We start from the raw sequence: 57,671 nt of genomic DNA, 5'->3' as shown, positions 1-57,671 counted from the left end.
TCCACGCCAACAACAAATCCTCGAGCTGGTCCGCGAACGCGGCTATGTCAGCATCGAGGAAATGGCGCAGCTGTTCGTCGTCACCCCACAGACCATCCGCCGCGATATCAACCAGCTCGCCGAAGCCAACCTGTTACGCCGCTACCATGGTGGCGCCGCCTACGACTCGAGCATCGAAAACACCGCCTACGCCATGCGCGCCGACCAGATGCGCGACGAGAAGCAACGTATCGCCGACGCCGTGGCCCGGCAGATTCCCGACCATGCCTCGCTGTTCATCAATATCGGCACCACCACCGAATCCATCGCCCGCGCCCTGCTCAACCACAATCACCTGAAAGTCATCACCAACAACCTGCACGTGGCGGCGATCCTGGCGGCCAAGGACGACTTCGAAGTGCTGGTGGCCGGTGGCACGGTACGCCGCGACGGTGGCGTGGTCGGCCAGGCGAGCGTCGACTTCATCAACCAGTTCAAGGTCGATTTCGCCGTGGTCGGCATCAGCGGCATCGATGAGGACGGCAGCCTGCTGGACTTCGACTACCAGGAAGTACGGGTATCCCAGGCAATCATCGCCAATGCTCGCCAGGTGCTACTGGCCGCGGACTCTAGCAAGTTCGGCCGCAATGCCATGGTTCGCCTGGGCTCGATCAGCCTGGTCGACTGCCTGGTGACCGACCAGGCGCCTTCCCCGGCCCTGACCCAGCTGCTCAACCAGTACAAGATCCGCCTCGACGTGGTTTGAGTCCAAGGGCTCGCCCCGCCCCCTTGTGTACCGCTGGGTCGAGTACCGTCCCGGCGGCACTTGATCTCTGCCTTGCAAATCGACACCCTGCCTTTTCGCAAATGTTCATTTCCCTGTCATCCGATCAGTTTTTTCTATGAAGACTGACTGGCAGCCGCCTGTTCATTACGCTACTATTTTCGGAAACGAACATTTATGTTCACATTCGATGTGAACAGCCCCAGGAGGCCTTGCCCGTGTCCCAGCCCGTTTCGTCCCAGCCACCCCTCCAAGACTGCTACGACCTCGCCGTTATCGGCGGTGGCATCAATGGCGTGGGCATTGCTGCCGATGCCGCCGGGCGCGGCCTCAAGGTGTTCCTTTGCGAAAAGGACGACTTGGCCCAGCACACCTCCTCGGCCAGCAGCAAACTGATCCACGGCGGCCTGCGCTATCTGGAGCACTACGAGTTCCGCCTGGTGCGCGAAGCGCTGGCCGAACGCGAAGTGCTGCTGGCCAAGGCACCGCACATCGTCAAACCCATGCGTTTTGTGCTGCCTCATCGCCCGCACCTGCGCCCGGCCTGGATGATCCGCGCCGGTTTGTTCCTTTACGATCACCTCGGCAAGCGCAAGCGCCTGGGCGCTTCGCGCAGCCTGCGCTTCGGCCCTGGCTACCCGCTAAAATCCACCATTACCCGCGGCTTCGAATATGCCGACTGTGCCGTCGATGACGCCCGCCTGGTCGTGCTCAACGCCATGGCCGCGCGCGAACTGGGTGCGGACATTCTCACCCGCACCCGCTGCTTGCGGGCCGAACGTGTCGATGGCATCTGGCAGGTAGACTTGCAACACGCCGATGGCAGCCTGCAGACCATTCGTGCGCGCGCCCTGGTCAACGCCGCCGGCCCATGGGTCGCCAGCTTCATCAAGGACGACCTCAAGCTTGACGCGCCGTACGGCATTCGCCTGATCCAGGGCAGCCACCTCATCGTGCCGCGCCTGTACGAAGGCGACCACGCCTACATCCTGCAGAACGAAGACCAACGCATCGTCTTCTGCATCCCTTACCTGGACCGTTTCACCCTGATCGGCACCACCGATCGCGAGTACAGCGACGACCCGGCCAAGGTAGCGATCACCGAGCAGGAAACCCACTACCTGCTGAAGGTCGTCAACGAGCACTTCAACCATCAACTGAGCCAAGCCGACATCCTGCATACCTACTCCGGGGTGCGGCCGCTTTGCAACGACGAGTCGGACAACCCGTCGGCAGTGACCCGCGACTACACGCTCGCCCTCTCCGCCCCAACAGGCCAGGCGCCGCTCCTGTCAGTGTTCGGCGGCAAGCTCACCACCTACCGCAAGCTGGCCGAATCGGCCATGGCTGAACTCAAGCCCTTCTTTACCCAGATGCGCGGCAGCTGGACTGCCGACGCGCCACTGCCAGGCGCTGAAGGGATGACAACGGTGCAGGCGCTGATCGATGCCGTACTGGCACGTTGCGGTTGGTTGCCTGCCGACATCGCCAAACGCTGGGTGCTCACCTACGGCAGCCGTGTGTGGCGGCTGCTCGATGGCATCGATGGGCCCGAGGGGTTAGGACAGGCTATCGGGGCCGGGCTTTTCACCCGCGAGGTAGACTACCTGCTGAAGGAAGAGTGGGCTGAGCAAGCCGCTGACATCCTCTGGCGTCGTACCAAGCTGGGCCTGTCGCTGACCGCGCAGGAGCAGATGGCTTTGGAGGCGTATCTGCAGCAAGCCCGCAAGCTGCGTGCCAATAGCCGCGCAGCCTGACAGTGACCGTGAAGCCCTCTTGATGGTTCAAGAGGGCGTACCCGGCCAACGCTCGTGGGCTTCGCGCGCCAAACGCACCAGCAACGCCCGCTCACTGCGTTCGTAATCAGTCCTCAGGGCTTCACAGCGTTGTAGAAACTCGCTTTCGTTGATCACTTGCTCATCGACCTGAGCCTGCACGGCCTCCATGCGCTCGTGGAGTGGTTGCAGCAACGCTTCAAATCGCTGCGCATAGGACTCCCGCGCGTATTGCTCCCAGAAAGGCCGCTGTGCCAAAGCGGTAATCAAGGCATCTGTCGTTTCATTTTGCAGCACCGTGTCCTGCGCCCGCAGCAGGTCACTGGTAGTGATGTTTGCAAAACCGGGAAAATGCATTTCGTCGATCTCGATAGGCAAGCCCAGCGGGCGGGCAAGACGCTGCCGATAGAAAAGCCTGGTCTCGATCTCATCGATGAGTGGGGCGTGCTCGGCACGCATGCGCTGCACGTGCAGCGTCGCCAGGCGGTCGACCTCGTCCAGTCGAAACAATCCGCGCCCAAGGTTCAGCAAACGGGCTTCGATCCGGTTGCCATGGGTATCTTCGACAGCACGCACTACCAGAACGCCAAGCTCCATCTGCTCCAGCAGAATCAATAACCGGTCTACACAACTGCGTCGGCCAGAGACCTCGAGAAACAATTGTTGGCGCAACCGCTCGTGCTGCTCGCACGCGTCCAGAATCCGCCAGATACGGCTGCGATAATGCCCCGGGTGCTGTTCGAAGTCCTCGGTAATGGCGAAGTCCGCCAGAAAGCGGAACAATCCCTCCGATTCTGGTTCCCCACGCAGTGCTGTCCATATTGCCTGCTGGCGATCACGTTCGCCGTCGCCTGCACGGTTGGCCCAGTTGTCGAACAGATCGCTGTCGATTGCACGGTGGCGTGCCGACGCTGACCCCCAATGCCCCGGAGTCACACCTCGTGCCTCATCCAGCAGCAATCCGTCAGCTTCGCTCAGTGGATTGTCATGCAAGGACAACTGGTGCACCTGCAAGCGCAACTGGTGCAATTCCTGGCGCAGTGTGCGGATGTTGTTGTTACGCAAGTCCACGTGGGCACGAAACGAAATTCGCTCAGGCAACACCTCCAGGCCCGCGGCGCGCAGGTTGACTTCACGCAGATTGCCCAGGCGAGTGAGTATCGGCGCCCTTCCCAACGGGTTTTGGCTCAGGTCCAGGTACCGCAGGGCGCCACTCCCGGCCAGACGCAATTCACCGGCCTCGTCCATCACTACCCTGTTGCGGCGCAGGTTCAAATGCCGCAGACGGGGCAACCGTTCAATGCCCTGAGGAACAGCAGTCAGGCGATTGCCAGACAGGTCGAGCTCAACCAGATTGGGAAAGCGCCGGAGAAAGTCCCCATTGATTTCACCAAGGCTCAGGTCACTGAGGATCAGCCGTCGCACATGATCAAAGCTCACCCCCTCCGGTAAATTGGGCAGGGTACCGACACGCTCTCCGGTGATGATCAGCGCGTAGTCCCCGGCCTCGTCGGTAATCTTGCGCCGCCAACTGCGCCTTACGGCGGTGGCGACCCGGCGGCGGCGTAGCGCGTCCAGCGGGTTACTGGCGTCCCTGCGCCACTGGCGCAGGCCCTGACGCAGGCGCGTGAGCTGATCCATGAGCTGGCTATAGTGCTCCCACAACCCGACTCGCCGCTCCATGAGGTCGAGCAGATAGGCTTGCAGTTCTCCGTCAGTCATTGTCGGAAACACTTGGTGAATACCCCGACCGATCGCACGCCGGCTGCTCTCGCCTCGCCCACTCAAGACATAACCGAGACGCCCATCCCCCAAACGGCTCGGGGGGCGCAGGCCAACGCCCAGCCGGGGCATGCCACAGAGCTCGGCCGCCTGGGTACGGTCACCGGCAGCGGCCTCGATCAGCAACGAGCCCAAGGCGTCAGGACTGGCCGCGGCGTCGCCAAGATCGGCTGTCTGCGTCTCATCCAGCGCAGCCAACAGTGCCGCAAGATATGAACCGGACGTGGCTTGGCCGACGTAGTGGTAGCCGTCGCTGCGGCGCACGATACACCGTACGTCCTCTGCAGCCTCGGCGCCGATGCCAGTCAGATACCGGCCATCAGGGCTACTGTCGCGCACTTCTATGCGCAAGGTGTCCGGCCACTTCACTTGACGCTTCAGCAAACCCAAGGCCAGGCGTTCGGTGTCGGGATTGACGCAGCGCGGCAGACGCAAACCGGCGCATGCCCTGTCCAGACGGCTCTCGCGCAGTGACCACCGTGCGCGCTCGGCCACCGCCAAAGGGATCCGCTGCGTGGCGCTGAGCGTATCGAGCTGCGCCCCGCTGCAGTGCTTCAGCAGCTCATGCGTACAGCGAGCCGACAGGCCCGGAAAAGTGTGCTGCACCAGCCGCTCGATGCCGTTGGACCGCACTTGCCGAGCAGCGACGTGCTGCGCCAGTTGCGGTGCGCTGAAGTCCGGATTGCGCTCATGTGCCTGATAGAGCTCCAAGGCATCGAGCAACCGTGCAGGTGCGCCCGTGTGTTCGACGTGCAAACGGCGAATCTGTGCTTCACTCAGCCCTGTCACCTGCAGCAGGTAGTCGCATGCCTGCGTCGGTAGTTGTGCCAGCGGTGTACTCAAGCGGCGTACCAGATTGGCCCGCCCTTCCCAGCCCTGGGGAGCTTCGAGTTCATGGCGCCAGCCGCCGGCTCCGTTCTGTTCGATCAGCGGCCGGTAGGCACTGGGACGATCAGGATGCTGGATCCTGGAGCGGCCATCCTGCGGATCCTCCATCACCCTGTAACGCCCCTCATTGAGGTGCCAGAGCCATTCCTGCGCGCCGACACCACGCACCGGTTGGGTATCGTAACCTGGCAGGTCCGTGGCCATGAGCTTGACCTTGCCAGCAGCGTGGCATACCGGCGCCAATTCATCCACGAAGGCCACACGCTCCAGGGCGCGCACGGCAATTTTGCTGCCAGCGGCGATCATCCCGCCTACCACAACGTTTTCGGCAACGTTGAACAGGTGGTTCAACGCCCCTTCGCGATCCCCCATGCGCCAATCTTCGTACCCTTCATACACTTCATCAGCCAGCTGTACCGCGTTGGCCACCAGCAACACTTCACCCAGCACCGGCACGAAGAACCCCACCACGTTCAGCAAGTCCATACCCAGCTCTTTGTAGCCCTGCATGCGCGCTTCGCGGTCTTCGTCATCCTCGACATCGGTGGGCACGGCGAGCACTTTGGCGTCATCCCTGATCTTGGCGATGAATTGCCGGCGCAGGTGGGCAAACGGCGCATCAGTGATCGCTGCGCAACGGGCGTCAAGTTCTACCCCAGCGGCCTGTGCCTGTGCGACCCGTTCGTTCAATACACGATAAAAATTGACCCGCTCTCGCTCGCTAATGAAGCGTGCGAAAAAGCGACGATATGCCGGCTTGAGAAAGCGCTTTCCGAGGTAGGTGTCGAGGGCGTCCCAGCTGGCATGGCCGGAGACAGGCACAAGCGGGTCACCGGGTATCCAAAGCACCACCGACTCGACTGCACCATCCGCCGAGGGACGCACTTCCAGCGTCAGCACACCTTGAATCGGGCGGCCCAGCAGGTACAGCTGTCGGGGTACAACAGTACCAACCCGCGCAGGCACCACCGGCTTTTCGGCAACAAGCGGCAACAACAACCAATACGTGCGCTCGTCAATTTCGCCTTTGAACACAGCGATCCGCATCGCCACCTCGAAATTGGCCCTGAAACTCGCCTCGAACTGCCCGTGCAAGCGAGCGGTGGCCTGGCCCGGCTCATCCTGGGGGCCATCTTCAGGCTGCAGATGGTGGGTGAGCAACGCCTGGTACTTGCCACCGGCATCGATTTCACGACACGCGGAGGCAAACGCATGGAAGCTCATTGGCAGGCGTTTGCCGTCGCCATCGACCAGTTCACCTTTGAGCATCAGCGCGGGGCGCGTTTCCTTGCGATGATAATTATGCAGCGCCGCCGCCAGCAAAGAGCGCCTGGAGCGGCGAACATAGGTTGGCCGCAGCAGAGCAGGCGAAGCGCTGGGCAGCAACAACCGCTTCGAGATCCGCACCTTGCAACTGTTCACATCCGGGTTGCTGATGCCGCTGTTGCGCAGTTTCGTTGTGAGCAACGCTGCTGTGTAGGCCTGCAGAGAAGGGATGGCCTGGAGGATCGGGCCAAGCCGAGCATTGCAGTTCGCCTGTCGGCGCAGGGCGTTACGTAACGCATCGAGCCTTTCCGGTTGCGCGTGGTCGACTAGCCATCGGGGCAGGTTCTGGGCAATCAGGCTATCGATGGAGCCTTTCGGCGGCTGGTGCGGTGACATCTGCGGAGCTCTCCAGGCAAAGAGGACAGCTCACTACGCCCAAGCACGTACCGGGCACTGCCTAGTTACCGCATGCACACACGCAAGGTGTTGTAGCGCAATGCGTTCGGACAACCGAACGGCAAAGCAGCATTCATTCGGCCAAACGAACGCTACTGGGATCTCTAGACTGTCAAGCGCGAGCAATACACGTGGTTTAAGGTCGACAGCATGGCTTGGCACGAGTCATGCTCTACACTTGGAAGCCGAATGCACACCGCTTCATGCTGTATTCGTTGAACGAAAGAGTCCGCCAACGGCTCCATAAAAAAAACAAACACGTCGAGGAAAATTTGATGCGTATCGTTCGTCAATTGCTGGGCGCCGCCATCGCGGCTGCAGTCATCGCATCGCCGGTCATGGCTGAAGAGCTGACCGGTACTCTGAAGAAGATCAAGGATTCGGGCACCATCACCCTGGGCCACCGTGACTCTTCCATTCCGTTCTCCTACCTGGCCGGCAGCACCACACCGGTCGGTTACTCCCACGACATCCAGCTGGCCGTCGTCGAAGCCCTGAAAAAGCAACTGGGCACCGACATCAAGGTCAAGTACAACCTGGTAACCTCGCAAACCCGCATCCCGCTGGTGCAGAACGGCACCGTGGACCTTGAGTGCGGCTCCACCACCAACAACGTCGAGCGCCAGCAGCAAGTCGGCTTCTCGGTAGGCATCTTCGAAGTCGGCACACGCCTGCTGACCAAGGTCAAGGATGGTCAACCGTCCTATAAAGACTTCCCGGACCTGGCCGGCAAGAACGTGGTGACCACCGCCGGGACCACCTCCGAGCGCATCCTCAAGGCGATGAACGCCGACAAGCAGATGAAGATGAACGTGATCTCCGCCAAGGACCACGGCGAAGCCTTCAACATGCTCGAAGGCGGCCGCGCCGTGGCCTTCATGATGGACGACGCCCTGCTGGCCGGTGAAATGGCCAAGGCTAAGAAGCCTGGCGACTGGGTCATCACCGGCACGCCACAGTCGTACGAAATCTACGGCTGCATGGTGCGCAAGGAGGATGCTGCGTTCAAGAAAGCAGTCGACGAAGCCATCGTCGCCTACTTCAAGTCGGGTGAAGTCAACAAGAGCTACGACAAGTGGTTCCAGCAGCCAATTCCGCCAAAGGGCCTGAACCTGCAGTTCCCGATGAGCGACGAGCTGAAGAAGCTGATCGCCGAGCCGACCGACAAGGCAGCGGACGAGAAGAAGTCCTGATCTCCGGCAAATAGTGGCCTGAAGCGCATCCGCGCGAATCCATCCGACAGGCCACCTAGTTAGTGTCTAACCTTTACATCCGAGGGCGTCGAACGCCCCCGGATGTATCGAGGTGCCCGTGAAACAACCGTCTGAGGGGAAATCCCGATGAATTACAACTGGGACTGGGGCGTGTTCTTCAAGTCCACCGGCGTGGGCAGCGAAACCTATCTGGACTGGTACATCACCGGCCTGGGCTGGACCATCACCATCGCCATCACCGCCTGGATCATCGCCTTGCTGCTGGGCTCGCTGCTCGGAGTGATGCGTACCGTACCCAATCGTCTGGTGTCAGGGATCGCCACCGCCTACGTCGAGCTGTTCCGCAATGTGCCGCTGCTGGTGCAGCTGTTCATCTGGTACTTCCTGGTGCCGGACCTGCTGCCCGAAGGCTTGCAGGAGTGGTTCAAGCAGGACCTCAACCCGACCACCTCGGCGCTGATCAGCGTGGTCATCTGCCTGGGCCTGTTCACCGCCGCCCGTGTCTGCGAGCAGGTGCGTACCGGCATCCAGGCGCTGCCCCGCGGCCAGGAGTCGGCCGGGCGCGCGATGGGCTTCAGCCTGCCGCAAATCTACATGAACGTGCTGCTGCCCCAGGCCTACCGGATCATCATTCCGCCGCTCACTTCGGAATTCCTGAACGTTTTCAAGAACTCCTCGGTGGCCTCGCTGATCGGCCTGATGGAGCTGCTGGCGCAGACCAAGCAGACCGCCGAGTTTTCCGCCAACCTGTTCGAGGCGTTCACCCTGGCTACGCTGATCTACTTCACCCTGAACATGGGCCTGATGCTGCTCATGCGCATGGTCGAGAAAAAAGTCGCCGTGCCTGGCCTGATTTCCGTGGGGGGCAAGTAAATGGAAATGGATTTCAGCGAAATCATACCCGCGCTGCCCGCCCTGTGGGACGGCATGCTGCTGACCCTGCAACTGATGGTCATGGGCGTGGTTGGCGGTATCGCCCTGGGCACCGTCCTGGCCCTGATGCGGCTGTCGTCGAGCAAGCTGCTGGCCAACGTCGCCGGCGCCTACGTCAACTACTTCCGCTCCATCCCGCTGCTGCTGGTGATCACCTGGTTCTACCTGGCGGTGCCTTTCGTGCTGCGCTGGATTACCGGTGAAGACACCCCCGTGGGCGCGTTCACCTCTTGCGTGGTGGCGTTCATGATGTTCGAGGCGGCGTACTTCTGCGAAATCGTGCGTGCCGGCGTGCAGTCGATCTCCAAGGGCCAGATGGGCGCCGCGCAAGCGCTGGGCATGAGCTACGGCCAGTGCATGCGCCTGATCATCCTGCCCCAGGCGTTTCGCAAGATGACCCCGCTGCTGCTGCAACAGAGCATCATCCTGTTCCAGGACACCTCGCTGGTCTACACCGTCGGCCTGATCGACTTCCTCAACTCGGCCCGCGCCAACGGCGACATCATCGGGCGCTCCCACGAGTTCCTGATCTTCGCCGGTGTCGTCTACTTCCTCATCAGCTTCTCCGCTTCCTGGCTGGTCAAGCGCCTGCAAAAAAGGATCGCCGTATGATTTCCATCAAGAACGTCAACAAGTGGTACGGGGACTTCCAGGTACTGACCGACTGCAGCACCGAGGTCAAGAAGGGTGAAGTGGTGGTTGTGTGCGGCCCGTCCGGCTCGGGCAAGTCGACGCTGATCAAGTGCGTCAACGCACTGGAACCGTTCCAGAAGGGCGACATCGTGGTCGACGGCACCTCCATCGCAGACCCGAAGACCAACCTGCCCAAGCTGCGTTCGCGGGTGGGCATGGTGTTCCAGCACTTCGAGCTGTTCCCGCACCTGTCGATCACCGAGAACCTGACCATCGCCCAGCGCAAGGTGCTCGGTCGTAGTGAGGCGGAAGCCACCAAGAAGGGCCTTGCCCTGCTCGACCGCGTCGGCCTCGGCGCCCACGCCAAGAAACACCCCGGCCAGCTGTCCGGCGGCCAGCAGCAGCGCGTGGCGATCGCCCGCGCCCTGTCGATGGACCCGATCGTCATGCTGTTCGACGAACCGACCTCGGCACTGGACCCGGAAATGGTCAACGAAGTGCTGGACGTGATGGTCGAACTGGCCCACGAAGGCATGACCATGATGTGCGTGACCCACGAGATGGGCTTCGCCCGCAAGGTCGCCAACCGGGTGATCTTCATGGACAAGGGCAACATCATCGAGGACTGCCAGAAGGAAGACTTCTTCGGCAACCCCGAAGGCCGCCACGAGCGTACCCAGCACTTCCTCAGCAAGATCCTGCAACACTAAGTCGGCCACAGTGACGCTGCCCGGCCACCTGCCGGGCAGCGGAAGCTGGTCGTGACAAGGCCACTGTGATGAAATGCGACCCTTCGCTCCTTCGCCCCGCCCAGCCCACCGTGAAAACCCGCCTGATTCGCCAATTGCTCGTCCCCCCCCTGGTCATCCTGTTGATGGTCGGTTTAGGGATGGCTGGCTTCCTGATCAGCGAAAGCAACGGTATCCGCACGCTCAGTGAAAACGGCGAGCGCCAGCTGGAGCTGCATGCGCGCACCGTCGAAAGCGAAATAAGCAAATACACCTACCTGCCCAGCCTGCTCGAGCTGGAAGACAGTGTCTCGCGCCTGCTCACCGACCCCGATGCCGGTGACCGCCAGGCCGTCAACGAATACCTCGAAGGTCTGAACCGGCGCAGCCGCAGCCGGGCGATCTTCGTCCTCGATACCAATGGCCGGGTCCAGGCCACCAGCAACTGGCGCGACGCCGACTCTTTCCTCGGCGAGGACCTGGCATTCCGCGCCTACTTCCAGGTCGCCGTGCGCGGCGAACCCGGGCGGTTCTACGGTATCGGCAGCACCACCGGCGAGGCCGGCTACTACCTGGCCCACGGTCTGGAGGAACACGGCAAGATCATCGGCGTGGCCGTGATCAAGGTGCGCCTCGACACCCTCGAGGAGCGCTGGCAGCGTGCCCGCCTGGAGGCTTTTGTCAGCGACGAGAACGGCATCATCATCCTTTCCAGCGACCCGTCCCGGCGCTTGAAATCGGTGCGCCCGCTTAACCCACAGATCAAGGAGCGCCTGGCGCGCAGCCTGCAGTACTACTGGTGGCCGCTCAACGAGCTGCAGCCGCTGGCCCGGGAAACCCTCGCCGATGGCGTGGAGAAGCTGACCTTTCCGGCCAACAGCGAGACCGAGCACGGCAAGCAGCGCGACGTCTCCTACCTGGCCCAGACCCGCCGCCTGGCCGACACGCCCTGGCACTTCACCCTGCTCACCCCCCTGCAGGACCTGCGCCGCGAGTCGATGGTGCAGGGCATCCTGGTCGGGGTGGCTTTCGCCCTGCTGGCGATCCTGGCCATCGCCTGGAATGAGCGACGCAAGGTGATCGCCACCCGCCTGGCGGCCCGCGAGGCACTGGAAGAGGCCAACAGCCAGCTGGAGCGCAAGATCACCGAGCGCACTGCCGACCTGCGCGCCAGCAACGAACGCCTCAAGGGCCAGATCCGTGAGCGCCGCCATGCCGAACAGACCTTGCGCCACGCCCAGGACGAGCTGGTCCAGGCCGGCAAGCTGGCGGCCATCGGCCAGATGTCCACCAGCATCGCCCACGAACTCAACCAGCCGCTGGCGGCGTTGCGCACCCTGTCCGGCAACACGGTACGCTTCCTCGAGCGTGGCGCGCTGGAAACCGCCAGCACCAACCTGCGCACCATGAACGACCTGATCGATCGCATGGGCCGCATCACCGCGAGCCTGCGCTCGTTCGCCCGACGCGGCGACGACAGCGGCCAGGCGTCTCTGGAAAAGGCCGTGGAAGCCACGTTGCAAGTGCTGGCCAACCGCATCAGTGCCTGCCACCTGCAACTGCACCGCCAGTTCGACGACCCGCTGCTGGCCATCGACCAGACCCGCCTGGAACAGATCCTGGTCAACCTGATCGGCAACGCCCTCGACGCCATGGCCACCCAGCCCTTGCCGCAACTGTGGCTCGAAGGCGAAACACAGGGCGACAAGTACCGCCTGCGGGTGCTCGACAATGGCCACGGCATCGACGCCGAGGCGCGCAAGCACCTGTTCGAACCCTTCTTCACCACCAAACCGGGCGAGCATGGTCTGGGCCTGGGCCTGACCTTGTCGGCAAGCCTTGCCACCGCGGCCAAGGGTACACTGAGCGTCGAACACCCCAGCGGTGGCGGCACCGCGTTCGTCCTTGCCCTGCCCCTGGTCACGCCCCCTAGCGAATTGGCTGAGCCTCTATGAATCAAGCACCTCTCACCGTCCTGATCGTCGAAGACGACCCGCACGTGCTGCTCGGCTGCCAGCAGGCGCTGGCCCTGGAAGATATCGCCTGTGAAGGCGTCGGCAGCGCCGAACAGGCCCTCGAGCGCATCGGCGACGACTTCGCCGGCATCGTCGTCAGCGATATCCGCCTGCCGGGCATCGATGGCCTGGAGCTGCTAAACCGCCTCAAGGCCCGCGACCGCAGCCTGCCGGTGGTGCTGATCACCGGCCACGGCGATATCGACATGGCGGTCGGCGCCATGCGCAACGGCGCCTACGATTTCATGGAAAAGCCCTTCTCGCCGGAGCGCCTGGTCGATGTGGTGCGCCGCGCCCTGGAGCAACGCGGGTTGTCCCGCGAGGTGTTCGCGCTGCGCCGCCAGCTGGCCGAACAGAGCAGCCTGGAAGGTCGCATCATCGGCCGCTCGCCGGCCATGGAACATCTGCGCGAGCTGATCGCCAACGTCGGCGATACCTCGGCCAACGTGCTGATCGAAGGTGAAACCGGCACCGGCAAGGAACTGGTCGCCCGTTGCCTGCACGACTTCAGCCGACGCCAGGGCCAACCCTTCGTGGCGTTGAACTGCGGCGGCCTGCCGGAGAACCTGTTTGAAAGCGAGATCTTCGGCCACGAAGCCAACGCCTTCACTGGCGCGGGCAAGCGCCGCATCGGCAAGATCGAGCACGCCAACGGGGGGACGCTGTTCCTCGACGAGGTCGAGAGCATGCCGATCAACCTGCAGATCAAGCTGCTGCGCGTGCTGCAGGAGCGCACCCTGGAGCGCCTGGGCTCGAACCAGAGCATCCCGGTGGACTGCCGGGTGATCGCCGCGACCAAGGCCGACCTCGCCACTCTGGGCCAGAGCGGCCAGTTCCGCAGCGACCTGTACTACCGCCTCAACGTCGTCACCCTCGAGCTGCCACCGCTGCGCGAGCGTCGCGAAGACATCCTGCAGCTGTTCGAACACTTCCTGCAGCAGTCGGCCTTACGCTTCGACCGCGAAGCACCGACCCTCGACAGCCAGACCCTGTCGCAGCTCATGGCCCATGACTGGCCAGGCAACGTGCGCGAGTTGCGCAACGTCGCCGAGCGCCATGCCCTGGGCCTGCCCGCGTTCAAGAAGGGCACCAGTGCTGGCGCCAGCCAGGGACTTGGCTTCGCCGAAGCGGTGGAGGCATTCGAGCGCAACCTGCTCAGCGATGCTCTGCAACGTACAGGCGGCAACCTCAGCCAGGCCAGCCAGGAGCTGGGCATGGCCAAGACCACGCTGTTCGACAAAGTGAAGAAATACGGCCTCGGCTGACCTGCAACCCGAACCTGGAAAGACAACGTGGACTTGGTATTCAAAGCGGGCCTTGGCGCCGGCGTGGTGGTGCTCCTGGCGATTCTGTCGAAAACCCGTAACTACTACATCGCCGGACTGGTGCCGCTGTTCCCCACCTTCGCCCTGATTGCCCACTACATCGTCGGCAAGGGCCGCTCACTGGCGGACCTGAAGACCACCATCCTGTTCGGGATGTGGTCGATCATTCCCTATTTCGTGTACCTGGCCACGCTGTACCTGCTGGTCGAGCGCATGCGCCTGGAGGCCTCGCTGGCCTTGGCCACGGTGGCCTGGCTGGTGGCGGCCACCGTGCTGGTGACCCTGTGGGTGCGGATGCACTGAAGCCATCGTGATTCGCTCTAAAGCCCGGCGATATGCGTATCCTGCCGGTTCGACTGCAGGTAAGGCAGTACCGCCCCCAGCAGCGGCGCCTTGAACGGCTCCTGGAACCGGTGCGCCAGCCCCGGAATCAGCCGCAATTGGCTACCCTGGATGTGCGCCGCCAGATGCACCCCATGCATCACCGGCAACAACGGGTCGGCCGTTCCATGCACCACCAATGTCGGCACCCGCAGTTGGTTGAGCAACTCGACCCTGCTGGGTTCGGCGAGGATCGCCATGATCTGGCGTTTCACACCCTCCGGATTGAACGCCCGGTCATAGGCCAAGGCGGCCTGCTCGATCAGGGCAGCGCGGTCATCATGGACCTCGGGGCTGCCTAACGCCGCCAGCAAGTCGGCTTGCTGCTCGATGGCCACCTCACGACTCGGTGCACTGCGCCGCGCCAGCAGTTGTACCAGTGCCGGGGCCGGGGCTGGCAGGCCAACGGCGCCCGAACTGGACATAACCAGTGTCAGGCTGCGTACCCGCTGCGGCGCCATCGCGGCTATATGCTGGGCGATCATGCCGCCCATGCTCACCCCCAGCACGTGAAACTGGCGAACCTCGAGCGCATCCATGAGGCGTACGCCATCATTGGCCATGTCCGACAGGCTGTAGGGTGCAGAAACCGGCAACCCCAGCTTGTAGCGCAGCAATTCGAGGGTCAGGCTCGCCGAAGCCGGCATTTGGTTCCAGCGCGACAGGCCGACATCGCGGTTGTCGTAGCGGATCACCCGAAAGCCCTGGCGACACAAGGCCTCGACCACATCATCCGGCCAGTGGATCAATTGCCCGCCCAGGCCCATCACCAACAGAAGCACAGGATCGCGGGGCGCACCGACACTCTGGTAGACCAGGCTCAACTCACCCAGCTCGGCCCGTTGCACAGGCACATGGACGTCACAACGGCTCTCGGCAAAGCTCGCCGGCACGACCAGTAAAAAGAAGAAAAATAAAAACGCCCGCATGAAAGAAACACCAGAATGCAGATCCCCAATTGAGCGCGAGTCTGATGAATCTCTTGCCAGCGCGCTGCCACAAAACAGTGACAGTTTGATGAATCCCGCCGAATGGCGAGATACGATAATTAACTACGACCCAGCAAGCGCCCCCCTTTCCTTCAATGGCGTTGCCGTATCCGGCAACTCTCAAGAAGGATCGACCGATGCACGAGCTGACACGCCCCCTCCCTCCCTTTGCCCTTAAGCCCCTGCCACTGGACGCCGTGCCGCCGGACGTCCCGGTTGTTCATCGAGCACGTAAAGCGTGCGAAGACCAGCAACGGACATTCGATACACTGCTGCGCCAGGCGCCCGGCGTTCGCCAGATCATTGGCACTTGGTTGAAAGAAACACTGTCCATCGCCCCCGGGCAAGTCGACCTGGTGCTTGAAAGTGCGCAGCAACCACAAAGTATCAATCTCGTTGCGTTGACTGCCTGGGCCCGACATCACGCCACACATCCCACGATTGACCGTTGCGCACGCATCACCGGTAACCTTGGAGCGCTGCCCCGGCCACCCAGCAAATTAGTGGCACATCTGGCAACTCTGAATCTCCCCAGCCTCGTTCGGCAGTGCTGGAGCCGCTACTGGGGGGAACGGGCTGCGGGAACGCCCATGAGTCGAAAGGAACAGGCACGCGCACAGTACCGACGCCATTTCGAGTCCACCGTCGATATCGCGTTCGCCATTGATCCCTCGGCGGCGGCGCTCCGTCCAGTGCTAGGTGCCATGGACAATCCGCAGTGGCTGCGGATCGATCATCGCCAACTGTTTATCGAAACACCCGCCTGCGAGCCAGGAGCGCTGATCTTCAGCATCGAAGGCGAAGCGGCGCTGACTGTCTACTCCCCCGGTAGCAGCGAAACCCTCAGTTACCACGTGTCACGCCAGGCTCTGGAGTCCAAGCTCGGGCATACCACCTACAACGCACTGGACTCGATCGAAAAAGGTTTCGATACCCTCTTCGATAATCTGGAGAGCCGCCTGCTGGCAACGCTCGACCACGACCCCGGCGAAAGCCTTGGCAACGCAGCCACAGCATTGGCGCTGGCTGATCAACTGTATAGCGACTGGCGCCATCCAACGGTTTTCGCCATGCCGTTTGCCCTTGAATCCGCAGAGGACGACGATCCCTGCGACCACTCACTGTTCGAGCTGGCCCCCTTTGGCATTGAGGCACAATGGTCAAGGCGCGTGCAGTTGGTCGCTCTACAACTGGAAAAGTTGGCAGAGCTTTCCCAGCAAGACCTTGAGGAATACCAACGCCAACAAGGTGTTCTGCTCAAGGCGCGTGAGGCCGCCCAGCCCCAGATAGAGGCCATCCTGGCCTCGGCGAAATGGCACTCCGACGCTCGCCCGGTCACAGTCCCACCCGCTTTGTTGGCGGCTCACGGCCAAGCCCTGCTGGCCCATGCCCGATTGAAACGGTTGCTGGGCGAACTGGCGCCTGACGTACTCGCGTTGGTTGAATCACTGTTCAACCCGCAGGACGACAGCGCGCTGACGGCTTCACCCGTATTGCGCTCGGCCCCAAGTGCCCCGTCAGGCAGCCCTCGCGAACAGGTGCTGCACGACGTTGTTGTCATCGCCAGGCGCACGCTCCTGGACACTCCCGATACCCGCCAACCCTTCGCCATTTACTGGCTCGGTGGGCACGGAGGGCTGTTGCAGTGCAACGACCAGGGCGTACTCGCTCGTTATCTGTTCCAACATGGCACAGAGCTGTCGCTTCGCTTCGAGCCTATCGTCGGCGACAGCCTTGCCTACGCACTCGACACGCAACTGACGCATACGCGCCAAGCCTGGCAGACACTGCAGAACGAGAAAGGGCTCGACGCCGCGGCCGCTGAACTACCGCAGGCAAGACAGTCCCTGGGCCAACACCTGCAGGTGTCCTGGCAGGGCACGCGGGAGGCGGCGCTCTCCCACCTGAAAGAGGAGCAACAGCTTACAAGCAGGTTAGGCAGCTCACCCACCGCCTTCGCCAAGATGACCGAAGAGGTGCGCACCTCTTTCAAGACCATGGCCAATGACTACTTGGCAGCCTTGCGCGACAGCCAGGCGCTGATGGATCGCGACCTGCCGGAGCGCGAGGCGTTCTGCCAGAAATGGGTGTCGAAAACCCTGATACAGGATTTCGATGGTTTCGACGGTGGCCGGATGCTTCTGCAACTCCCGCTATCGACAAGCTGGCGCAATCATCCGGTCGTCGGCAGTGGCGCTCCAGGAACACCGACCCGGCCAGTGCTGACCGCAAGCCTTGAGACCGAGGAGGTCACGCTGGAAAGCCTGCTGTTGCAAAACATCGACAGCACCATGCTGGAACGCCTGAATTTCGTCAAACCCAAGCGCGCCGATGGGCAGCCGCCAGGGCAGTCCATCGAGAAAGGCCTCGATCGCAAATACTTGCAAGGCCTGGCACACCGCCTGGACCTCGCTGGGCGCTACGAATCGGCGCTCCATGCCGCATTCAGCGACCCCACTGAGTCGGAATATGCCCATGCCTACCGCCGAGAGTGCCTGATCGCCCCTCACCGTTTGATGCTGAAGTTGCAAAACCTGCTGTATCACCAGCGAGGGGACTTGGATAGCGTCGGTCACGCGATCCTTTGCGTGGCAATCGATGCCGACAGCCGATCGGCCTTCCAGGCCGACGGCCATGACATTCAATTGTTGCCCGCCCAGTTGACGGCTGGCGGCAAGGATACCGACGAGCAATCCACGACACTGTCGGGGGTGACGTTCATCGAGGACCGCGCCAGCAAGGTCACCTTGCTCTATCGTCCCGATCACCCGACCCACGGGCTGCGCCAGTACGACAGTCTCGAACAAGCGCGGCTGGCGCTGTTCGATGAACGCGACGACTACCTCGTCAGCCGGGCACTGAGCGGAAACCCTGGCGCCCATCGCACACGGCTGCGCGAAGCGCGCATTCGCCATTTCGACCGCATGATAGGTGTAGGTACCGCCTGGCCCGCCACCACCTCACTGGCCGCCCACCTGCTCGAGGCCCATCGAGGGCGCCTGGTGATGGAGCATCGCGCGACGTCGCGCTCCAACCTGGACCTGTTCTTCGAGCATTTGGCCGGGCAGAGCGCTGGCGTGCTGATAGGGTTCAAGATCGCCCTGGGGGCGATCCCGTTCCTGGGGCTGCCGATCAGCGCCTACGACGCATTCGTCAGTGCCACCGAGGTGGTGAAAGCGCTTTCCAAAGGCTCGCCCAGTGACGTCCTGCAAGCTATCAACGACTTGATCGTCTCGCTGGTCGATGTCGCAATGGACGCTCTCGGCGTCGGTATTGGCCTCAATACCGCGTCCCTGCGTCGAGCGGCCAGGATGCGTCGTATCCGTGGACAGGGTGAAGGGACCGTACACCTGCGCCAGGATTCATCGCCCCAACGCAGCCTCGACCGCTTCACCGGGCTGGAGTATGAGCAGCCACTGTCGCTGGAGGGACTGCAACCGGCCACCCATGGCAAGTATCGAGGCATCTATCGGCATACCGAAGGAAACTTCATCCTGGTCGGCAAGCAAACCTACAAAGTGAGCTGGGACACGACCGCCCACACCTGGCAGTTGGATGGCAACACCCGCCACAAGTGGAAACGCGCCATTGCTCAAGACGAGCACGGCCAGTGGGATACGCACTTCGCGCTCTATGGTGTACACCGCCAGGGGGCAGGCAGCGGTGGCGGACAAGCCCTTGTGCGTGTCGCCGATACGCTCGAGCCACTCTGGCCCGCGGCGATACGCGAACGCCTGCCACGCTGGTGGCGAGACCACGCCTATCGCCAGCACAACCGTTTGCGCGACAGCATTAGCCGCGACCTAGTGTTACTGCAACCTCGTGCCAACGAGCTCAATCAGCAAATGAAGCGCGCCTTGGAACAACAAGGAAAGCTCGACGCGCCACTGAAGGCTTCGCTGAAAAGCACCCTCGCCGACGCAGAACGCATTCACCGTGATTGCCAGGCATTCCAGCAGGTTGCCGCCGGGCGGATTCGCAAAAGGGCGCAAGATCAGGCGAACGACCTGGCCATACTCATTTGCAATGGTCGTCAACGCCTCAGCAGAGAAGCCGGTACCCAACTCACCCTCGCGATGGATGAAGTAGATAATCTCAAGCTACGTCTTCAGCAAAAATCCGACAAACTCGCGACGGACCTCGACGACGAGCAGTTCCTGATCATCGCCCAGCAGTTGTCCTCGCTGAGGGTCAACATGAACCAGGCCCGACTAAACGCACTGGCGGCTGTAGACGATATCCGCGAGCAAGTCACCCATCTACGAACCTGGCGCAAGCAGGTACGACAGGTGGGCGAACATCGGGACATGCTGAACACCATCGACGGCACCCTGAGCGCTTTCACCGATCCTGTCCTGAACTACATGGCTGTCGGCCAACTGACTGCGTTGTTGGTCAAACCGGGCCAGGCCTTGAGCGGCGCCGGCATCCATCTGCAATTGTTGATGAAAGAACCGCGAGCAACACTGGACCGCGCACTGTATGCCCTGCATCAGCTGGGTGAAACAAAAGCCTCCGCCGTACAACGTGTCGCCATCATGACGACGTCGCTACAGCACTCCGAACGTTTTCGTCATCAGTTGAAATATTGGCTCGATAGCTATGCTCCGTGTATCGAACCCGCTGCCGCGCAGCGCCTGGAGACATCATTGACGGCCTATGAAGCGCATTTCAAAGGGCTGCTGCTCAATAAAACCAAGCCAGCGCCGCTGTCCAGCAAGAAAGGTACCCAACAGCCCCGCGTCTTCGAGACCACCGACAACCGCCTGCTGGTCGGTGAGCCAGACCAGCATAGCCCCAACGTGTACCGCATCACCGGGGTCAACGGGCGGACCGAAATCTATCTTCAGGATCGCTCGGGAAAATTCACCCTGACCAACCCGGACACCGCTCCCAGCGTTGGCCGTACCGTATCCCTGAAGGAGCTGCGTACCGAGGCCAGGCGTCAGCTGGACGAACTGCAAGCGTATCGAGGCAAGGTGCAGCAGTACGCCAATCAAGGCATGGAAGGTGCGAGTCTTGACGATCTCATGCAGTTCAAGGCTACCGACCTGGAAAACCTGGCCTCGCGAATCGCTGACCAGGCGAGCGACGACAGCCTGGTGCAACGGTTGCGCGACATGGCACAGGAGTCGACGCGGCATGGCAAGGCACTGCGCGTCAGCTACATCATGGGTACTCACCAACCGAATGGCGGGCAGCTTGATTATTTGCACGAAGCGGGCCTGGTCCGGATCGAGAAGGAGGGCGCACTGGTAGAGCTGCGAAGGACCAGCGAGGGCCGCAGGGACTTCCTGCAGGAGTTCGTGGTACTCGATACCCGTGAAACCCCGCCACGTCCACTGTGGTATGCCCACTTCCATTTCAACAAGGCCAATCCCTCCTTCGACGATTTCGTCAAGGCGCACTTGAAGACCGTCCCTCAACGGCGCCTTGGGCGGGAATGGCAGGACAGCCACGTCGAGCAGATCTGGCGCGGTGAACTGACGCGTGTCATCGCTCGCAAGCACTTCACGGCATTGTTCTGATCGACCGCGAGGGGCCCGGGCCAGGCCCCTCGCGCCATACATCGACAGACACCATCAACATGAGGGAAACTCAACATTTCTGAGCAGTCTGCGCCCGAATATCGTTGGAGTTTCACCGTGCTGGAAATACGTCACTTGAAAACCCTTCACGCCCTGCGCGAAGCTGACAGTCTGGTGGAGGCCGCTGAACGGTTGCACCTGACGCAATCGGCGCTCTCCCACCAGTTCAAGGAACTGGAGGAGCGCCTCGGCCTGCCCCTGTTCGCGCGCAAGACCAAGCCGATCCGCTTCACCAGCGCCGGCCTGCGCCTGCTGCAACTGGCCGACGCCACCCTGCCCCTGCTACGTGGCGCCGAGCGTGATATCGCCCGCCTGGCCGGCGGCACCGCCGGGCGCCTGCACATGGCCATCGAGTGCCACAGCTGCTTCCAGTGGCTGATGCCGACCATCGACCAGTTCCGCGACGCCTGGCCGGAAGTGGAGCTGGACCTGGCCTCGGGCTTTGCTTTCGCCCCGTTGCCGGCCCTGGCCCGTGGCGACCTCGACCTGGTGGTGACGTCCGATCCGGTGGACCTGGCCGGCATCACCTACGTGCCATTGTTCACCTACGAAGCCATGCTCGCCGTGGCCAACCAGCACCCGTTGGCCGGCAAGCCATACATCGTGCCCGAGGACCTGCTCGACCAGACCCTGATCACCTACCCGGTGGAACGCGACCGCCTGGACATCTTCACCCGCTTCCTGGAGCCGGCCGACATCGAGCCGGCCGCGGTGCGCACCTCGGAGCTGACGGTGATGATGATGCAACTGGTGGCCAGCGGTCGTGGCGTATGCGGCATGCCGCACTGGGCCCTGCACGAGTACAGCTCGCGGGGTTATGTGAAGGGCAAGCGACTGGGCGACAAAGGGTTGTTTGCCACGCTTTATGCAGCGGTGCGCACCGACATGCTCGATGCGCCGTACATGCGTGACTTCCTGCTGACCGCCAAGGACACCTCGTTCGCCACCCTCGACGGGGTCAGCGCGGTGCGTTGAGCCCTGCGCGCCACAGCGGCAGGATCAGGTCGCGGGTCAGCGGCGCCAGGTTCAGCGTGTTCGCCTGGTCGAGGGCCAGCCAGATGACCTCTTCGATTTCCGCCGCCGGAGCCACCGCCTCGCGGCACTCGACACGGAACAGTTCGGCCTGGACCTCAAATCCCGGTTCGTTGGCGGCCGGGGCGCTGAAGCGGCCCAGGTGGAGGGCCTGGGCGGGATCGACATGCAACCCCAGTTCCTCGTGCAACTCACGCACCAGCGCCTGCGCCGGCGACTCGCCCGGGTCGATCTTGCCACCCGGCTGCATGAAGGCCAGGGTGTCGCGCTTGCGTACCAGCAGCGTCCGCCCTTGGGGGTCGATGAGCAGGGCGGCGGCGATTCGGATGATCTTGGGCATGCTGGACACTCGGTTTACTGAGGTTGCGCAGGATACCTGACAGGGCCCTGTCGCGGGGCAAGTCGCAGCGGCGAACCGCCGCTCCCACGAGTACTCCACAGGGCCAGAACAGGCAGACGAACGGCCCCTTGTCATTTCTCTGCTTACCCGCCATAACCAACCCATGAACCTGCCCGCACAGCTCCACCCGGTGCTCGACCTGTTCCACCCCGCCGTCGCCACCTGGTTCCGCCAGCGCTTTGCCACGGTCACCGAGGCCCAGGCCGGCGCCTGGCCGCTGATCCATGCCGGCCAGTCGATGCTGCTGGCCGCGCCGACCGGCTCGGGCAAGACCCTCAGCGCCTTCCTCGCGGTGCTCGACGAGTTGTTCCGCCAAGGGTTGGAACACGGCGGCGCGCTACCCGCGCAAACCCAGGTGGTCTATGTGTCGCCGCTCAAGGCGCTGTCCAATGACATTCGCCTCAACCTCGACGCCCCGCTCACGGGCATTGGCCACCAGTTCGCACAGCTCGGTCTCGAGGCCCCGCGCATCACCACCGCCGTGCGCACCGGCGACACGCCCCAGAAAGACCGCGCCGCCATGCGCAAGCTGGCACCGCACATCCTGGTGACCACGCCGGAATCACTGTATGTGCTGATGGGCTCGGCCTCCGGCCGCCAGGGGCTGGCCAGTGTGCACACGGTGATCGTCGACGAGATCCACGCCCTGGCCGGCAACAAGCGTGGCTGCCACCTGGCGCTGACCCTGGAACGCCTGCAAGCCCTCGCTGGCCGACCTTTGAGACGTATCGGCCTGTCGGCGACCCAGCGGCCTGTGGAGCGCGTGGCGCAGTTTCTAGTTGGCCACGAACGGCCCTGCGCCATTGTCGATATCGGCCATGTCCGCAAACGCGACCTGGCTTTGGAAGTGCCGCCCGTGCCACTGGGCGCGGTGATGGCCACCGATGTCTGGAGCCTGGTCCACGACCGCCTCGCGGTCCTCGCCCGCGAGCACCGCACCACGCTGGTGTTCGTCAACACCCGACGCCTGGCCGAGCGCCTGACGCGCCACCTGGGTGAACGCCTGGGCAACGACGCGGTCGCCGCCCATCACGGCAGCCTGGCCAAGGAGCATCGCCTGGCTGCCGAGCAGCGGCTCAAGGCCGGCGAACTGCAGGTGCTGGTGGCCACCGCGTCGTTGGAGCTGGGCATCGATATCGGCGATGTCGACCTGGTCTGCCAGATCGCCTCGCCCGGCTCGATTGCCGCATTCCTGCAGCGGGTCGGACGCTCCGGCCACCAGGTCGAGGGCATCCCCAAAGGCCGCCTGTTCCCCACCTCGCGGGATGACCTGATCGAATGCGTGGCGTTGCTCGACTGCGTGCGCCAGGGCGAGCTGGACGCCCTGCACATTCCTCACGCGCCACTGGACGTGCTGGCCCAGCAGATCGTCGCCGAAGTCAGCAACCAGCCGTGGGCCGAGCGCGCCTTGTTCGACCTGCTGCGCCAGGCCACACCTTATACCGAGCTGGACGAGAGCCATTACCTGGCCTTGCTGCGCATGCTCGCCGAGGGCTACAACGGCCGCCAGGGGGTGCGCAGCGCCTACCTGCACCGCGATGCGGTGAACGGCACCCTGCGTGGGCGTCGCGGCAGCCAGCTGACCGCGCTGACCAGCGGCGGCACCATCCCCGAAACCGCCGACTACACCGTGCTGCTCGAACCCCAGGCGTTGAACATCGGCAGCGTTAACGAGGATTTCGCCGTCGAGAGCATTGCCGGCGATATCTTCCAGCTGGGCAACGCGTCGTACCGCATCCTGCGCGTCGAGCCTGGGCGGGTGCGGGTCGAGGATGCCCACGGCTTGCCGCCGACCATCCCGTTCTGGCTCGGCGAGGCGCCCGGGCGCAGCGACGAGCTGTCCGCCGCGGTGGCCCGGCTGCAGCAGCGCATCGACCAGCAATTGCAGGCCGGCGACGCTCAACAGGTGCTGGCCTGGCTCCAGGCAACTTATGAACTGGACGAAGCCTGCGCCAGCCAACTGCTGGACTACCTCGGCCGCACCTGGCAGGTGCTCGGCGCCCTGCCCTCGCAGCAGACGCTGGTGATGGAGCGCTTTTTCGACGAGTCCGGCGGTACCCAACTGATCATCCACTCACCCTTTGGCAGCCGTATCAACCGCGCCTGGGGGCTGGCCCTGCGCAAGCGCTTCTGCCGCACCTTCAACTTCGAACTGCAGGCGGCGGCCAGCGAGGACGCCATCGTGCTGTCACTGTCCACCAGCCACAGTTTCGACCTGGACGAGGTGTGGCGCTACCTGAACAGCCGCAGTGCCGAAGCGATCCTGATCCAGGCATTGCTCGACGCCCCGCTGTTCGGCGTGCGCTGGCGCTGGAATGCCGCCGTGGCCATGGCCCTGCCGCGTTACGTGGGCGGTCGCAAGGTGGCGCCGCAGATCCAGCGCATGAAAAGCGAGGACCTGGTAGCCTCGGTGTTCCCCGACCAGCTCGCCTGCCTGGAGAACATCGTCGGCGAGCGGCAGATCCCCGATCATCCATTGGTCGAGCAGACCCTCGACGACTGCCTGCACGAGGCCATGGACAGCGAAGGCTGGCTGGCGCTGCTGCGGCGCATGGAGCGCGGAGAAGTAGACCTGCTCAGCCGCGACCTGCCAGCCCCCTCGCCGCTGGCCTCGGCGATTCTCAATGCCCGCCCCTACACCTTCCTCGACGATGCGCCGCTGGAAGAACGGCGCACCCAGGCGGTGCTCAACCGACGCTGGAGCGACGTGCACAACGCCGACGACCTGGGCGCGCTGGACGCCGACGCCATTGCCGCGGTGCGGGCCGAAGCCTGGCCGCGTGCCGGCAACGCCGACGAAATGCATGAGGCGCTGATGAGCCTGGGGGGCGTGACCGAGGACGAAGTAGATGCCAATGACGCCTGGCGCGACCTGTTGCAGCAATTGGCCAAAGCAGGCCGGGCTTGTCAGCTGGATACGGGCGAACACCGTCTGTGGCTGGCCCGCGAGCGCCAGCAGGCCCTGTTGACGCTGTACCCGGATGCTCGCCTGGAACCGGACATGCCGCTATTGCCGGGCTATGACGCCCCCGTCGATAGCGATACCGCCCTCACGGAACTGCTGCGCTGCCGCCTCGATGGCTTTGGCCCGATGACGCTGGAGCAGATCGCGACACCTCTGGCGCTGAAGGCCGGCGACTGCGAACAGGCCCTGGCTCGCCTGGAGGGCCAGGGCCTCGTGATGCGTGGCCATTTCAGCCCCGGCCAGACGCGCCTGCAATGGTGCGAACGGCACCTGCTGGCGCGCATTCATCGCTACACAGTCAAACGCCTGCGCCAGGAGATCGAACCGGTCAGCCTGCAGGACTACCTGCGCTTCCTGTTCGACTGGCAGCACGTGAGCGGCGAAGCCCGCCTGCGTGGGCCGCAGGCGGTGCCCGAGGTGCTCGCCCAGTTGCAAGGCTTTCCCGCCGCCGCCGGGGCCTGGGAAAGCGACCTGCTGCCGGCGCGGATCAAGGACTACAGCCCCCACTGGCTCGATGACGCCTGTCGCAGCGGCCAGTGGGCCTGGAGTCGGCTGGCGGCGACGCTGGCGGCCAGCACCCTGGCCAGCACGCCCCTGGTACTGCTGCCGCGCGAGCACCTGGGGTTGTGGCGCAGCCTCACCCCGGCGCCCGACCTCGAACAGCTGGGCGCCCGCGCGCAGCGAGTCCTGCAAGCCTTGCAGGAGCAAGGCGCGCTGTTCTTCGACGAACTGGTCCATGAAGCCCGCCTGTTGCCCAGCGAGCTAGAGTCGGCGCTGCAGGAACTGGTGGGCTCGGGCCTGGCCAGCGCCGACGGTTTCAGCGGCCTGCGCAGCCTCATCAGCCCGGCGGCCAGGCGCAGGCCCCGCACCAGCCGGCGCGGGCACCCAGCACTGTCGAGCAGCATGGCCCATGCCGGGCGCTGGGCCTTGCTGCGCCGCTCGGCCGCCACGGTCGACAGCGACCAGCGCCTGGAACACGTGGCCCGCAGCCTGCTGCGCCGCTATGGCGTGGTGTGCTGGCGCTTGCTGGAGCGCGAGAGCGATGTGCTGCCCGCGTGGCGCGCACTGCTGCGCTGCTATCAGCGTCTCGAGGCGCGTGGCGAGATCCGCGGGGGGCGCTTCATTGCCGGGTTGGCGGGCGAGCAGTTCGCCTTGCCCGAAGCGGTTGGGTTGCTGCGCCAGGTGCGCAACCGCGCGCTGGGCGGGGAACTGGTGGTGGTCAGCGGCTGCGACCCCCTTAACCTGGTCGGCACACTGCTGCCGGGAACGAAAGTGCCGGCAGTGGCGGGCAATCGGCTGCTGTACCGCGATGGGGTGCCAGTCGCCAGTCGCGTGGCAGGGAAGTACCTGTTTGCGGTCGAAGCATCGGCCAGCGAACAGGACCATTGGCACCAGCTTCTGTTGCGCGATGCAGCAACCTAGGGAGCGGCGGTGTGCGTGCCGCCGCTCCCGCCGGTTCAGCCCTTGGCCTGAAAACCGGCGAAGCGCTTGTTGAACCCGGCCACCCGCCCTTCCACCGTGGTCTTGCGCTGCTGCCCGGTGTACACCGGATGCGAAGCGCTGGACACATCCAGCGCGACGTAGGGGTAGGTCTGGCCATCGCTGTGCACCTGGGTGCGGTTGGTATCCACCGTAGAGCCGATCAGGAAGTACACATCGGCAGCCGTGTCGTGGAACAGCACCGGGCGATAATCGGGATGAATGCCAGCTTTCATGACGCAATCTCCTGTGGAGCACATTAGATACTTTATAACATATCACAATGCGAATGATTTTCGATACCTGAATTTTCATTTTTGTGCCGCCCGGTGCGCTGGCAAAACGCCGCCCAACCGGGCTATGGTCGGCCTTTGCCCAGGCCCCTGAGCCTGACCGAGCCATCCGCAAGGACCCCGTATGAGCCTGTCACTTCTCAGCCGTTACGCCTTCTTCGCCGCCTGCGTGCTGTTCACCTTCGCCAGCCTGCCCTTCCTCGCCCACGACTGGCTGTGGCCGTTCGCCCTGACCACCGGCGTACTGAGCCTGATCGGCGTGTTCGACCTGCTGCAGCAACGCCACGCGGTACGCCGCAACTATCCGATCCTCGGCAATATCCGCTACCTGGTCGAGGGCATCCGCCCGGAGATCCGCCAGTACCTGCTGGAGTCCGACAGCGATGCGCTGCCTTTCTCCCGGGCCCAGCGCTCGCTGGTGTATGCCCGGGCCAAGAACGAGGCCTCGGACAAACCCTTCGGTACCTTGATCGATGTGTACGAGTCGGGCTTCGAGTTCATCGGCCATTCCATGCGCCCCGCGCCGCTGGCCGACCCGGCCGCCTTTCGCGTCGTGGTCGGCGGCCCGCAATGCACCCAGCCGTACTCCGCGTCGATCTTCAACATCTCGGCCATGAGCTTCGGCTCGCTCAGCGCCAACGCCATCCGGGCCCTGAACCAGGGCGCCAAGCTGGGCAACTTCCACCACGACACCGGCGAAGGCAGCATCAGCCCCTACCACCGCGAACACGGCGGCGACCTGGTCTGGGAGCTGGGCAGTGGCTACTTCGGCTGCCGCACCGCGGATGGCCGTTTCGACCCCGAGCGCTTCGCCGCCCAGGCGCAGAGCCCGCAGGTACGGATGATCGAGATCAAGATGAGCCAGGGCGCCAAGCCCGGCCACGGCGGCATCCTGCCCAAGCACAAGGTGACCCAGGAGATCGCCGAGACCCGCGGCATCCTCATGGGCGAGGACTGCATTTCGCCGTCGCGTCACAGCGCCTTTTCCACGCCGGTCGAAATGATGCAGTTCATCGCCCAGTTGCGTGAACTGTCCGGTGGCAAGCCGGTGGGCTTCAAGTTCTGCCTCGGCCACCCGTGGGAGTTCATGGGCATTGCCAAGGCCATGCTGGAAACCGGCATCCTGCCCGACTTCATCGTCGTCGACGGCAAGGAAGGCGGCACCGGCGCCGCCCCGGTGGAGTTCACCGACCATATCGGCGTGCCGCTGCGCGAAGGCCTGCTGTTCGTGCACAACACCCTGGTGGGCCTGAACCTGCGCGACAAGATCAAGCTCGGCGCCAGCGGCAAGATCGTCAGCGCCTTCGACATCGCCAGCGTGCTGGCCATCGGTGCCGACTGGGCCAACTCGGCGCGCGGCTTCATGTTCGCCATCGGCTGCATCCAGTCGCAAAGCTGCCACACCAACAAGTGCCCGACCGGCGTGGCTACCCAGGACACCCTGCGCCAGCGCGCATTGGTGGTGCCGGACAAGGCCCAGCGGGTGTTCAACTTCCATCACAACACCCTGCGCGCCCTGGCCGAAATGCTCGCCGCCGCAGGGCTGGAACACCCCGCGCAACTGGAGGCCAAGCACCTGGTGCGGCGCATCTCGGCTACCGAGATCAAGCTGTTCTCGCAGATGCATGTGTTCCTCAAGCCGGGTGAGTTGCTCACCGGCGAGGTGAACGGGCAGTTCTATTCGCGGATGTGGCAGATGGCACGAGCGGACAGTTTCGAGCCACAAGCGGCCTGAAGCCGGCCACCCGATTTTCAATGGTCTTTCAGCAAAACCACACCACCGACTGGCTGGTCAAGGCACCGTATAAAGCACTGCCTTGAACGAGCCTTCGGTGAACTCATCTACTTTTACCCAGCCATCGGTCGGCATGTCGGGTGTGTACACCGAGGATGGCTCGGTCACCCGCCACAGCCGCTTGTAGCGCTTGGCAAGCACCTGTGGCGTGGCGACGTAGAGTTCATTCGACCGTTGGTAGAACAGCGTCAATGTACCGTAGGTCTTTGCTGCCTGGCCGCTCGTATCGGGTTGAATCTTCGTGTAGAAAAATGCCGGACGGCCGGTGGCATTGTAGTACTCGATCGACAAGTATGACCTCCTGCGATCACCCAGCAGTGCATCCCCCGGTCGCCACTGTTCATTCACGTGCGCCATAACGGTGCCCAGATCACCGCCTGGCTTGGCCTGATAATCGTAAAAAACAGCCAAGCCGACCAGTTCGAGGGACAGGCAAGCGGCGACCGATAGGAGCAACGCCCGCTTTCGCAGAGTGTCCATGGCGATCGCCAGGACAAGCGGTAGTCCCAAGAACGCGAAATATAGATAACGATTGATATACAGCGGCATGCCGTACGAAGCTAGCCAAAGCACGAGTATGGGGACAAAGCAGTAGCTGAGCAGCAGGACGCTCGGCTGGCTTGGTTTCACGACACGTCGTAGTACACGCAATGAAGCCATCGCAATGAAAAGCGCCAGCAATAGGCTCAGAACATCTGAATAGCGGGAGACGACACTTAGTGTAAAAGCTCTCCAGAACGATTGCGCAATACTCATGAGGGAAGTGGGGAAGTTGGCAATCCAACCGACCAGTTCGCGATGCCCCATCTGCTGATACAGCATCGGCAGCCAAGGCAGGTAGATAATGATCATGACCAGGTGCCCGACCCACCATGCGCGAGACAGCACATGCAGCCTGCCGTGCGTGTCTTTGGTCAACGACAGGTAGAGCCAGTTGGCCATCACGCATAAGATCGATAAATAATGGGTATACATGGCGGCAACCATCAACAGACAGTAGGCCATCAAATAGATGATGTTTTGCCTATTGACCCATTGCCAAAGTGTGTACAGGGCCGTCATGAGCAACAGCCCCAGTAACGCATACATCCGCACTTCCTGGCTGTAGCGTATACCGATGGGAAAAAACGCCAGTAACAACCCTGCTATCACTGCGGCTCGCCATGACGCCAACTGTCGCGCCAACAACATGCCGATACCGACGGTGGCAACTCCCGCGCAAACGCTGAAACTGCGCAGCGCCAGGGGAGCATCGCCGAACCCTTGCATCCAGTAATGCAGGATCAGGTAATACAGAGGCGGGTGAACATCCCGGGCGGTGTGAAACAGGATCTGCTCAGGTGGCAAGCGGCTGATTAACGCACTGAATGCTTCATCCAGCCAGATGACGGGCAGCGTGACATGGTGCAGCCGCAACGCTGTGCTGATCAGCAAAATTGCCAGGACCACCAAGGTCCTTGTTCCCGCATCAGGCCAGCGTCGCGAAACGGTCATGCGTCTTCCTTGAACATTATCGGGTACTTGACGAACGCCCGAGGGCGAGCGCGATGCATGCATTGAACGCACACCGGAAGTTGGCAAAAAAGAAAGCGATAGTCCGTGAGGAAAGCTGTCCGGCTGCGAGTCGACCATGCTCTTTCGCATCGCCCCGCTGCTACCTTAGGCCGGGCATGGAAGATCAGCTACTGACAAAAATGCCAGTAGACGGTTGGATCTTGGCCGAATGAATGCCGATGCAAGTGAATCCGTGGTTGCGCCACGATGACTCCACCGCAAAAACAAAGCCCCGGCACTGGCCGGGGCTTCGTTCATCAGGAGGCGGTACTCACCGCACCCTGCGCCTCTTTAGGCGCCAGGCGGAAGGTGTAGTACAGCGCCGTCAGCAGCACCAGGAACGCCGGGCCGATGTACAGGGCCACGCGGGTGTCCGGGAAGTACGCCATCAGGCCCACCACAAGCACCAGGAACGCCAGCGCCAGGTACGAGCTCAGCGGCCACAGCCACATGCGGTACTTCAGCGCATTACGCTCGGCGGTGGTGAGCCCGGCGCGGAACTTCAACTGCGCCAAGAGGATCATCACCCAGGTCCAGATCGCGCCGAAGGTGGCGATGGAGGTCACCCAGACGAACACCTTCTCCGGCACCAGGTAGTTGGCCAGGACACCCAGCAGCAGCGCGGCGATGGACAGCAGCAGCGCATTGCGCGGCACGCCGTTCTTCGACGTGCGGGCGAAGGTGGCCGGGGCCTGGCCGTTCTGCGCCAGGCTGTAGAGCATGCGCCCGGTGCTGAAGATGCCGCCGTTGCACGACGACAGCGCGGCGGTGATCACCACGAAGTTGATGATGCCGGCGGCAGTCTTGATGCCGAGGCGCTCGAAGGTCATCACGAACGGGCTGCCCTGGCTGCCGATCTCGTTCCACGGGTAGATCGACAGGATCACGAACAGCGCGCCCACGTAGAACAGCAGGATGCGCCAGAACACCGAGCCGATGGCCTGGGGGATGGTCTTCTGCGGGTTGCGCGCTTCGCCGGCGGTCAGGCCGATCATCTCCACGCCCAGGTAGGCGAACATCACCATCTGCAGCGACATCAGCACGCCAGTCACGCCGTTGGGCATGAAACCGCCGTTGCTCCACAGGTTGGAGACGCCCATGGCCACACCGTCGTTGCCGAAGCCGAAGGCGATGATGCCGATGCCGCCGAGCACCATGGCGATGATGGTGACGATCTTGATCAGGGCGAACCAGAACTCGAACTCGCCAAACGCCTTGACCGCGATCAGGTTGATCGCGCCCATGCTGCCCAGGGCCATCAACGCCCAGATCCAACGTGGCACATCGGGGAACCAGATGCCCATGTAGATGGCCACCGCGGTGATCTCGGCGACGCAGGTCACCAGCCACAGGAACCAGTAGTTCCAGCCGGTCAGAAAGCCCGCCAGCGGGCCGAGGTAGTCTTGGGCGTAGCGGCTGAACGACCCGGCGACCGGGTTGTGCACGGCCATCTCGCCAAGGGCGCGCATGATCACCAGGATGGCCAGGCCACCGATGATGTAGGAGAGCATGATGGCGGGGCCGGCCATTTCGATGGCCTTGGCCGAACCGAGGAACAGGCCGACGCCGATACAGGCGCCGAGGGCCATCAGACGGATGTGCCGTTCGCCCAGCTCGCGCTTGAGCGGGCCGCCCTGGGCGGACTCGCCTTGGGCAGGGTGGTTGCCGACTGGCATAGCAATACAACCTCATTTTGTTATTGGATTTGACCTTCGTGCAGCACCGGCCCTGCCGATAGACGGGGCGTCGTCTTGCCAGGCGGCCTTGTGGACCGGCCTGTCCACCGGGGCCAAGGGCGCCGACGGGTCGAAGGGGGCGAGCAGTATAGGAAGCCGCTTGCAGGGCTTTTCACTATATACAGCAGGAAATTTGGCGAGAATTCTCGGCCAGATAGCCTTTACCGGAGGGGCATCCTAGCCTCGCTCCGCCCATGCACAGGAATGGGGCAGCTACCTTAGCAACATTGCCGAAGAATGGAAGCCGCACCAAAGGCGCATGTTCATGCGTGATTCCCCGAAGCTTCTTACAAAATTTTCACCAAACTCGGCCACCGTCTAAGCTTCAGACAAGCAACGCGAAAACACCTGGCCGGACTCAAGACTATGGGCGCACTGTGGCAATCGGAACCAACCAGAACGGAAGCACCCAAAGAAGCTCAGGCTGAAGCCCCCTTGTCCAAGACCCCACGTCAGCGCCGTCTGTGGTGGCGCCTGATCCTGCTTATCCTGCTGGTGGCACTGGTGGCGATAGGTATGGCCGCCTACGACGAATTCCAGACCTCGCGCCTGCAGTCCCGTGAATTCAGCCGTCTGGCCGGTACCCTGACCTATGCCCTGGAGCCCGGCCCGAGCGATGCCATCGTCTACCCGGGCGACGGCCCGTTCGACAAACGCCTGGGCTACAGCGCCCTGGGCGAGTTCCTGCCACGGCTGCTCAAGCGCGACTACCTGATCAACCAGCAGGTGCGCTTTTCCCCGGCGTTGATGAACTACGTCGATCACGGCCTGTTCGTGCCATACGTGGAAAAAATCCAGGCCGGCCTGTCGATCACCGACTGCCGCGGCGACATGCTCTACCAGTACAACTACCCGCAGCACCTGTACCCGAACTTCGCAGCGATCCCGCCGGTGATGGTCAACAGCCTGCTGTTCATCGAGAACCGCGACCTGCTCGACCCGAAGGACCCGCAAAACAACCCGGCGGTGGACTGGCCACGCTTCGCCAAGGCGGCCTACAGCCAGATTGCCAAGTACCTGGCCCTGCCCGGCCAGTCGGCCGGTGGCAGCACCCTGGCCACCCAGCTTGAGAAGTATCGCCACTCGCCGGACGGGCTGACCGTCTCCGGCGCCGAGAAGATCCGCCAGATGATCTCCGCCAGCGTGCGCGCCTACCAGGGTGGCCCCGACACCACCGAGGCCCGCGAACGCATCGTGCGCGACTACCTCAACAGCGTGCCGCTGTCGGCGGTCCCTGGCCACGGTGAGGTGCACGGCATGGCCGAAGGCTTGCGGGTGTGGTACGGCGCCGACTTCGATCAGGTCAACCAGGCGCTCACCTCCACGGCCACCGATGACAAGAGCATGGCCGAGCGCGGCCTGGCCCTGCGCCAGGTGCTATCGCTGATGATCGCCCAGCGCCGCCCTTCGCATTACCTGTCCAAGGGCCGCATCGAACTGGCGGAACTGACCGATTCGCACATCCGGGTACTCGCCGCCAACGCTGTCATCGACCGTCCACTGGCCGACGCCGCCCTGGCCAGCAAGGCGGTGTACCGCGACTGGGTGGCCCAACCGACCATCGTGCCGATCATCACCAACAAGGGCATCAGCCTGGCCCGCAACCGCCTCGCGGCGATGCTCAACCGGCCGCTGTACGACCTCGACCGCCTCGACCTGTCGGCCACCAGCACCCTGCAGGCCGACCTGCAGGTGCAGGTCAGCCAGTACCTGAAGAACCTCGCCGACCCGGCGTTCGCCGCACAGCTCGGCCTGATCGGCGAACGCCTGCTGACCAGCAAGACCACCGACCAGGTCAGCTACAGCTTCACCCTGTTCGAACGCACCGCCGACGGCTCGCGGGTGCGGGTGCAGACCGACAGCACCAACCAGCCCTTCGACATCAACGAAGGCAGCAAGCTCGAACTGGGCTCCACCGCCAAGCTGCGGGTGCTTACCACCTACCTGGAAATCGTTGCCGAGCTGCACGACAAGTACGCCGGCAAACCCGCCGCCGAACTGAAGAAAGTCCCGGTGGCCGAACTCGACCGCATCAGCCAGTGGTCACTGGAATGGCTGATGCAGAACGGCAAGAACCAGAGCCTGGACGCCATGCTCGACGCAGCCCTTGAGCGCAAGTACTCAGCCAACACCGGCGAAGCCTTCTTCACCGGTGGCGGCATGCATGTGTTCAACAACTTCCGCAAGGAAGACAACAACCGGAACCCGACCCTAAAGGACGCCCTGCGCGAATCGATCAACCTGCCGTTCATCCGCCTGATGCGCGACATCGTGCGCTACGTCACCTACCAGCAGCCGTTCAACCGCGAACCGCTGCTAAGGGACGACAGCGACCCGCGCCGCCAGGAATACCTGGCGCGTTTCGCCGACCGCGAAGGCTCCAACTACACCATGCGCTTCTGGAAGAAATACCAGCGCAAGACCTCGCAGCAGCGCCTGGACACCTTCCTCGACAGCATGCGCGTGACCCCGCAGCGCCTGGCCGCGGTGCACCGCTACCTGTTCCCCGAGGCCGGCCAGGAAACCTTCAACGCATTCGTCCGCGCCCACAGCAAGGACGACAAGAAGGCCATGGCCAAGCTCACCGATGGCCGTCTGGTGGAGATGTACGAGGCCTATGGCCCGGGCAAGTACGACCTGCCCGACCAGGGCTACATCGCCAAGGTCCACCCGTTGGACCTGTGGCTGCTCGGCTACCTGCTGAAAAACCCGGGCGCCTCGCTCAAGGACGCCCTCAACGCCAGCCGCTTCGAACGCCAGGAGGTCTACAGCTGGCTGTTCAAGAGCCGCCACCAGGGCGCCCGCGACAGCCGCATCCGCACCATGGTCGAGATCGAGGCGTTCACCGACATCCACCAGCGCTGGAAGCGCGTGGGTTATCCGTTCGACCACCTGGTACCGTCGCTGGCCACTGCCATCGGCAGCTCCGGCGACCGGCCGGCCGCCCTCTCCGAACTGGTCGGGATCATCCAGAACGATGGCGTGCGCCTGCCGACCCTGCGCATCGACACCTTGCACTTCGCCCAGAACACCCCGTACGAAACGCAACTGATCAGCGACCCGGACCGCGGTCAGCGGATCTTGCCCGTCGAGGTCGCCCGGGCGCTCAAGGGCGCGATGTCACAAGTGGTCGATGCCGGCACCGCGCGGCGCATCTCCGGCAGCTTCAAACTGCACGACGGCACGCCACTGGTGATGGGCGGCAAGACAGGCACCGGCGACAACCGCATCGAAAGCTTCGGCGCCGGCGGCCGGCTGATCGGCTCGCGCTCGCTGAACCGCACCGCCACCTTCGTGTTCTTCCTCGGCGACAACCACTTCGGCACCCTCACCGCGTTCGTTCCGGGGCGCACGGCCGAGGCCTTCACCTTCACCTCGGCACTGCCGGTGCAGGTGCTCAAGGGCATGGCGCCGATCCTCATGCCGTACCTGGAACCAGGCAACCCAACCGCCTGCAAGGCGCCACAGGTGGCGGGCCAGTCGTGAATCATCAAAAAATTAGATGATAATCATCTGCATTTGAAGGCTTGTCTTAAGATATATCTTGAGTAGTATCTTGCGATATATCTAAACAGACGGAGCCCTCTCCATGCGTGACCATGATCCCTTCGAACGCCGCCCCGGCCGCGCCGAACGTGGCCCACGGGTATTCGCCCCGGGCGACCTGAAACTGCTGATGCTGTCGATGCTGGCCGAGCAACCGGGGCACGGCTACGACCTGATCCGCCAGATCGAGAACCTCTTCGACGGCAGCTACAGCCCCAGCCCCGGAGTGATCTACCCGACCCTCAGCTACCTCGAGGAAGCCGAACTGGTCACCGGCGCCATCCAGGGCAGCAAGCGCCTTTACGCCATCACCGACGCCGGTCGCAGCGCCCTTGCAGAACAGGCCGTCGCCCTCGACGGCATGCGCATGCGCATCGAGGTGAGCAAGCGTGCCTTGCGCGGCCATGACCGCCCCGCAGAAATCCATGAAGCCGTCGGCAACCTGCGCCATGCCCTGCACATGCACAGCGGCCGCTGGAGCGCCGAAGAGATCGAGCGGGTGCGCAACCTGCTCAACGACACCGCCAAGGCCATCGCCTCCGGGCCGGCCATCCCTGTTACGGAGAACACCCCATGAGCGACACCATCCACCGCGTCAACCACGAGATCCGCCAACGCCGCCTCGACGTGCTGCGGGTCACCGACCTGACCCCGCGCATGCGCCGCATCACCCTGGGTGGCGCGGAGCTGGCGGGCTTCGCCAGCGTCGGCAGCGACGACCACATCAAGCTGCTGTTCGCCTGCACGCCCGAAGAACAGCAGGCCATCGACGCCCGCAACCTCGGTCGCGACGGCGGCGCCCGACCGACCATGCGCGAGTACACGCCAAGGCGCATCGACCTGGCGAACCTTGAACTGGATATCGACTTCGTCCTGCATGGCGACGGCCCCGCCTCCACCTGGGCCGCGCAGGCGGCGCCAGGGCAGACCCTGGACATCGCCGGCCCACGCGCCTCGATGGTGGTACCGGACATCTTCGACAGCTACCTGCTGATCGGTGACGAAACCGCAATCCCGGCCATCGCCCGGCGCCTTGAAGAATTGCCGGCGGGGCGCCAGGTGCTGGCGGTGATCCAGATCGAGGATGAGCACGAGCGCCAGGCACTGGCCAGCAAGGCGCAGGTCGAGGTGATCTGGGTGCGCCGGCATGCAGAAGACCTGCTGGAGCAGGTCAAGCGCCTGGCGCTGCCCCAGGGCCGGCTGTATGGCTGGGTGGCGCTGGAGAAGGCACTGACCCGGCAGGCCAAGGCGCTGCTGCTGGAAAAGGGCGTGCAGGAAGACGCCCTCAAGGCTGCCGCCTACTGGCGGGCCGACGGCACTGCCGACGACGAATGACGCCGGCCGGGCCTGTGGCAGCGGGCAAGCCCGTTGCCAGGGGTGCCGCTACTGTACCTTCTGTTACTGCAGCTCCTGCTGCGGCGTCTCCTGTCCGGCGCAGCGCACCGCGCGCTTGCGGTTGTCCACCAGCACGCCGGTCAGCCCTTTCTGCTGGGTATCGAACAGCACCAGCACGCCGTCGATGCATTGCGCCACCTGCGGCGCCGGGGTCAGCGAAAGCTTGTAGTCCTCGCCGGGAATGGTCTTGAGCATGGTGAAGTCCTGCAGCAACAGGGCGTCCTCAGGCTTGGCGAAATGCAGGTAGCCGTAGTACCAGAGGGCTCCCACCGTCACGATGATGCTGCCGACACCGGTCAGGATCAGCGGGATGGCGTTGCGTTCTTCACTCATTGCTTGTTCTTCTCGTCAGGGTAGTTGGGGACTTCGGCCAGACGGCGCAGGCCGTTGAAGTGCGCGGGGTCGTCCAAAAAGCGCAGCATCACCTGGCGCCAGGTCGGGTCGGCGAAGGTCTGCACATGATCGCCACGGGTCAATTGCAGCACCCGCGGCGGCGGTGCATGCCGGTACAGGCGCAGGCCGTTGTCCAGCGGCACCAGGTTGTCGTCGATGCTGTGGAAGAACAGCTTTGGCGGACTGTCCAGGCGCTCGATCGAGTGGATCGCGCTGTCGCCGTCGGGCACCAGCCACGACAGCGGTACCTGCAACGGCCAGGTCATCCACGAGGTACTCAGGGCGTAACGTCCCACGGCCCGGTAGCTGGCCGGCACACCGTCGAATACCAGGGCGCTGAAACGGCGACGCTGCTCAGGGTACTGTGCGAGGTAGTGAATGGCCATCGCCCCGCCGAGGCTCTGGCCCAGCAGCACCAGCGGCTTGCCTTGCACCTGGGGAGCGGTGCGCAGCCAGTCCAGCGCCGCGCCGATGTCGCCATACACCTCGGGCAGGGTCGGCTTGCCCTGGGACAGGCCGTACCCGCGATAGTCGAGCATCAGCACCTGGTAGCCCTCTTTCGGCAGCCAGTAGCTGCCGCCCAGATGCCAGGCCAGGTTGCCGCCGTTGCCATGCAGGTGCAGCACGGTGCCCTTGACCTCGACACCCTGCGGCACCGGGATCCACCAGCCGTGCAGGCGCGTGCCGTCGGCGGCGGTGAGGTTCACGTCCTGATACTGCAAATGTGCCTGTGCCGGGGTGAACGGCTGGCCGGGCTCGGGATAGAACAGCAGGCTGCTGCACCCCCCCAGCAGCAGCAAGCCGAGGCCGAAGGCGAGGTGACGGCAGGCGTCAGAGAATGTTCGCGTAGTCGGCTTCAATACGGTCCAGGCTCAGGTGGTTGAGGAAGTTGGAGAAGCACATCCAGGCCGACAGCGCGTTGAGGTCGCGGAACTGTTCAGGTAGGTACTTGGGCGGCTCCACCAGCCCTTCCTCGACCAGCTGACGCAGCGTGCGCATGTCTTCCAGGGTGGTCTTGCCGCAGAACAACAACGGGATCTGTTCGAGCTTGCCCTTCTTCACGGCCAACTGAATGTAGTTGTAAACCATGATGAAGCCCTTGAGGTAGGACAAGTCCTTGGTAAACGGCAGGCCGTTGGGCACCGAGCCGCGGAACACCCGGCTGGCGTTGCTGTAGCTCTGGCCCATCTCGAAGCCCTGGCCACGGAAGAACTCGAAGACCTGCAGGAAGTCCGCCCCTTCCTCGACCATGTGGATGGCCCGGGTGCGGTTGGTGAGCTTGCGCAGGCGGCTGGGGTAGGAGGCGAAGGCGATCACTTCCATGAGAATCGCCAGGCCCTCCTGGGTCACCGTCGACGAGGGCGGCCCTTTGGCCAGGAAGGTGCAGATCGGCTGGTTCAGGCCATTGAGGGTGGTGCCGACATGCACCAGCCCTTCGTGGACCTCCAGAGCCCGCACGTCGCGGCTGTTGAACATGGCGTCGGCGCGCACCTTGATGTAGTCGGCGCCGGCCGCGGCGTCGGCGACGATACCGTCGGACTCGAACACGCGGATGGTTTCCTCGGCTTCGCCGAACACCTTGTTCAGGCGACGCTGGAGAATCTCCACCGCTTCCTTGGCGGTGAGGTTCTTCGGCTCGTCCTTCAAGTCGCCGCGGCCGTCGATGTTGTTCAGGTAGTCCGAGAGCATCAGGCCCAGGTCGGCCAGGGTCGGGTCACCGGCGTGGAAGGCATCGGAGGCGGCGCCGTAGAGCTCTTGGGAAATCAGGCCGAAATCCTCGGTGCCTCGCGCCTCAAGCATGCGCACCACCATGCGGTACTCCTTGCACATGCGCCGCATGATCTGCCCGACCGGGTTGAACTGGCCCAGTTGTCGGGTGATGTCGCGCTCGATGCTCTGGAACTCGGCTTTCACCGCATTGGAGTCGAACGACAACGGCCGGCTCTGATAATAGGCGCGATCTACCGCAGGCGGCTCCTTGCCCTTGGCCTTGAGGAAGCCCTGGCGGATGCCGTCGTCCCATTTCACCGCGTCGAGCACGCGAATCGGCGTCTGCGTGGCGACAATGCGATCGGACAGGCTGCGGATAGTTTGCTGGTATTCGTCCACCGGGGACTCCTTGAATCGAAATGCCTTGCAACTAACGTAGCCGGGGCCGCCTTGCGGCCCTTTCGCCGGCAAGCCGGCTCCCACAGAAAACGCTGCTCAACATGTGGGAGCCGGCTTGCCGGCGATGAAGCCAACGCAGTCCACGCTACTTACCGGAACGCTGGAAGCGCGCTACTTCGACGAACAAGTCGGAGTTGGCCGGGTCGTCCAGATAGGCCAGCACACGCTCCGTCGGGCTGTCGATCAGCACGCCGGGGCCATTGTCCTCGGGCACCTGGGTGCCGCGCCCGCTCAGTTCCTTCTCGTCCACTGCCTGCTGGACCTGCTCGACATCGAGGTTGTAGACCACCAGCTGCTTGCCGTCGATCACCTCGAAGCCGCCAATCAGGAAGTTGCCGCCCAGCCGCTTGGGCACGCCAGCCGACAGGTACCAGCGGTTGCCGTGCCGGGCCACGGTGAAGACGTACTCCTCGGGCGCCTTGCCCTGGGCACGGGCCACTGCCTTGTAGGTATTGCCACCGGCGCGGCTGATACTCAGCTTGAGTGGCTGGCCCCAGGCGTCCTTGCTGCTCCACTGCCCGAGTAGGGCCTTAGGCGCTGGCTGGTTGGCCGGCAGCGGTTCGTCGAAGGTCACCAGACAACCGCCCAGCAGGAGGAATGACAAGGTCAACAACACCACACGCCAGGCTTTCATCAGGTTCTCCTTGAAAAATCGTTCGCCACTCAGGCCGAGGCCAGCACCATCTGCAGGTATCGGACAAGGATAGCGAGCATCTGCTCATCGGCCTGCGCATTCGCATCCTTGAGCAGGCCCTGATATTCCATCTGCTCGATAATCGCCGTCAACATCTGGGCATCCTGTTCCGGCTGGCGCGAGCCGACCACCTGCAGTATCTGGCGCGCGCCATGCAGCAGGATCTGCTCGTGGGCCTGCACCAGTTCGGCCAGGCGCGGGCACAGCAGCGCCTCCTGGCGGAAGGCCTGCTCGGCCATGAGGAAGTCGCGGCGGTTGTTCAGTTGGCGCAGCACGTAGTCGGCCAGCATACGCGCCACTTCATCGGCCAGGTGCGCCCGGGCCTCGTGGCTGCCGTCGCCCTGGGCCAGCAACTGGCGCAGCACGCCTTCGGTGTTGGTCCAGAGCTTGGCCATGTAGGCCGCGCTGCGCTCGACGTACTGGGCGAAGGTGTCGGCCAGCAGGTCCTGGATATCCTTGAAATAGTAGGTGGTGGCCGACAACGGCACGCCGGCCTCGGCGGCCACGGCGCGGTGGCGCACGCCGCGCACGCCATCGCGCACGACGATACGCATGGCGGCGTCGAGGATCTGCTGGCGGCGTTGCTCGCTGCCCTGTCGGGCGGTCTTGCGACCTTGGTACTGCACGCTTTCGGCGACGGCGGTGGCGATGCCGGCGGCGCCCTGGTGGGGCATGGCGGGGGTCACTCGGGTTTACCTCACGAACAGTGGGTTGCCTGTACCGGCCTCATCGCGGGGCAAGCCCGCTCCCACGGTTGCACCACAAAGCTTGAAACTTGCGATGTAGCGTGGGAGCGGGCTTGCCCCGCGATGAGGCCGGTACAAACAACATAAAGCTTCAGGCAAGAAAAAGCCGCCTCGAAAGGCGGCTTGTTCAGATCACTCAGGCCTGTGGACGCATGTGCGGGAACAGGATCACGTCGCGGATCGACGGCGAGTTGGTCAGCAGCATCACCAGGCGGTCGATGCCGATGCCTTCACCGGCGGTCGGCGGCATGCCGTACTCCAGGGCACGGACGAAATCGGCGTCGTAGTGCATGGCTTCGTCGTCACCGGCGTCCTTTTCGGCCACCTGGGCCAGGAAGCGCTCGGCCTGGTCTTCGGCATCGTTGAGCTCGGAGTAGGCGTTGGCGATCTCGCGGCCACCGATGAACAGCTCGAAGCGGTCGGTCACGGCCGGATTGTCGTCGTTGCGACGCGCCAGCGGCGAGACTTCGAACGGGTACTCGGTAATGAAGTGCGGCTGCTCCAGCTTGTGCTCGACCAGCTCTTCGAAAATCATCACCTGCAGCTTGCCCAGGCCTTCGTGGCCCAGCACCTTGGCGCCGGCCTTCTTGGCGATCTCACGGGCACGATCGACGTCCTGCAGATCGGCAGCGGTGAGCTCCGGGTTGTACTTGAGGATCGAGTCGAACACCGACAGGCGCACGAATGGCTCGCCGAAATGGAACACCTTGTCGCCGTACGGCACGTCGGTGCTGCCCAGCACCAGCTGCGCCAGTTCGCGGAACAGTTCCTCGGTGAGGTCCATGTTGTCGCGGTAGTCGGCGTAGGCCTGGTAGAACTCGAGCATGGTGAATTCTGGGTTGTGACGAGTCGAAACGCCTTCGTTACGGAAGTTGCGGTTGATCTCGAACACTTTCTCGAAACCACCGACCACCAGGCGCTTGAGGTACAGCTCCGGGGCGATGCGCAGGAACATGGCCATGTCCAGCGCGTTGTGGTGGGTTTCGAACGGCTTGGCCGCGGCGCCGCCGGGGATGGTCTGCAGCATCGGGGTTTCCACTTCGAGGAAGTCGCGCTCGATGAGGAACTTGCGGATGTGCGAGATCACCTGCGAACGCACACGGAAGGTGTGGCGGGTTTCCTCGTTGACCATCAGGTCGACGTAGCGCTGGCGGTAGCGCTGCTCGGTGTCGGTCAGGCCGTGGTGCTTGTCCGGCAGCGGGCGCAGCGACTTGGTCAGCAGACGCACGTTGGTCATCTCGACGTACAGGTCGCCCTTGCCGGAACGGGCCAGGGTGCCTTCGGCGCTGATGATGTCGCCCAGGTCCCAGGTCTTGACCGCGGCCAAGGTCTCTTCCGGCAGGGTCTTGCGGTTGACGTAGACCTGGATGCGGCCGGTCATGTCCTGGATGACCATGAACGAGCCACGGTTGAGCATGATGCGACCAGCAACCTTGACCGGGATGGCGGCTGCTTCCAGCTCTTCCTTGGTCTTGTCCGCGTACTGTTTCTGCAGGTCGTTGCAGTAGCTGTCGCGACGGAAGTCGTTGGGGAAGGCGTTGCCCTTGGCGCGCTCGGCGGCAAGTTTTTCCTTGCGCAGCGCGATCAGGGTGTTTTCTTCCTGTTGCAGGTCTTGCGCTTCGGTCTTGAGGTCGCTCATGTCGTCATTCTTTCCATCAGGTATTCGTTGCCCTCGCGGGTGAGGGATCGCGGGGCAAGCCCGCTCCCACGGGCCCGCCACGGCGGTGATGCTTACAGCCCCTGCTTGAGGCTCGCTTCCAGGTACTGGTCGAGGTCGCCGTCCAGGACCTTCTGGCAGTCGCTGCGCTCGACGCCGGTACGCAGGTCCTTGATGCGCGAGTCGTCGAGCACGTAGGAACGGATCTGGTGACCCCAACCGATGTCCGACTTGCTGTCTTCCAGCGCCTGCGAGGCGGCGTTGCGCTTCTGCATCTCCAGCTCGTACAACTTGGCCCGCAGCATTTTCATGGCGGTGTCCTTGTTGGCGTGCTGGGAACGTTCGTTCTGGCAGGCCACCACGGTGTTGGTCGGCACGTGGGTGATACGCACCGCCGAGTCGGTGGTGTTGACGTGCTGACCACCGGCACCCGAGGAGCGGTAGGTGTCGATGCGCAGGTCGGACGGGTTGATCTCGATCTCGACCTTGTCGTCGATCTCGGGCGAGACGAATACCGCCGAGAACGAGGTGTGGCGACGGGCGCCGGAGTCGAACGGGCTCTTGCGCACCAGGCGGTGCACGCCGATCTCGGTGCGCAGCCAGCCGAAGGCGTACTCGCCCTTGATGTGCACGGTGGCGCCCTTGATGCCGGCGACCTCACCTTCGGACAGTTCGATGATGGTGGCGTCGAAGCCGCGCTTGTCGGCCCAGCGCAGGTACATGCGCAGCAGGATGTTGGCCCAGTCCTGAGCCTCGGTGCCGCCGGAGCCGGCCTGGATATCCAGGTAGGCGTTGTTCATGTCCATCTCGCCGCTGAACATGCGACGGAACTCGAGCTGGGCGAGGGATTCCTCCAGCCCTTGCAGCTCGGTCTCGACATCGCCGACAGCGCTTTCATCGCCCTCCTCGACAGCCATGTCTAGCAGGTCCTTGCAGTCGGCCAGACCGTTGGCCAGCTTATCGAGCGTCTCGACCACCTGCGCCAGCATCGCGCGCTCACGGCCCAGGGCCTGGGCGTACTCGGGCTTGTTCCAGACGGCGGCGTCTTCCAGCTCGCGGTTTACTTCGACCAGACGATCATGTTTGTGATCGTAGTCAAAGATACCCCCGAATGGACTGGGAACGCTCGGTGAGGTCCTTGATGGTGTTCAGGATCGGTTGGATTTCCATGGGCGGGCAGCTCTCGTGCGAATTCGGTGAAAAGCCCGCGAGTATAACCGAGTCTGCGCCACGGCGGCAGACCCGCCGGGCGGTATCGCCGGGCGCAGGGGTCGCCACCCCCACAGATTGAATCAACGAGCGACATTCACCCCTTCAGCGCCTTCTTCGGATAGATATCGTACCGGCTGGATTTGCCCTCAAGGCTGTGAGAAGGCTTGCCCCCCTCTATGATCGGCGCCTTGCGCGGCCGCTTGACCACCACCCGGTGGGTGGCCAGCGCCAGGGCAGCCTCGAGCAGGGCAGGCGCATCGAGGTCATCGCCGACCAGCGGCCGGAACACCCGCATCTCCTTCTTCACCAGCGCGCTCTTGTCGCGATGCGGGAACATCGGATCGAGGTAGATCACCTGCGGCGCCTCCCCCTCCCACGCACGCATGCGCTCGATGGCATTGCCCGTCAGCAGTTGCATGCGCGCGACGATCGGGCCGATTTCGGCATCCCCCCGCGCCCGCGCCAAACCGTCCTCCAGCAGCGCGGCAATCAACGGCTGGCGCTCGATCAGGGTCATCTCGCAGCCCAGGCTGGCCAGCACGAACGCGTCCTTGCCCAGCCCCGCCGTGGCATCGAGCACCCGCGGCCGCACGCCTTGGGCGATGCCGACCGCCTTGGCGATCATCTGCCCGTTGCCACCGCCGTACAACCGTCGATGCGCTGCCTGCCCCTCGACGAAATCCACCCGCACAGGCCCGGGCGCCTGCGGCCCCAGTTGCTGGATCTGCAAGCCCTCGGCGCCCAGTTGCACGGCAAACTCCGCCGCCTCGTCAACCAGCGGCAAGCCCAGTCGCTGCGCCCATGCCTCGGCCTGCGCCTGGAATTGCGCGGCCAACGCCTCGACCCTGATACCCGCCGCCTGTTGTTGCTCTAACATCGATTCGCGCACTCGAAAAAAATTAATGTAACCCCGGCCAGAGCCGATACAGGCAATATCCCGCTATTCTGCCAGAGCACAACGCCCGCGACTGCCATGTCAGACACTCTTCCCATTGGCTTGACCTACTTGTCGCCCGTCGGCAACTACGGTCGACAGAATACCCAGGCACTGGGTGGCGTCAGCCACCTGTGGCAGGATTTCTTTGCCCGCGCCATGGCAGAGCAACAGGAAGGCGAAGTCGACGGTTTCAGCCAGGCGCTGATGCAGTGCGACCAGGAGAGCGGCGAACCGATCGGCGGCGCCCGTGCCCTGGCCCTGATCGATGCCCAGCGCGCCCTGCCGGTTCACGACACCGAGGTGGCACCACCCGAGCCGCTGTTCCTGCCCAAGGCGGAACTCGAGGCCAAACTGCTGCCCCCTGCCCCCGAGCCCTTCGACACCGTCGAGTTGATCGAGCAGCAACGCCAGCTCGACATCGACAACAGCTGGGTGCGTCCAGTGGTCATGAGCCAGGGCCACCCCATCGCCGAGCCCGGCCCTGGCCCAACGCCACGCCCGCTGTTCCTGCCCATCGCCGAGTTCGAGACCGGCCTGCTCGACCCTGCGCCCGAGCCCTTCGACGACAGCACGCTGGCCAAACAGCAGAACGACCTGGAGTTCGATATCCACTGGGCCCGCCCGGTGGTGCTGAACAACGTGCGCCTGCACGCCTGAACCTCAGCGGCAGATCTGCCAGAAGCCCATGTCCGCATGGAAGTGATTGTGGTGGGCGGCGTTGTAGTCCGGCCCCAGCACCGTGCTGAAGCTTGCGCACGCCGCCTCCTGCACCTGGCGCAGGAAGTCCGCCTTGCGCCCATCTCCCTGCCAGTCCCGCGCCAACACGATGCGCTGGCCGTCCTGCAGGCGAAAACCACTGATATCCAGGGCATTGGCGCTGGCATGCTGGCTGAGCCGCCCTTGCTTGCGATGGTAGACGTTGCGGCAGGCAAAGCTGCCCAGGTGATCAACCTGGGTCACTGGCTGGCCAAACACCCGCTGCGCCGCCGGTTGCAACCCATGCACCTCGAACAGCGCATAGGCCACGGCCAACGGACAACTGGCGAGGAAGCTGCTGCTGAGCCGCGCCTGACCGCCTTCGACGCGCCAGACGTTGCGCAACGGGCAGTTGGCCGTCACCGGGCTGTCGCTTTGCTGCCGATAGCGCAATGACGAGGTCTGCAACGCCTGACGGCACAGCTCGGGGTCGGCGCGCAGGCGCGATAGCTTGTAGGGTGTCAGCAGGTTCGGCGGCTGCCGCACATCCAGCACAGCCCACGGGTTCCAGGCATCCGCTGGGCGCCAACCGAGCCACCATGCAACAAGCACGGCCAGCAGCAGACTGGCCAGTACGGTCAACGTCTTGCCCATGCGGCCTCAGCGACGGAAGAGGTCATTGAGCTGAGCGAATGGCAACGCCTGCTCGCCATAACTGAAAGTACCCTGCTCATGGATCTCCAGCGCGGCCCGCTGCAAAGCGCCCAGGGCGGCACGCGCCAGCGATGAGCCGACACTGATGCGCTTGACGCCCAGGTCTTGCAACTGATTCACGCTCAAGGGCACGCCCGCCATGCCCATCAGCACGTTCACCGGCCTTGGCGCCACGGCCTGCACCACCGCACGGATCTCATCGACGCTGCGCAGCCCCGGGGCATACAGCACATCGGCGCCGGCCTCGGCATAGGCTTGCAGCCTGCGAATGGTGTCATCCAGGTCGAGACGCCCGTGCAGCAGGTTCTCGGCGCGCGCGCAAAGGGTGAAGGGGAACGGCAGGCTGCGGGCAGCCTGCACGGCGGCGCGTACACGCACCACGGACAGGTCGAAGTCGTAGATCGGCGCTTCGGCGCGGCCGCTGGCATCTTCGATCGAACCACCCACCAGCCCCGCCTCGGCGGCGCGCAGAATGGTCTGTGCGCAGTCCTCGGGCAAATCGCCGAAGCCGTTTTCCAGGTCCGCCGCCACCGGCAATGGGGTGGCATCGACGATCGCCTGGGCGTTGCCCAGGGTTTCCTCGAGCGTCAGCGCGCCCTCGGCATCCGGCCGCCCCAGGCTGAACGCCAGCCCCGCGCTGGTCGTGGCCAGCGCTTCATATCCCAGGCTGGCCAACAGCCGGGCGGAGCCGGCATCCCACGGGTTGGGGATGACGAACGCGCCATCTTGCTCATGCAGCGCCTTGAAGGCTTCGGCTCGCAGGGTTTGCACATCCATGGTTCAACCTCCCGGCAATCAGATCAAAGTAACCCCAGTTGTTCGACCTCAGGGGCGCGGGGCAATTCAGGCAGCGCTGCAATGCCCGGCAGGCGAGCCATCAGCCGCTGGTGAAAACGCTGGGCCAGCGCCGCCGCCAGGCGATTGTCGGAAGTATGCAGGAACACGTAGGGGCTGCGGCCCTCTTCGATCCATGCAGCGACCTTGTCGATCCAAGGAGAGAGGAAGGTCTCGTTGGCCTCGAGCTGCGGGTGACCGATGAAACGCACCTGCGGAGACTGGCTGAAGGCCGCTGGGCGCGGCGGCACCTTGGGCTTCTTGGCCTGGGCATGGAGCACCGCGGGCTCGCGCGAGGTGCAACTGAACAACGCACGCGGATCCAGGCAGATACGCTCGACTCCACGTTCATGCAGCAGGCGATTGAGCTGACGCTCCTCCTCGCCCCGGGCGAAGAAGGCATCGTTGCGCACCTCCACCGCCAGGGGCACGCCGATCTCATCAAGAAAATGCGCCAGCTCGCCCAGGCGCGACGGGCCGAACATTGCCGGCAACTGCAGCCAGTACGGCGCAACGCGCTCGCCCAGGGGCGCCATCAGCCGGGTGAAATCGACGGCCGCATCGAGTTGTTCGCGCAGGTCGCCGGCATGGCTTACATCGCCCGGAAACTTGGCCGTGAAGCGAAACCCCGACGGCATGATCTGCGCCCAACGCTCGACGGTCGCCGGCGCGGGACGGGCATAGAAGGTGGTATTGCCTTCAACGGCGTTGAATACCTGGCTGTAGAGCCCGAGGAACTCGCCGCTACGGGCGTCGGCGGGATAGAGGTACTCGCGCCAGGCGTTTTCAGCCCAGGACGGGCAACCGAGGAAATAAGGGAGGGGTGATGGCGTCATCCATCAAATGTACAGGTCCAGCCCCAGCACTTCCATCTCCCAGTCGGTGAAGCCGGCGGTGGTCAGGTAGCTGGCCAGGGCGGTGGAGGTTCGGCGGTTGCGGGCGCGGGGGAAGATCAGGTCCTGCTGCCGGGCGGGCAGGTTCTCGCCGCGACGGCTGGCGCGGCTGATCTGCGCGTCGATGTCCTCGATGATCTCGGCATCGGCTTCGTCGATGGCTTCGTCACGCGCTGGCGCCTTGCGTGGCGCACGCTTGATGGGGTAGCTCTGTGAGGAGAAGCCGTCGATACGCATGACAAAGGCACTCAGGATCAATGATGGCAATTTAGCAGCATCAGGAATCCTTCGCTAATGCCCGAACTGATAACTGGACCACAGTTCGCGCAAAAGGTTTTATCGTGAACGGCGATAGCCGACGAAATGCCTTCAACGCGCCTTAGGCGTAGCCACATTATCGCGCAGGTAGACCGGTTGCGCCTGTTCGGCGACCACCGCCTCGCCCCGTGCCCAGGCGAAGCCGGCCAGGGTGAGGATATCCAGGGCGCTAGGCAACGCGGCCGCATCGCTGGCAGAAACCTGCACGGCCAGGCGCTCGGCGTAGCCCCAGCCGGTACCGGCACCGAACCATGCCTCGCCCGGGCCTTGCGGCAGGGCCACGCGCTCTGGCGGCAGTACCGCCTCCTGGCCGATCAGGCGCATCTCGCCCTGTTCGGCGCGGTAACAACCCCAGTACACCTCGTCCATGCGCGCGTCGATGGCCGCGGCCACCTGCTGCACGCCACGCTCACGCAAGGCGCCCTGCGCCAGGGCCGCCAGGTTGGACGTTGGCAGTACCGGGCGTTCGAGGGCGAAAGCCAGGCCCTGTACCACGCCGATGGCGATACGCACGCCAGTGAAAGCGCCCGGGCCACGGCCAAAGGCGATGGCATCCAGCGCGCTCAGCGCCACGCCCGATTCGGCCAGCAACTGCTTGATCATCGGCAGCAGTTTCTGCGCGTGCATGCGCGGGATGACCTCGTAATGGCTGGTCACCTTGCCGTCATGCAACAGGGCGACGGAACAGGCTTCGGTAGCGGTATCCAGGGCCAGCAGGGTGGTCATCGAGCGAGGTATCCAGGCGACAGGGGAAAAGAGCGGCAGTATAAACGACAACGGCCCGCAAGCGGGCCGTCGTGACGCACGGTGACGGATCAGCTCAGGGCTGCCAGTACCTTGGCGGTGATCGATTCGACCGAACCGACGCCTTCGATGTGGCTGTACTTCGGCTTGCCGGCGTTGGCGGCCGACAGCTTCTGGTAGAAGTCCACCAGCGGCTTGGTCTGGCTGTGGTAGACCGACAGGCGGTGACGCACGGTTTCTTCCTTGTCATCATCGCGCTGGATCAGGTCTTCGCCGGTGACGTCGTCCTTGCCTTCCACTTTCGGTGGGTTGTACTGGATGTGGTAGGTGCGGCCGGATGCCAGGTGCACGCGACGGCCAGCCATGCGGCCGACGATTTCTTCGTCGTCCACGGCGATTTCGACCACTGCGTCGATGTCGACGCCAGCAGCGACCATGGCTTCAGCCTGCGGGATGGTGCGCGGGAAGCCGTCGAACAGGCAGCCGTTGGCGCAGTCAGCCTGCGCGATGCGCTCCTTGACCAGGCTGATGATCAGCTCGTCGGAGACCAGCTGGCCGGCATCCATGACCTTTTTCAGCTCCAGGCCCAGTGGGGTACCGGCCTTGACGGCGGCACGCAGCATGTCACCGGTGGAGATCTGGGGAATACCGAACTTCTCGGTGATGAACTTTGCCTGAGTACCTTTACCGGCCCCGGGAGCTCCCAGCAGAATTACGCGCATCTTGTGCTCCTCATATTTTTTATGCAAATCAACGGATTCGGCGCACAAGGCCAACTCCGGAAAAATCGGTCGAGACCGCAAAATCGGTCAAAAGGCTGCTCAAGATACACAGCGCCCGCCCCCCCGACAAGCGTCCCAAAGTGGCAGGAATGCGCCACTTGCAGCTTGCCGGGGGACAGGTTGCGCCGGGCGCAACCGGCCATGGAAGGAGCGGCCACGGCCAGCCCTGCCACTCACCGCGCCTACCCTCGGCCTAACTCAGCCGGTGTTGCGCAAGCCGGCCGCGATCCCGGCCACCGTCACCAGCAAGGCCTGTTCCAACGGGCTGTCCAGAGCGGCTTCACGGCTGCGCGAGCGTGCCAGCAACTCGGCTTGCAGGCGGTGCAACGGGTCCAGGTAGGTGTTGCGCAGGCGGATGAATTCCAGGGTTTCCGGGCTGTGCGCCAGTAGCACCGACTGCCCGGTCAGCCCCAGTACCACTTGGCACGACTGCGACAATAGGTCGCGCAGGTGCGCGCCCAACGGCAGCAGTTCGGGTTGCACCAGACGTTCGTCGTAGGCCTCGGCGATCTGCGCATCGGCCTTGGCCAGGACCATCTCCAGCATGTCGATGCGGGTACGGAAGAACGGCCATTGTTCGCGCATCTGCGCCAGCAGCGTCCCCTGCCCGCGTGCCAGGGCATTGTTCAGCGCGGTCTCCCAGCCGAGCCAGGCCGGCAGCATCAGCCGTGTCTGGGTCCAGCCGAAGATCCAAGGGATCGCCCTCAGGCTTTCGATGCCGCCGGCGCGGCGCTTGGCCGGGCGGCTGCCCAGCGGCAGCCGGCCAAGCTCCTGCTCGGGGGTGGACTGGCGGAAGTACTCGACGAAGTCCGGATTCTCGCGCACCACGGCGCGGTAGGCCTTGACGCCGTCGGCGGCCAGCTGGTCCATCAGTGCGCGCCAGGCCGGCTCAGGCGGCGGCGGTGGCAACAGGGTCGCCTCCAGCACCGCGGCCAGGTAGAGATTGAGGTTCTGTTCGGCGATGCCCGGCAGACCGAACTTGAAACGGATCATCTCGCCCTGTTCGGTGGTGCGAAAACGCCCGCCCACCGAGCCCGGCGGCTGCGACAGGATCGCCGCGTGAGCAGGGCCACCGCCACGTCCCACCGTGCCACCGCGGCCATGGAACAGCAGCAGCTCGACCTGGTGTTCACGGCAGATGCGCACCAGGTTTTCCTGAGCACGGTACTGGGCCCAGGCCGCCGCCGTGGTGCCGGCATCCTTGGCCGAGTCGGAATAGCCGATCATCACCTCTTGCGGGCCCTGCAGCCCGGCGCGATAGCCCGGCAGCCCGAGCAGGCGCTCCATGACCGGGCCTGCGTTATCCAGGTCGGCCAGGGTCTCGAACAGGGGTACCACGCGCATCGACCGGGTCAACCCGGCCTCTTTGAGCAACAGCTGCACCGCCAGCACGTCGGACGCCGCGCCGGCCATGGATATCACGTACGAACCCAGCGACGCCGCCGGGGCCGCGGCGATTTCGCGGCAGGTGGCGAGTACTTCGGCGGTATCGGCCTGGGGCTGGAAGTGCGCCGGCAGCAACGGGCGGCGATTCTTCAGCTCGGTCTGGAGGAAGGTGATGCGTCGCTCTTCGTCCCACTCGGCATAGCGGCCGAGCCCGAGGTAGTCGGTGATTTCCGACAGCGCATCGCGATGGCGGGCAGCGTCCTGACGCACATCCAGGCGCACCAGGAACAGACCAAACGTCACCGCCCGGCGCAGGCAGTCGAGCAACGGGCCGTCGGCAATCACGCCCATGCCGCACTCATGCAGCGACTGGTAGCACAGCTCCAACGGCGCGATAAGGTCGCGATTGTCCACCAGCACCGCCGCGCTGGCCGGCTGCGTCGCGGCCAACGAGGCGTGGGCCCAGGCGCGGGTGGCACGCAGGCGGTCGCGCAACTGCTTGAGCAGCGCCCGGTAAGGTTCGGCGCTGTCCCCGACCTTTTCCTTGAGTGCGGCGCTGGCCTGCTGCATGGACAGCTCGGCGGCCAGGTAGTCGATATCACGCAGGAACAGGTCGGCGGCCATCCAGCGCGCCAGCAGCAGCACTTCGCGGGTTACCGCCGCCGTGACATTGGGGTTGCCGTCACGATCACCGCCCATCCAGGAAGCAAAGCGAACCGGCGCCGCCTCCAGTGGCAGGTGCATCCCGGTCGCCTCGAACAGTGCCGTGTCGACCTTGCGCAGGTGGTTGGGCACCGCCTGCCACAATGAATGCTCGATCACCGCGAAGCCCCACTTGGCCTCGTCCACCGGCGTCGGCCGGGTCCTGCGGATTTCCTCGGTGTGCCAGGACTCGGCGATCAACCGGCGCAGGCGCTCGCGCACCTGCTGGCGCTCGGCGGGGATGAGGTCGCGGTGGTCCTGCGCGGCCAGCTGCGCGGCAATGGCGTCGTACTTCTGGATCAAGGTACGCCGGGCCACCTCGGTGGGGTGCGCGGTAAGCACCAGCTCGATGTGCAACTTGCCCAGTTGCCGGGCCAGCTCATCGTTGCCATGGCCAGCCGCCTTCAGGCGCGCCAGCAATTCGGGGAGCACGCGGGCCTCGAACGGTTCGGGCTGGCCGGCGTCACGGCGGCGGATCAGCTGGTACTGCTCGGCGATGTTGGCCAGGTTGAGGAACTGGTTGAACGCCCGCGCCACCGGCAGCAGGTCCTCCTCGGCCAGATCGCCCAGGGTCGAGCTCAGTTGCTCGCCCGCCTCGCGCCGGTCGGCCTTGGCGCTGTGGCGGATGTCCTCGATCTTCTGCAGGAACGCCTCGCCATGCTGCTGGCGGATGGTCTCGCCAAGCAGTTCTCCCAAAAGGTGCACATCCTCGCGCAAGCGCAGATCGATATCACTCATCAGCCTTCTCCACTCCAGGAAACCGCATGCGCCCAAGAGTGCCCACTCGCGCCCGCCCCTGGCAAGCCGCGAGCCGCCAAAGCAACTAAAGTAAACACAGGTCATCCGAAGCAATGCCACTCCAGGCTTTGACAGAGGTCATCATGAAAATTCGCCAACTCGCCCAGCACTGGGAACAGAACGCCGCCGGCCGCCTGAGCCCCACCGGCCATGTCCTGCACCTGGACATGGAAGCAGAAGCGCGCCTGGCCGCGCTGATCGACATGTACCCCAAGCGCAGCCCCGAGGAACTCCTGGGCGAGCTGGTGGCGGCGGCACTGGAAGAGCTCGAGGCCAGCTTCCCCTACGTCAAGGGCCAGCAGGTGATCGCCACCGACGAGGAAGGCGACCCGTTGTACGAGGACATCGGCCCTACGCCGCGCTTCCTGGCCCTTTCCAGGCGCCATCTGCAGGCCCTTGGCCGGGTACGGAAAGCCCCCTCGCACTGAGCCCTTGCGGGTGCCGGGCACCGCCCGGCATACCGTCATTTGCAGCGGAAGTTCCAGGCGAAATCCGCTGACTGATTAGTCAGAAAAAAATACCTTTAGCGTGCAAATTTTTCTGAACTATTCAAAAACCGCTTCGGTCACAGCCAATAGCCATCACGGCAAAACCCTGTAAACACGGGCCTTTGCGCCCGACGCTGGCAACAGGGGAACAGCGATTGTCACTGCGTGGCATCGTCGTTTAACAGGAGTGACCCAATGGAGTTGACCACCATGAAGACCCGCATCGCACAACCTTCCTCCACTCATCTGCGCGGGCTCAAGCTGGCCGCGCTGGCCCTGGGCAGCAGCCTGGTGCTGGCCGGCTGCGCGGGCAAGCCGCCTACCGAGCAGTACGCCGTGACCCAATCGGCGGTCAACTCGGCGGTCAGCGCCGGTGGCACCGAGTTCGCAGCAGTGGAAATGAAGGCTGCCCAGGACAAGTTCAAGAAGGCCGAAATCGCCATGCACGACAAGAAGTATGACGAGGCCAAGCTGCTGGCCGAGCAGGCCGAATGGGACGCCCGCCTTGCCGAGCGCAAAGCCCAGGCTGCCAAGGCCCAGAAGGCCGTGCAGGATGCCCGCCAGGGCGTCCAGGACGTACGTGAGGAAGGCCTGCGCAGCGCTGAGTAAGCCTGCCCTGCCTCTATAGCCTTCGTTTAAAGATCAAAGGATGAACACTATGCGCAACTACGTCATGATTCCCGCCCTGCTGGCCCTGAGCGTCGGCCTTGCCGCCTGCTCCCACGACCCGAACGCCAACCTCGAGTCGGCCCGCACCAATTTCTCCGCCCTGCAGAGCGATCCGCAGTCGAGCAAGGTGGCCGCGCTCGAGACCAAGGACGCCCAGGACTGGCTGAACAAGGCCGACAAGGCCTACATGGATCGCGAGGATGAGAAGAAGGTCGACCAGCTCGCCTACCTCACCAATCAACGCGTCGAAGTGGCCAAGCAGACCATCGCGCTGCGCACCGCGGAAGGTGAACTGAAAAACGCCGCGGCACAACGCGCCCAGGCCAAACTTGACGCCCGCGATGCGCAGATCAAGAAACTGCAGGACAGCCTCAACGCCAAGCAGACCGACCGTGGCACCCTGGTGACCTTCGGCGATGTGCTGTTCGACTTCAACAAGGCCGAGCTCAAGAGCAGCGCCTACCCGAACGTCACCAAACTGGCGCAGTTCCTCCAGGAAAACCCTGAGCGCAAGGTGATCGTCGAGGGCTACACCGACAGCGTCGGTTCGGCCAACTACAACCAGACCCTGTCCGAACGTCGCGCCGCCGCGGTGCGCATGGCACTGGTGCGTGCCGGCGTGGACCCTGCGCGCATCGTCGCCCAGGGTTATGGCAAGGAGTATCCGGTAGCGGACAACGGCAGCAACTCGGGCCGTGCGCAGAACCGTCGGGTGGAAGTGACCATCTCCAACGACAACCAACCGGTGGCGCCACGTTCGGTCAGCCAGATCCAGTAACGCTTGCCATCTGAACGGAAAGCCCCGCCTTGATGGCGGGGCTTTTTCATTCCTGTCGATCATGCAAGCCACTCAAGCAAACGCCCCGAACATGTCGGGGCGTTTGCCTGGCGCACGTCAGTGACTACTGGAACAGCGACTCGCTGGACAAGCCATTCTTCTCGAGAATCTCGCGCAGGCGCTTCAGGCCTTCGACCTGGATCTGCCGCACCCGCTCACGGGTCAGGCCGATCTCCAGCCCGACATCCTCCAGGGTACTGCTTTCATGCCCACGCAGGCCGAAACGCCGAACCACCACCTCACGCTGCTTGTCGGTCAACTCGCCCAGCCACTGGTCGATGCTCTGCGACAGGTCATCATCCTGCAGCAGTTCGCATGGGTCGGTGGGACGGTCATCGGTGAGGGTGTCGAGCAGCGTCTTGTCAGAGTCGGGCCCCAGCGAAACATCCACCGAGGACACCCGCTCGTTCAGGCCGAGCATGCGCTTGACCTCGGCCACTGGCTTCTCCAGAAGGCTGGCGATCTCCTCAGGCGACGGCTCGTGGTCGAGCTTTTGCGTAAGCTCGCGGGCGGCGCGCAGGTAGACGTTGAGTTCCTTGACCACGTGAATGGGCAGGCGGATGGTGCGGGTCTGGTTCATGATCGCCCGCTCGATGGTCTGGCGGATCCACCAGGTCGCGTAGGTCGAGAAGCGGAAACCGCGTTCGGGGTCGAACTTCTCCACCGCACGGATCAGGCCCAGGTTGCCTTCCTCGATCAGGTCGAGCAGCGACAGGCCACGATTGACGTAACGGCGGGCAATCTTGACCACCAGGCGCAGGTTGCTCTCGATCATGCGCTTGCGCCCGGCAGGGTCGCCTTTTTGCGACAGGCGCGCGAAATGCACTTCTTCCTCTGGCGAAAGCAGAGGCGAGAAGCCGATTTCGTTGAGATACAGTTGGGTCGCGTCAAGTGCCCGACTGTAGTCGATGTACTTGTGCTGCTTGAGCGACGCGCCCTGTTTCGACTTGGTCCGAACCGAAGGTACAGCAGGTTCGTCTGACACCACATCCGTTTCCAAAACGATGCCCGTCTCCATCAGAAGCAGGTCATCGTCGATGTCAAACTCCGGCACTTCTTTACTGAGAGCCATTGTTATAGTCCTTTGCTGAGTTCGAACTCAGACTCGAGCGTCACCCTTCCATGGCAGCGCTGGAGCCTGTCCCCTCTACATCCAAGGAACAGGCCGGGACAATGATCAACGGCGTGGCAGGAACTGGAGAGGATCGACGGGTTTGCCCTGGCGGCGAATCTCGAAATGCAGCTTCACCCGATCAGTGCCCGTGGACCCCATTTCTGCGATCGTCTGCCCTGCCTTGACCTGCTGCCCCTCCCGAACCAAAAGCCTGCGGTTGTGACCGTAGGCACTGACGTAGGTATCGCTGTGTTTGATGATGATGAGCTCGCCATAGCCCCTCAAGCCACTGCCGGCGTAGACCACCGCTCCATCAGACGCAGCAAAAACAGGCTGTCCCAAATCACCGGCGATATCAATGCCTTTATTCAAACTACCGTTTGAAGCGAATTTTCCAATCAGCACGCCATTCGCCGGCCACGTCCAACCGCCAACCGCGCGCTCTGCGGCGGGCACCTGGGCAACCGTTTGCGAGGTGGTGGAAGGGGCAGTTGTGGCACTTTTGCCATTGCTGCTTGCCGGCGCCGTAGTGGCAACCGGCCGACGGATCACGGTGGTCCGGCTCGATGAAGAAGCGCTGCCGACGACCGTCGTGCTGCCCCCCGCGCCGCTGCTGAAACGGATCGGCTGGCCCGGGCGGATGGTGTAGGGGGCGGGAATATTGTTGCGTGCCGCCAGCTCCTTGTAGTCCCAACCGTAGCGGAAGGCAATGGAGAACAGCGTGTCGCCGGGTTTGACGATGTACTGCCCCGAGGTGACGGTCGGGCGCTTGGGCGCGGCGTTGTTGCGGTCGACCACGCGGGCGCCGTTCGAGCTGGTGCTGGAACAGCCAGCCAGCAGGGTCCCCATGGCCAGCGCGATCACCAGAAGCTTCAAAACCGACCGATCCTTGCGCTGCCGCATGCCTGTGTGACCCACCCGCGCTCCCCTCATGCTGTCAAAAAATGACGATACAAAAATGCAATATTGTTTCAATTATAACCGAGCCACCCTGCTTGGGGTGACTCGCTGTTGGCCTGATCCAGTACGAAAAGCGCCACGCCAGATAGACAGGGCCCAGGCGCAAGAATTCGTCGTCGCCGCAAATATTCCGTTACGCCGCTCAGGCCAGTGGGCCATTGAGCAGCGGCACGAAGCGCACGGCGCCGAGTACCCGCCGCGAGAAGCCATGCTCTTCGCGCACGATCAGCATCAGTTGCTGGGTCTCCCCCGCCGGCCCGACCGGGATCACCATGCGTCCGCCCGGCGCCAGCTGATCGAGCAGTGCCTGCGGCACTTCAGGCGCGACTGCGGTGACGATGATGCCGTTGTAAGGCGCCAACGCCGGCCAACCTTCGCAGCCGTCGCCCCAACGGAACACCACGTTGCGCAGGTTGAGCTCGACCAGGCGCTCCTTGGCCCGGTCCTGCAGCACCTTGATGCGCTCCACCGAGAACACCCGCTCGACCAGCTGGGCCAGGATCGCGGTCTGGTAGCCCGAGCCGGTGCCGATCTCCAGCACCTTGTCCAGGGGGCCTGCCTCCAGCAACAGCTCGCTCATGTGCGCGACCATGAACGGCTGGGAGATCGTCTGGTTGTGGCCGATCGGCAGCGCCGTGTCTTCATAGGCGCGATGGGCCAGGGCTTCATCGACGAACAGGTGGCGCGGGGTGCGACGAATGGCCTCGAGTACCTTGGCGTTCGACACGCCTTCTTCATAGAGCCGCTGGATCAGCCGCTCCCGGGTACGCTGGGAGGTCATGCCGATGCCGCGGCGCTGCAGATCGTCCTGTTCGCGCATCAGAGCAGGCCCTCCAGCCAACCGTCGAGGCGCTCGAAGGCATCGTTGAAGGTGCGGTCCAGTTGCAGCGGGGTGATCGACACGTAACCCTGCATCACGGCATGGAAGTCGGTGCCCGGGCCGCCATCTTCGGCATCGCCGGCCACGGCGATCCAGTAGCCTTCCTTGCCCCGCGG

The 57,671-nt window shown here is 63.8% G+C and carries 45 protein-coding genes (2 of these 45 cut by a window edge); 20 read left to right on the top strand and 25 right to left on the bottom strand.

Translation table 11 applies throughout. The annotated features are described in order from the left end of the window. A protein-coding gene (glpR, locus tag ACQ4OD_RS07835) for a DNA-binding transcriptional repressor GlpR (RefSeq protein WP_023629017.1) crosses the window boundary here: on the top strand, positions 1 to 745 show its 3' portion. The gene continues 11 nt to the left of window position 1, outside the view; only the last 745 of its 756 coding nucleotides appear in the window; its start codon lies off the left edge, out of view; its stop codon occupies positions 743 to 745. 236 nt (positions 746 to 981) lie between these two features. Beyond that, positions 982 to 2,520 carry a glycerol-3-phosphate dehydrogenase gene (gene glpD / locus ACQ4OD_RS07830; RefSeq protein ID WP_198755487.1) on the top strand — a complete coding sequence of 513 codons (1,539 nt, stop codon included), beginning with the start codon at positions 982 to 984 and terminating at the stop codon, positions 2,518 to 2,520. Positions 2,521 to 2,547: 27 nt separating this feature from the next. Here glpD and ACQ4OD_RS07825 read toward each other — a convergent pair whose 3' ends face one another. Beyond that, positions 2,548 to 6,870 (bottom strand): NEL-type E3 ubiquitin ligase domain-containing protein, encoded by a 4,323-nt coding sequence (locus ACQ4OD_RS07825; RefSeq protein ID WP_430944123.1) that lies wholly within the window; start codon positions 6,868 to 6,870, stop codon positions 2,548 to 2,550. Positions 6,871 to 7,205: 335 nt separating this feature from the next. On the opposite strand from ACQ4OD_RS07825, the gene ACQ4OD_RS07820 reads away from it, so the two are divergent. The 7 genes from ACQ4OD_RS07820 to ACQ4OD_RS07790 all read left to right on the top strand — a co-directional run bounded on the left by ACQ4OD_RS07820 (position 7,206) and on the right by ACQ4OD_RS07790 (position 14,081). Next, on the top strand, positions 7,206 to 8,123 hold the full coding sequence (locus tag ACQ4OD_RS07820) for a glutamate/aspartate ABC transporter substrate-binding protein (protein WP_139669254.1): 918 nt from the start codon (positions 7,206 to 7,208) through the stop codon (positions 8,121 to 8,123). A gap of 147 nt (positions 8,124 to 8,270) precedes the next feature. Continuing rightward, on the top strand, positions 8,271 to 9,017 hold the full coding sequence (locus ACQ4OD_RS07815; RefSeq protein WP_110701949.1) for an amino acid ABC transporter permease: 747 nt from the start codon (positions 8,271 to 8,273) through the stop codon (positions 9,015 to 9,017). After that, positions 9,018 to 9,689, top strand: coding sequence for an amino acid ABC transporter permease (locus ACQ4OD_RS07810; RefSeq protein WP_023629013.1), 672 nt, complete (start codon positions 9,018 to 9,020; stop codon positions 9,687 to 9,689). Then, positions 9,686 to 10,420, top strand: a complete 735-nt coding sequence (locus ACQ4OD_RS07805) for an amino acid ABC transporter ATP-binding protein (protein ID WP_038706667.1) — start codon at positions 9,686 to 9,688, stop codon at positions 10,418 to 10,420. The genes ACQ4OD_RS07810 and ACQ4OD_RS07805 overlap by 4 nt, the downstream gene beginning before the upstream one ends. 68 nt (positions 10,421 to 10,488) lie before the next feature. Then, positions 10,489 to 12,393, top strand: a complete 1,905-nt coding sequence (locus tag ACQ4OD_RS07800) for a sensor histidine kinase (RefSeq protein ID WP_102685431.1) — start codon at positions 10,489 to 10,491, stop codon at positions 12,391 to 12,393. After that, positions 12,390 to 13,718: a sigma-54-dependent transcriptional regulator gene (locus ACQ4OD_RS07795; RefSeq protein WP_110701945.1), complete on the top strand. Its 1,329-nt coding sequence runs from the start codon at positions 12,390 to 12,392 to the stop codon at positions 13,716 to 13,718. The genes ACQ4OD_RS07800 and ACQ4OD_RS07795 overlap by 4 nt, the downstream gene beginning before the upstream one ends. 27 nt (positions 13,719 to 13,745) lie before the next feature. Further along, positions 13,746 to 14,081, top strand: coding sequence for a GlpM family protein (locus tag ACQ4OD_RS07790; protein WP_102685429.1), 336 nt, complete (start codon positions 13,746 to 13,748; stop codon positions 14,079 to 14,081). Positions 14,082 to 14,098: 17 nt separating this feature from the next. Here the strand turns inward: ACQ4OD_RS07790 and ACQ4OD_RS07785 are convergent, their stop codons facing one another. After that, positions 14,099 to 15,088 (bottom strand): alpha/beta fold hydrolase, encoded by a 990-nt coding sequence (locus tag ACQ4OD_RS07785; RefSeq protein ID WP_102685428.1) that lies wholly within the window; start codon positions 15,086 to 15,088, stop codon positions 14,099 to 14,101. A gap of 197 nt (positions 15,089 to 15,285) precedes the next feature. Here ACQ4OD_RS07785 and ACQ4OD_RS07780 point away from each other — a divergent pair, with 197 nt between their 5' ends. Both ACQ4OD_RS07780 and metR read left to right on the top strand, forming a co-directional pair. Beyond that, a complete protein-coding gene (locus ACQ4OD_RS07780) occupies positions 15,286 to 20,676 on the top strand; it encodes a hypothetical protein (RefSeq protein ID WP_430944122.1) in 5,391 nt (1,796 codons plus the stop codon). Between the two features lie 117 nt (positions 20,677 to 20,793). Continuing rightward, positions 20,794 to 21,711: a transcriptional regulator MetR gene (metR, locus tag ACQ4OD_RS07775; RefSeq protein WP_110701935.1), complete on the top strand. Its 918-nt coding sequence runs from the start codon at positions 20,794 to 20,796 to the stop codon at positions 21,709 to 21,711. Here the strand turns inward: metR and ACQ4OD_RS07770 are convergent. Continuing rightward, the gene (locus tag ACQ4OD_RS07770) at positions 21,695 to 22,108 is read right to left on the bottom strand and encodes an NUDIX hydrolase (protein WP_430944121.1); all 414 of its coding nucleotides are present in this window, start codon (positions 22,106 to 22,108) and stop codon (positions 21,695 to 21,697) included. The genes metR and ACQ4OD_RS07770 overlap by 17 nt on opposite strands. Before the next feature lie 163 nt (positions 22,109 to 22,271). On the opposite strand from ACQ4OD_RS07770, the gene ACQ4OD_RS07765 reads away from it, so the two are divergent. Then, positions 22,272 to 26,555 (top strand): Lhr family helicase, encoded by a 4,284-nt coding sequence (locus ACQ4OD_RS07765; protein ID WP_430944120.1) that lies wholly within the window; start codon positions 22,272 to 22,274, stop codon positions 26,553 to 26,555. Positions 26,556 to 26,590: 35 nt separating this feature from the next. On the opposite strand, the gene ACQ4OD_RS07760 is transcribed toward ACQ4OD_RS07765, so the two are convergent. After that, entirely contained in the window at positions 26,591 to 26,848 is a 258-nt protein-coding gene (locus tag ACQ4OD_RS07760; RefSeq protein ID WP_139669243.1) for a type B 50S ribosomal protein L31, read from the bottom strand. 181 nt (positions 26,849 to 27,029) lie between these two features. On the opposite strand from ACQ4OD_RS07760, the gene ACQ4OD_RS07755 reads away from it, so the two are divergent. Then, positions 27,030 to 28,640, top strand: coding sequence for an FMN-binding glutamate synthase family protein (locus ACQ4OD_RS07755; RefSeq protein WP_277501765.1), 1,611 nt, complete (start codon positions 27,030 to 27,032; stop codon positions 28,638 to 28,640). 57 nt (positions 28,641 to 28,697) lie between these two features. Here the strand turns inward: ACQ4OD_RS07755 and ACQ4OD_RS07750 are convergent, their stop codons facing one another. Beyond that, a complete protein-coding gene (locus tag ACQ4OD_RS07750; protein WP_198755493.1) occupies positions 28,698 to 30,194 on the bottom strand; it encodes a glycosyltransferase family 39 protein in 1,497 nt (498 codons plus the stop codon). Positions 30,195 to 30,511: 317 nt separating this feature from the next. Then, a complete protein-coding gene (locus ACQ4OD_RS07745; RefSeq protein ID WP_110701926.1) occupies positions 30,512 to 31,930 on the bottom strand; it encodes an amino acid permease in 1,419 nt (472 codons plus the stop codon). 426 nt (positions 31,931 to 32,356) lie between these two features. On the opposite strand from ACQ4OD_RS07745, the gene ACQ4OD_RS07740 reads away from it, so the two are divergent. The 3 genes from ACQ4OD_RS07740 to ACQ4OD_RS07730 all read left to right on the top strand — a co-directional run bounded on the left by ACQ4OD_RS07740 (position 32,357) and on the right by ACQ4OD_RS07730 (position 36,871). Continuing rightward, the gene (locus tag ACQ4OD_RS07740) at positions 32,357 to 35,476 is read left to right on the top strand and encodes a biosynthetic peptidoglycan transglycosylase (RefSeq protein ID WP_139669237.1); all 3,120 of its coding nucleotides are present in this window, start codon (positions 32,357 to 32,359) and stop codon (positions 35,474 to 35,476) included. Between the two features lie 103 nt (positions 35,477 to 35,579). Continuing rightward, on the top strand, positions 35,580 to 36,113 hold the full coding sequence (locus tag ACQ4OD_RS07735; protein ID WP_430944119.1) for a PadR family transcriptional regulator: 534 nt from the start codon (positions 35,580 to 35,582) through the stop codon (positions 36,111 to 36,113). Continuing rightward, positions 36,110 to 36,871, top strand: a complete 762-nt coding sequence (locus ACQ4OD_RS07730; RefSeq protein WP_430944118.1) for a siderophore-interacting protein — start codon at positions 36,110 to 36,112, stop codon at positions 36,869 to 36,871. Before ACQ4OD_RS07735 ends, ACQ4OD_RS07730 begins: the two co-directional genes overlap by 4 nt. Before the next feature lie 63 nt (positions 36,872 to 36,934). Here the strand turns inward: ACQ4OD_RS07730 and ACQ4OD_RS07725 are convergent, their stop codons facing one another. The 8 genes from ACQ4OD_RS07725 to ACQ4OD_RS07690 form a co-directional block, all read right to left on the bottom strand. Then, positions 36,935 to 37,264, bottom strand: a complete 330-nt coding sequence (locus ACQ4OD_RS07725; RefSeq protein ID WP_023632434.1) for a hypothetical protein — start codon at positions 37,262 to 37,264, stop codon at positions 36,935 to 36,937. After that, a complete protein-coding gene (locus tag ACQ4OD_RS07720) occupies positions 37,261 to 38,184 on the bottom strand; it encodes an alpha/beta hydrolase (protein ID WP_430944117.1) in 924 nt (307 codons plus the stop codon). Before ACQ4OD_RS07720 ends, ACQ4OD_RS07725 begins: the two co-directional genes overlap by 4 nt. Next, the gene (locus ACQ4OD_RS07715) at positions 38,156 to 39,433 is read right to left on the bottom strand and encodes a flavohemoglobin expression-modulating QEGLA motif protein (RefSeq protein ID WP_198755496.1); all 1,278 of its coding nucleotides are present in this window, start codon (positions 39,431 to 39,433) and stop codon (positions 38,156 to 38,158) included. Before ACQ4OD_RS07715 ends, ACQ4OD_RS07720 begins: the two co-directional genes overlap by 29 nt. A gap of 145 nt (positions 39,434 to 39,578) precedes the next feature. Further along, the gene (locus ACQ4OD_RS07710) at positions 39,579 to 40,127 is read right to left on the bottom strand and encodes a lipoprotein (protein ID WP_046854424.1); all 549 of its coding nucleotides are present in this window, start codon (positions 40,125 to 40,127) and stop codon (positions 39,579 to 39,581) included. 29 nt (positions 40,128 to 40,156) lie between these two features. Further along, positions 40,157 to 40,861, bottom strand: a complete 705-nt coding sequence (locus ACQ4OD_RS07705) for a TetR/AcrR family transcriptional regulator (protein ID WP_046854423.1) — start codon at positions 40,859 to 40,861, stop codon at positions 40,157 to 40,159. Positions 40,862 to 41,069: 208 nt separating this feature from the next. Beyond that, entirely contained in the window at positions 41,070 to 42,572 is a 1,503-nt protein-coding gene (lysS, locus tag ACQ4OD_RS07700) for a lysine--tRNA ligase (protein ID WP_023630948.1), read from the bottom strand. 92 nt (positions 42,573 to 42,664) lie between these two features. Further along, a protein-coding gene (gene prfB, locus ACQ4OD_RS07695) for a peptide chain release factor 2 (RefSeq protein WP_139669227.1) occupies positions 42,665 to 43,760 on the bottom strand; the annotation gives its coding sequence in 2 pieces (ribosomal slippage) (positions 42,665 to 43,687 and positions 43,689 to 43,760; 1,095 coding nt in all). A gap of 136 nt (positions 43,761 to 43,896) precedes the next feature. Further along, a complete protein-coding gene (locus ACQ4OD_RS07690) occupies positions 43,897 to 44,679 on the bottom strand; it encodes a class I SAM-dependent methyltransferase (protein ID WP_038706674.1) in 783 nt (260 codons plus the stop codon). A gap of 96 nt (positions 44,680 to 44,775) precedes the next feature. On the opposite strand from ACQ4OD_RS07690, the gene ACQ4OD_RS07685 reads away from it, so the two are divergent. Continuing rightward, complete coding sequence (locus ACQ4OD_RS07685; RefSeq protein WP_046854420.1) at positions 44,776 to 45,396, top strand: hypothetical protein; 621 nt, start codon at positions 44,776 to 44,778, stop codon at positions 45,394 to 45,396. A gap of 3 nt (positions 45,397 to 45,399) precedes the next feature. Here ACQ4OD_RS07685 and ACQ4OD_RS07680 read toward each other — a convergent pair whose 3' ends face one another. The 7 genes from ACQ4OD_RS07680 to ppc form a co-directional block, all read right to left on the bottom strand. Further along, positions 45,400 to 46,089 (bottom strand): extensin family protein, encoded by a 690-nt coding sequence (locus ACQ4OD_RS07680; protein ID WP_102684076.1) that lies wholly within the window; start codon positions 46,087 to 46,089, stop codon positions 45,400 to 45,402. A gap of 6 nt (positions 46,090 to 46,095) precedes the next feature. Then, positions 46,096 to 46,926 carry an isocitrate lyase/PEP mutase family protein gene (locus ACQ4OD_RS07675; RefSeq protein WP_198755148.1) on the bottom strand — a complete coding sequence of 277 codons (831 nt, stop codon included), beginning with the start codon at positions 46,924 to 46,926 and terminating at the stop codon, positions 46,096 to 46,098. 23 nt (positions 46,927 to 46,949) lie between these two features. Further along, positions 46,950 to 47,819 (bottom strand): DUF72 domain-containing protein, encoded by an 870-nt coding sequence (locus ACQ4OD_RS07670; RefSeq protein WP_139669223.1) that lies wholly within the window; start codon positions 47,817 to 47,819, stop codon positions 46,950 to 46,952. 3 nt (positions 47,820 to 47,822) lie between these two features. Continuing rightward, positions 47,823 to 48,113: a hypothetical protein gene (locus tag ACQ4OD_RS07665; protein ID WP_038707592.1), complete on the bottom strand. Its 291-nt coding sequence runs from the start codon at positions 48,111 to 48,113 to the stop codon at positions 47,823 to 47,825. Positions 48,114 to 48,245: 132 nt separating this feature from the next. Next, on the bottom strand, positions 48,246 to 48,920 hold the full coding sequence (gene tsaB / locus ACQ4OD_RS07660) for a tRNA (adenosine(37)-N6)-threonylcarbamoyltransferase complex dimerization subunit type 1 TsaB (protein ID WP_102684073.1): 675 nt from the start codon (positions 48,918 to 48,920) through the stop codon (positions 48,246 to 48,248). A gap of 89 nt (positions 48,921 to 49,009) precedes the next feature. Beyond that, entirely contained in the window at positions 49,010 to 49,660 is a 651-nt protein-coding gene (gene adk, locus ACQ4OD_RS07655; RefSeq protein WP_023632584.1) for an adenylate kinase, read from the bottom strand. Between the two features lie 258 nt (positions 49,661 to 49,918). Beyond that, complete coding sequence (ppc, locus tag ACQ4OD_RS07650) at positions 49,919 to 52,546, bottom strand: phosphoenolpyruvate carboxylase (RefSeq protein ID WP_430944116.1); 2,628 nt, start codon at positions 52,544 to 52,546, stop codon at positions 49,919 to 49,921. Between the two features lie 143 nt (positions 52,547 to 52,689). Here ppc and ACQ4OD_RS07645 point away from each other — a divergent pair, with 143 nt between their 5' ends. From ACQ4OD_RS07645 to ACQ4OD_RS07635, 3 genes are all read left to right on the top strand, one after another. Further along, complete coding sequence (locus ACQ4OD_RS07645; RefSeq protein ID WP_198755151.1) at positions 52,690 to 53,034, top strand: pilin assembly protein; 345 nt, start codon at positions 52,690 to 52,692, stop codon at positions 53,032 to 53,034. Positions 53,035 to 53,289: 255 nt separating this feature from the next. Continuing rightward, complete coding sequence (locus tag ACQ4OD_RS07640; protein ID WP_023630101.1) at positions 53,290 to 53,703, top strand: DUF4398 domain-containing protein; 414 nt, start codon at positions 53,290 to 53,292, stop codon at positions 53,701 to 53,703. Between the two features lie 49 nt (positions 53,704 to 53,752). Continuing rightward, a complete protein-coding gene (locus ACQ4OD_RS07635; protein ID WP_139669215.1) occupies positions 53,753 to 54,541 on the top strand; it encodes an OmpA family protein in 789 nt (262 codons plus the stop codon). 124 nt (positions 54,542 to 54,665) lie between these two features. Here the strand turns inward: ACQ4OD_RS07635 and rpoS are convergent, their stop codons facing one another. From rpoS to surE, 4 genes are all read right to left on the bottom strand, one after another. Then, positions 54,666 to 55,673: an RNA polymerase sigma factor RpoS gene (gene rpoS / locus ACQ4OD_RS07630; RefSeq protein ID WP_011535249.1), complete on the bottom strand. Its 1,008-nt coding sequence runs from the start codon at positions 55,671 to 55,673 to the stop codon at positions 54,666 to 54,668. A 105-nt stretch (positions 55,674 to 55,778) separates the two neighbouring features. After that, positions 55,779 to 56,633 (bottom strand): peptidoglycan DD-metalloendopeptidase family protein, encoded by an 855-nt coding sequence (locus ACQ4OD_RS07625; RefSeq protein WP_430944124.1) that lies wholly within the window; start codon positions 56,631 to 56,633, stop codon positions 55,779 to 55,781. Positions 56,634 to 56,817: 184 nt separating this feature from the next. Continuing rightward, positions 56,818 to 57,456 carry a protein-L-isoaspartate(D-aspartate) O-methyltransferase gene (locus ACQ4OD_RS07620; RefSeq protein ID WP_162175259.1) on the bottom strand — a complete coding sequence of 213 codons (639 nt, stop codon included), beginning with the start codon at positions 57,454 to 57,456 and terminating at the stop codon, positions 56,818 to 56,820. Positions 57,457 to 57,494: 38 nt separating this feature from the next. After that, a protein-coding gene (gene surE / locus ACQ4OD_RS07615; RefSeq protein ID WP_046854410.1) for a 5'/3'-nucleotidase SurE crosses the window boundary here: on the bottom strand, positions 57,495 to 57,671 show its 3' end. Its footprint extends 573 nt past the window's final position; 177 of the gene's 750 nt are visible here — the last part of the coding sequence; its start codon lies beyond the right edge, outside the window; the stop codon is at positions 57,495 to 57,497.

Source organism: Pseudomonas sp. WC1 (genome assembly GCF_050586565.1).
GTDB lineage: Bacteria > Pseudomonadota > Gammaproteobacteria > Pseudomonadales > Pseudomonadaceae > Aquipseudomonas.
This window is presented reverse-complemented; position numbering and strand designations above follow the sequence as displayed.

Bases quoted from the DNA above. Each gene is read 5' to 3' on its own strand.
- ACQ4OD_RS07750 (WP_198755493.1), bottom strand. From the start codon at position 30,194: ATGACCGTTTCGCGACGCTGGCCTGATGCGGGAACAAGGACCTTGGTG.
- ACQ4OD_RS07740 (WP_139669237.1), top strand. From the start codon at position 32,357: ATGGGCGCACTGTGGCAATCGGAACCAACCAGAACGGAAGCACCCAAA.
- ACQ4OD_RS07640 (WP_023630101.1), top strand. From the start codon at position 53,290: ATGGAGTTGACCACCATGAAGACCCGCATCGCACAACCTTCCTCCACT.
- ACQ4OD_RS07690 (WP_038706674.1), bottom strand. From the start codon at position 44,679: ATGTTAGAGCAACAACAGGCGGCGGGTATCAGGGTCGAGGCGTTGGCC.
- tsaB (WP_102684073.1), bottom strand. From the start codon at position 48,920: ATGACCACCCTGCTGGCCCTGGATACCGCTACCGAAGCCTGTTCCGTC.
- ACQ4OD_RS07680 (WP_102684076.1), bottom strand. From the start codon at position 46,089: ATGGGCAAGACGTTGACCGTACTGGCCAGTCTGCTGCTGGCCGTGCTT.
- ACQ4OD_RS07755 (WP_277501765.1), top strand. From the start codon at position 27,030: ATGAGCCTGTCACTTCTCAGCCGTTACGCCTTCTTCGCCGCCTGCGTG.
- ACQ4OD_RS07705 (WP_046854423.1), bottom strand. From the start codon at position 40,861: ATGCCCCACCAGGGCGCCGCCGGCATCGCCACCGCCGTCGCCGAAAGC.
- ACQ4OD_RS07735 (WP_430944119.1), top strand. From the start codon at position 35,580: ATGCGTGACCATGATCCCTTCGAACGCCGCCCCGGCCGCGCCGAACGT.
- ACQ4OD_RS07745 (WP_110701926.1), bottom strand. From the start codon at position 31,930: ATGCCAGTCGGCAACCACCCTGCCCAAGGCGAGTCCGCCCAGGGCGGC.
- ACQ4OD_RS07785 (WP_102685428.1), bottom strand. From the start codon at position 15,088: ATGCGGGCGTTTTTATTTTTCTTCTTTTTACTGGTCGTGCCGGCGAGC.
- adk (WP_023632584.1), bottom strand. From the start codon at position 49,660: ATGCGCGTAATTCTGCTGGGAGCTCCCGGGGCCGGTAAAGGTACTCAG.
- ppc (WP_430944116.1), bottom strand. From the start codon at position 52,546: ATGAGTGATATCGATCTGCGCTTGCGCGAGGATGTGCACCTTTTGGGA.
- ACQ4OD_RS07710 (WP_046854424.1), bottom strand. From the start codon at position 40,127: ATGAAAGCCTGGCGTGTGGTGTTGTTGACCTTGTCATTCCTCCTGCTG.
- ACQ4OD_RS07665 (WP_038707592.1), bottom strand. From the start codon at position 48,113: ATGCGTATCGACGGCTTCTCCTCACAGAGCTACCCCATCAAGCGTGCG.
- ACQ4OD_RS07800 (WP_102685431.1), top strand. From the start codon at position 10,489: ATGAAATGCGACCCTTCGCTCCTTCGCCCCGCCCAGCCCACCGTGAAA.
- ACQ4OD_RS07730 (WP_430944118.1), top strand. From the start codon at position 36,110: ATGAGCGACACCATCCACCGCGTCAACCACGAGATCCGCCAACGCCGC.
- ACQ4OD_RS07820 (WP_139669254.1), top strand. From the start codon at position 7,206: ATGCGTATCGTTCGTCAATTGCTGGGCGCCGCCATCGCGGCTGCAGTC.
- ACQ4OD_RS07620 (WP_162175259.1), bottom strand. From the start codon at position 57,456: ATGACCTCCCAGCGTACCCGGGAGCGGCTGATCCAGCGGCTCTATGAA.
- ACQ4OD_RS07805 (WP_038706667.1), top strand. From the start codon at position 9,686: ATGATTTCCATCAAGAACGTCAACAAGTGGTACGGGGACTTCCAGGTA.
- ACQ4OD_RS07815 (WP_110701949.1), top strand. From the start codon at position 8,271: ATGAATTACAACTGGGACTGGGGCGTGTTCTTCAAGTCCACCGGCGTG.
- lysS (WP_023630948.1), bottom strand. From the start codon at position 42,572: ATGAGCGACCTCAAGACCGAAGCGCAAGACCTGCAACAGGAAGAAAAC.
- ACQ4OD_RS07810 (WP_023629013.1), top strand. From the start codon at position 9,018: ATGGAAATGGATTTCAGCGAAATCATACCCGCGCTGCCCGCCCTGTGG.
- ACQ4OD_RS07675 (WP_198755148.1), bottom strand. From the start codon at position 46,926: ATGGATGTGCAAACCCTGCGAGCCGAAGCCTTCAAGGCGCTGCATGAG.
- ACQ4OD_RS07645 (WP_198755151.1), top strand. From the start codon at position 52,690: ATGAAAATTCGCCAACTCGCCCAGCACTGGGAACAGAACGCCGCCGGC.
- ACQ4OD_RS07760 (WP_139669243.1), bottom strand. From the start codon at position 26,848: ATGAAAGCTGGCATTCATCCCGATTATCGCCCGGTGCTGTTCCACGAC.
- ACQ4OD_RS07670 (WP_139669223.1), bottom strand. From the start codon at position 47,819: ATGACGCCATCACCCCTCCCTTATTTCCTCGGTTGCCCGTCCTGGGCT.
- ACQ4OD_RS07780 (WP_430944122.1), top strand. From the start codon at position 15,286: ATGCACGAGCTGACACGCCCCCTCCCTCCCTTTGCCCTTAAGCCCCTG.
- ACQ4OD_RS07765 (WP_430944120.1), top strand. From the start codon at position 22,272: ATGAACCTGCCCGCACAGCTCCACCCGGTGCTCGACCTGTTCCACCCC.
- ACQ4OD_RS07770 (WP_430944121.1), bottom strand. From the start codon at position 22,108: ATGCCCAAGATCATCCGAATCGCCGCCGCCCTGCTCATCGACCCCCAA.
- ACQ4OD_RS07795 (WP_110701945.1), top strand. From the start codon at position 12,390: ATGAATCAAGCACCTCTCACCGTCCTGATCGTCGAAGACGACCCGCAC.
- ACQ4OD_RS07635 (WP_139669215.1), top strand. From the start codon at position 53,753: ATGCGCAACTACGTCATGATTCCCGCCCTGCTGGCCCTGAGCGTCGGC.
- ACQ4OD_RS07825 (WP_430944123.1), bottom strand. From the start codon at position 6,870: ATGTCACCGCACCAGCCGCCGAAAGGCTCCATCGATAGCCTGATTGCC.
- ACQ4OD_RS07685 (WP_046854420.1), top strand. From the start codon at position 44,776: ATGTCAGACACTCTTCCCATTGGCTTGACCTACTTGTCGCCCGTCGGC.
- rpoS (WP_011535249.1), bottom strand. From the start codon at position 55,673: ATGGCTCTCAGTAAAGAAGTGCCGGAGTTTGACATCGACGATGACCTG.
- ACQ4OD_RS07725 (WP_023632434.1), bottom strand. From the start codon at position 37,264: ATGAGTGAAGAACGCAACGCCATCCCGCTGATCCTGACCGGTGTCGGC.